This is a genomic window from Rhodococcus aerolatus (assembly GCF_054783215.1).
Window position 1 is genome coordinate 1 of sequence record NZ_BAAGQZ010000016.1, and the last position, 49,967, is coordinate 49,967.

The following is a 49,967-nucleotide window of genomic DNA, read 5'->3' on the forward strand; positions in this document are numbered from 1 at the left end:
TCTGCCGGTCCGTCTTCCGCCAGCTCCAAGCCTCCATGCCTTGACGCAAGGCATAGAAGCGTCATTTTGGGAGCGACGCCTGCGCGAAGTAGGCCGCGGCGCGGCGCAGGATCTCGTTCTCCTGCTCGAGGCGGCGGGCCTTGCGGCGAAGCTGGACCAGCTCGTCCTGCTCGCTGCTGGTCTGTCCGTCGACCACGCCGTCATCGACATCGGCCTGACGCATCCAACGGCGCACCGACTCGACACTCACATCGAAGTCCGCGGCCACCTCAGCCAGAGTCAGATCGCCACGTCGGGCCACCCGAACCACGTCACGCTTGAACTCCACGGGGAACTTCTTCGGCACGGAGACATCCTCCCTGCAGGACCACGTCCCACAGATCGAGTGTCAACCGAACCTGCAGCAGACCCTTCCGCGCGGACCCGGGTGGCGACGCGCAGCAGCCGCAGCCCGGCGGTGTGCCCGGCCTCGTAGTCGGGGGGGAACTGGGCGTCGTAGTCGACGTGGGCGTTGAGCTGGCGCAGCGAGATGAAGCGCCACTCCACGGTGTAGTCCCGCTGGGCCTGGACCTTCCGGACCCACTTCGAGGTCATCCACGCGAAGGGGCACACCGGGTCGAAGTAGAAGGTGATGTCAGCCATGACCCCGAGTGTGCCCGCAGGCGGCCCCACCGGGCCCGCCATGCCCCGCAAGGGGGGTCCGTGCTCGGCAACGCTGTCGGCGGCTGCTGAGATGCCGGGATGGGTGACGACGGGTCCGGTACGGGCGCTGGTGGGGTCGGGCCAGGAGGTGCCGGGCCACCGGGGTGGGTCCGGGACTACGGGGCGCCGTCGGTGTTCCTGCCGCAGAACCTGCTCCGGGAGGCCCGCCGGCACCGCGGCCTGGTCGACGTGGCGGTGCCGCGGGTGGTGCTGCTCGACCCGGACGGGGACGTCGTCCGCGCCCTGGCCGGCGGCGGGCGGGGGCACCGGCACGAGGGTTGGGCGTGCTTCCACACCGAGATGTGGGTCAGCACCGTGGACGGCCACGAGGTCGGGGTGGTCGGGATGGCGGTGGGGGCACCGTTCGCGGTGCTGGTCGCCGAGCAGCTCGCCGCCTCGGGTGCTGAGCTGGTCATCAGCATCACCTCGGCCGGGGTCATCACCCCGGTCACCGCCTCACCGTGCTTCGTGCTCATCGACCGCGCTTGGCGCGACGAGGGCACCAGCAGCCACTACCTGCCGCCCGCCGAGTGGAGCGAGCTCGACCCCGACCTGGCACACCGCCTGGCGGGGGCGTTCGACGGGCTGCCGGTGCCGGTGGTGACCGGTTCCGCCTGGACCACCGACGCCCCGTACCGGGAGACCGCCGCGGCAGTACGCGCCGCCGCCGCCGCCGGGATCACGTGCGTGGAGATGGAAGCCGCCGCCCTCTACGCCTACGCACAAGCCCGGGGCCACCGGGTCGTGTGCCTCGCGCACCTCACCAACACCATGGCCGTCGACGGCGGCGACGATGTCGACAAGGGCCCCGACAACGGGGTACGACACACCCTCGCCGTGATGGGTGCGGTCGCGGCCGCCCTGTTGCGCCCCGCGCACCGTGAGGTGTAGTCCCGACAACCGCCCGGGTCGAAAATGGTCACGCCTTGCGGGTGCTCGAAGTGGGTGGCCGGGGAGCCTGTGTCCTTGGCGTTCAAACACCCAACCTTTTGTCCGTCGACGCCTGTATCCCAGGTCCTGCGCGCGACGGGCACGGGTGTGCTCATCCGATGGCGAACAGGGTTGCTGCGACGACGAATACGGTCCCGGCGGTGGCCATCACCAGGGTGCGACCGTGGGGGGTGAGGCGGGACTGGCTGCGCAGCAGGAACAGCCATTGGCGCCCGAAGGTGTAGAGGCTGATCGCGGCCAGGAAGATCAGCCCGCGCAGTGGGCCGCTGACCGTGAGGAGCTCGAGCAGCGAGGCGGCGGCGATGGCCGCGGTGAACGCCGCCTCGAGGAGCTGAACGGGTATCCGTTGTGTCCCTACGGTGCGGTTGGTCGACCACAGTCCCCACCGCGAGGCTGTCGGTCGCCCGGAGCAGCACCCGGCAAAGAAGCAGCCCACCCGGCCCAAGGCCATGGCGGCGAGCAGCCCGGGCGTGGTGACGTCGAGCATGGCCCCGATCGGGACGCCCAGTACCGCGGACCCGAGGATCATGACCGCGATCGCGGTGAGCACAAATCCTTGGATGCACAGCCCCGCGGTGAGCAGGCTCCGGTTGCCTCTGGGCAGGGTGAGGTAGGAGTAGCCCTTCGCGCCGGCCAGCCCCAGCAGGCAGGCCAGCAGGGACAGCACCAGGAGCCGACCCGTGGGGAGCCCACGCTGGGCGGCGAAGACCTGCTGGAGCCCTACCGCGATGACTGCCCCGGTCCCCACGAGCGCGGGCCACACCCCGGCCCGAACCCCGGGGGTCGTTGCCGACAGTGCTGGCAGGTACCCCGTGGGGCCGGTGGCCTTCTCGAACGTCCTTCTCGGAGCAGCGTGAGGTGATGTGCCCTGAGGCGTGTCGACCTGCGCGTGGACCTGCCACGTTCCTGCCTTGATGGCGGAGGTTCGGGTGCTCAGGGCGACCGTTCCGGTATGAGGCAGGAGGCCCGGGAACGTCTGGGTGGTGGTGAAGGTGTCCCCGGTGACGACACCCGCGTCGTCCAACCGGGTCCCGGTGAGGCGCACCCGCACGTCGTAGGGGTCAGCCGACTCCGTCGCCAGGTTGGTGTCCAGCCAGCAGGTCGCGGCGATGCCCTGTGGTGCCAGCTCAACCAGGGGGGCGCAGCTCACGACACCCAGCCGAAGGGGCGGGACCCCGGTGTGCTCGACGTCCTCGCTCGCACCCGCAGAACGGGCGGTGGTGTCGGTGGACCCCGGGGGCGGCTCGGCAGGCGATGGGCGGGTCTGCGGGGTTTGCAGGGTCGGGGACGGGGATGTGCCCGGGACGGGGTGCAGCGGTGGCGTGGTCGCCGCGTGCGGTGGGCGACGAAACGCCACCGGGACGGCCGGCTCGGTGGAGACGACATCCCGCTCTGGAGTCTGTCGCCCGGCGCTCGGTGTGCCCGATTGCGTCGGGGGTGTCCCCACCCGCTGGGGACCCGCGGGCCGCCGCCGCTTCTTCGCCACGCTTCCTCCACCAGCTCGATGCCACTACCAATGATAGTAGTCAGTGCTAGAGGGACCTGGTCAGAGTTGACGACCCGCGCACCGGGTCGTGCGCAGACTTAAGCTGTCGCGGGGGTCTCGACCGCCGACGGCGCATCGCAGCGGCGACGAGGGCAGCGACTGCGGCCGCGAGGCTCAGCGCGAGTTCGGGTGCGGCACCCAGCCGGGTGGCGGGGGTGAGCTCGCGGACCAGGGGAATTCGTGCGGTGAGGGCGGCGGCGGTGAAGATCTGTGTCTGGGCGGTGATGGTGCCGTCGGGGGTGATGACGGCGCTGGCTCCGCTGGTGGCGGCGACGAGGACGGTGCGGCCGTGCTCCACGGCGCGGACCTGGGACATGGCGAGCTGTTGGTAGGTCATGTCGGTGCGTCCGAAGGTGGCGTTGTTGCTGGGGACGGTGATCAGCTGGGCCCCGGCGCGGACGGATTCACCCACGAGCCCGTCGAAGGCCACTTCGTAGCAGGTGGCGACCGCGACTGGTGTGCCGGCGGCGGTGAGGACCCCGTTTCCGTCACCGGCGACGAAGTTCCCGGCCCGGGCGGCGTAGGGGGACAGGGCGGTGACGACGGCCCTGGCGGGCAGGTACTCACCGAAGGGGACCAGGACCCGTTTGTCGTGCTCCTGGCCCGGCCCGGTGACCGGGTCCCACACCAGCACGGTGTTGCGGGTGGTGCCGTCGTCGTTGCGCAGGACCGCCCCGACCAGCACCGGCACCCCGATGGCCTGGGCGGCGCGGGTGATCGCTTGTGCGGCGTCGGGGTTGCGCAGCGGGTCGACGTCGGAGGCGTTCTCCGGCCACACCACCAGCTGGGGTTGGGGTGCCCGTCCGGCGGCGACGTCGTCGGCCAGAGCCAGGGTGCGGTTGACGTGGTTGGTGAGGACGGCGGCGCGTTGGGCGTTGAAGTCGAGCCCGAGGCGGGGGACGTTGCCCTGGATGACGGCGACCGAGAGAGTGTTTTGCGGCTGCGCTCGAGCCGCGACCGCGGGCGCGGCGAGCAGGGCCACGGTGACGGGGAGCAGGACTGTCACCGCCCCGGTGAGGAGCTGACGGCGCCGGGGGCGGGCGGTGATCGCTGCGGCGGTGCCGGCGCCGATGAGGGCGACGGCGAAGCTGAGCAGCGGAGCACCACCCACGCTGGCCACCGGCAGCAGCGGGCCCTGGGACTGGCTGAAGGCGAGCCGCCCCCACGGGAACCCCCCGAACGGGACCCGGGAACGGAGGGCTTCGGTGCCCACCCAGGCACACGCGATCCACCAAGGTGCGCCCGGCACCCGTGCCAGCAGCACCGCGACGGCACCGAACAGTCCCACCGCGAGCGCTTCGGCCGCGGCCAGCGCCAGCCACGGCAGGGAACCCACGTACACACCGACCCAGGGCAGCAGGGGCAGGAACAGCCCCAACCCGGCGAGGTAGCCGTAGCCGAACCCGGCGCGCACCCCCCGGCCGTGCAGCACGAGGACCAGCACCAGGACACCCACGGGGGCGAGGAACCACAGCGATCTCGGGGGGAACGCGGCGAACATCAACGCCCCCGCACCCGCCGCGGCCCCCGCCCGGGCCGCGACCCCCGCCGCGCGGCACCGCGGTGTGGGTGGGCCGGTCCGGGACGGCGGCGCTGTCCTCGTCGGCGCAGTCATCGCGACCTCGGGAGCGGACCGCTGAGCTGATCCCGTGGCGGGGCGCTCCCGCGGCTGTCCGACAGCGGCGTACCGGCCTGGTCGGTGACGAGCTCGGCGGTCAGCTCGGTGAACTCCTCTCCCCACCCGGCCTGGTCGGTGCGGGCGAGCCCCCCGATCTCCACGCGGGTGCCGTCGACGTGGGGAGTGAACCGGACCCAGACGCGGCGGCGCTTGACGAGCAGCGACGCCATGAGTCCTGCGGTCATCGTGAGGGCGAAGACCAGCACCGCACCCTGCGCGGGGTCGTGGGAGGTCTGCAGGGACACCCAGGGGATGACGGTGTCGAACCGGACGGTGGTGCCGTCGGGCAACGTGGTGGCCTGCCCGGGGCGGAGGTTGACCCGGGCCTGCTTGATCAGGCGTCCTTCGTCGACCAACGTGGTGTCGAGGGCGAAGATCGACTGGGAGGCGCCGGAGTCGAGGCCGGTGTCGCCCTGGTAGACGTCGATGGCCACGGCGGGGTCGCGGGCGGCGGGGAACCCCGAGGACAGCAGCGTCCCGGTGAACGCGGCGGTCGGGGCGAGCAGGCCCGACAGGGCGACCTGGTTGCGGCGTCGCTGCTCCGGGTCCGGGTAGAGACCGGCCGGGGGGTCGAACTTCATGGCCCCGTCGCTGAGCAGGGTGGTCAGGTCGACGGGTTTGAACTGCAGGGCCTCGGTGCGGGACTCCCCGTCGGGGAAGGTGACGGTGAACTGGGGTGCGTACCCGTGCCCGAGCAGGTACACCCGGTCCCCGCTCAGGCGCAGCGGGTCGTTGACCCGCAGGTCATACGGGCGCCACGTGTTGGATTGCAGGTCCGGCCCCGCTTGGTACTCGATGTCGGCGAGGAACGCCTCGGCCTGCCCGGTGGGCAGGTAGTCGGCGGTGAACTGGTCGACCTTGACGCAGAACGGCTCGAGGCCCACCCCGTCACCGGTGAGCCCGGCCCGGAACGAGTCGTAGGCGGCGGGGGAGGTGTTGCAGAACCCGGGGCCACCGTCGGCGAGGACGATCAGCTGGCCCTCGTAGCCGACGAGCTTGCCGATGAGCACGGCCGCGAGCAGCCCGACCAGGGAGAAGTGAAAGACCAGGTTGCCGACCTCCCGCAGGTACCCGCGCTCAGCGGACATGGTGACCTCGCCGCGCTGGTCACTAGAACCGGTGTGTCGCGTCGTCCGCCACCGCCGCAGGCGCCGTTCGGCCACCGCCACGGCCTCGGTGGTGTCCGCTGCGGTGGTGGTCACGTGGTGATGGGGCAGGCGGGACAGGTTCCTCGGGACCGCCACCGGGCGGGACCGCAGCGTCCGGGCCTGCTCCCACGTGCGGGGCAGCAGGCAGCCGATGAGGGAGACGAACAGCAGCCCGTAGATCGCGGCGAACGTGGGGGAGGAGAACACGTCGAACAACCCCACCCGGTCCATCACCGGGCCGATGGTCGGTCGGGCGGCGAGGTAGGCGGCCACCTTCGGAGCGTTCAGGGACCGCTGCGGCAGCAGTGCCCCCGGGATCGACGCCAAGGCCAGCAGGAACAGCAGCACCAACGCGGTGCGCATACTCACCAGCTGACGCCACCCGTTGCGCAGCAGGGCCCACAATCGGGACCGCCGACCCATCGGCGGGGTCGTGGTGGTGGTCACCCGGCCGCTCAGATCGGGGTGGTGACGTTGGCGATCGGTCCGGAACGCAGCCAGGACACCAGGTCCCCCCACGCGCCGGTGACCAGCGCGACACCGACACCGACCAGGAGGACACCCCCGACGAGCTGGATCGTCCGGGTGTGGTGCCGTACCCAGCCGACGCTGCGCAGCGCTGACTCCGATCCCAAGGCGAGCAGCACGAAGGGCAGCCCCAGGCCTAGGCAGTAGGCCAGGATCAGGGTGACTCCCCGCCATGCGGTGGTGCCCTCGGTCCCTGCCGCGACCGAGAGGACCCCGGCGAGGGTGGGACCGAGGCACGGTGTCCACCCGAGGCCGAACACAGCACCCAGCAGTGGCGCACCGAGCAGGGTGGGGATTCGTCGTGGGTGTGGTCGGGTGTCGCGCTGCAGCGCGGGGACGACACCGAGGAACGCCAGGCCCATGATGATGGTGACGACCCCCCCGAGGCGCTGCAGGACCTCGGTGTTGAGCCGCAGCACGGCGATGACACCGAACAGCGACACGGTGGCGAGGGTGAAGACCACGGTGAATCCGGCGACGAACAGCCCCGCGGCCCCGGCGATCCGCCACCGCGCCGACCGCCCGGCCGTGGGAGAGGGGGCGGCGACCGCGACGGGTGTCAGGCACTCGGGACCGCTCGCTGTCCCCGCGCCGCGACGCGCCTCGACGGCAGGTGCGTCCGCTCCGACCACCGCCGCCAGGTAGGACAGATACCCCGGCACCAGTGGAACCACGCATGGTGAGGCGAACGAGACGAGACCGGCCGCGACGCAGGCACCCAACGCGAGCACGAGGGGGCCCGTGGCCGCTGTGGCCTGGAACGCCTCACCGATCCCGGCGGCCGCCATGGTCACGGCGAAACCGGGGTCTCGGCGGCGAGGCGCTCGACCGTGGGCTGGAGATCGGAGGCCAGCAGTGGGCGGAGGAACACGGCCGCGACGCGGTGCTGCCGGTCCACGACGATCGTCGAGGGGATGACGCTGGTGGGGTAGCTCTGGCTCAACGCCAGCACGCTGCGCATCGGCGGGTCGTAGACCGACGGGTAGGTCACCCCGCGGTCACGGACGAAGTCCTGTGCCTTGTCGCGCTGCGGGTCGCGCACGTTGACGCCCAGGAAAGCGACACCGGATTCCCTCGTCGCCGTGTAGACCTCTTCGAGGTCCTTCGACTCGGCCCGACACGGACCGCACCACTGTCCCCACAGGTTGATCACCACGACCTGGCCAGGGAAGTCCGCGACCGAGATCGGCTTGTTGGTCAGCAGCTCCGGACCGGACAAGGTCCCCAGCGACCCACGCGACGACGGTGGGTCGTAGGTGATGTCGGTCTGACCTCCGGGGGAGACGAAGCTGAAGGAGCCGCCCGCGGCGACCGCGTCCGCGCCCGTCGCGCAGCCCGTTGCCACCGCGCTCACGACAGCCGCCACCACGGCGAGCCACCGGCGCGCCGACCGAGGCCACGGCAACACCTCACCACCGGTCATCGACTCTCCCAACTGGCCCTCCTCCTATTACCATCGTCAATAGTAGCCGGGGGCGGTGCGTGCCCGCGGGCGGGCCGGAAACAACCAGGCGGGTGAGGGTTTCACGATGTGGGCGAGGACCAGCAGGACCGGGGGACGAGGGCGAGGAAGCCTGTACACCGCGGAGTATCGGCGGGTCAGGCGCCGCCGGGCGGTGGGGTGGGTGCTCGTCGCCGTGGGCCTGGCGGTGGGGGTTCTGCACGTCGTCACGCACCTGGGGGCGTTCTCGGTGTTGTCACCACCCGGTCTGCAGGACCTCGTGATGGGGTACCCCGCCGCCGGCGTCATCGTTGTTGCCGGGGTGCTCCTGCTCACCGCGCGGACACGCCAGCGGCGGTAGTCATCGGCGCGATGACACGGTGAGACTCTGCCCGACCGAGCTCGGCGACGGTTTTCTACCGACCGTGCTCGGCGAGGTCCTGGTCGACCGCGCCCCGCACCTGGTCCGGGTCGGCGAACGTGGGTGGGGCGCTGACCCGGTCGGCGCGCCCGCTGGGGTGGACGACGAAGGTCACCGGCAGGACGGCGGGGGCTCTAAGCGCAGCCTGAACAGCCCCGGAGGTGTCGATCACGGAGGGATACTGCACCCCGAGATCGGCCATCAGCGCCACGGCAGCGGCGGGGTCGTCCTGCACATTAACCCCGAGGACTGTCGCGGCCCCGGGTTGCGCCGCGTAGAGCGCCAGGGCGGGCATCTCTCGTCGGCATGGGCCGCACCACGAGGCCCATAGGTTGAGCACGACGGTGCGTCCGTTCAGCGCTGCTCCGAGATCGACGGCGCCGGGGTGTCCGAGACAGGTGACCAGCACGCCGGCCAGTGGCCCTAGCGGGGTGCCGCCACCCGGTGCCGGGCATTCCTGCAACCGGGCCGCGGCTCGCGCCGCATCGAGCGCGGTGGTCTGCGGCTCACTGTCGCCCGATGGCGGGGTGGAGCCCGCCACCCGCTGCGCTGTCGTCCCCGTGTCCCCCGGCGTGGAAGTACCGGTGGGCCACAACGCGACCATCAGACCGATGACCGCGACCAGGCCGGTGATCGTCCACCGCAGCTGTGTTGTCATGATCTCCTGCTGCTTCTCGGGGCTCGTCCTCGCGACCCCGTCACGAAGGACCAGCTGCCGGTCATCCCCGTCGGCTGTGCGCCGGTCGAGCAAAGCTCGGCCACGCGTTGAGCGGTGCTCAGCGGACACAGAGGACCGTGGAGACCGCGAGCACCGTCGCCGCGGCCAGGACGACCGGCGCCGAGAGCGTCAACGCGGCCGCCCCGGCGCACGCTGCGGCAGAGGTGCGAGGCGGTGCCGCGCGGTCGACGGCGCTGAGCTGGGCCAGCCTTGCTCCCAGCGCGGTGTGGGCCAAACCCAAGGTGCCGGCGGGGGACTGCTGGGGGTGGGCAGCGACTTTGCAGAGGGCAGACCGAACGGTCGCGACGCTGGTAGCGCGGACCGCGACGCGGTCAGCGGCCAGCTCCACCAGGGTCAACGCTGCGACGTGGGCGTGGCGAAACAGCGGCACGAACGGCAGCACCTTTCTCAGAATGCCGCATGCACCGACCACGACGTGGTGACGCTCACGTAGATGAGTTGCCTCGTGCAGCAGTACAGCACGGAGCTCTGCTGGGTCGAGCATGTCCCGCAGCCCGTCGGTGGCGACCACGAACCCAGGGCGACCCGCCACGGCGTAGGCCAGTGGAACGGGGTGGGCGAGCCACATCGTGGGGACGGCGGACTCGTCTCGTCGCGCGATCGGATCCAGCAGGTCGTGGTGCAGCGCGTAGGAGGAGGACTGCGCCACCAAGTGGCGGCGGGTGAGCACGACTGACCGGGCCAGGAAACCGAGCAGAACGAGACCGCCGACCGCGGCCACGGCCCCCTGCATCGGCGCGCCGACCGCATGTTGGAGCCGTGCCAGGCACCTGACTGCCACCTCGGCCATCCCCTCCGCTGGGGCGTGTCCCGGCCAGAGCGCCGTCACCACAGCGGAGGCAGCAAAGATGCAGAACGCGATCATCGCCGCGAGCCACATCGACAAGGCAAGGTGGGGACCGACGCGCGACAGGGGTACCCGCCGAAGGACGGCGGGAACAAGGGTGCCGACCAGTGCGGCGCCGAGCAGCAGCACGACGGCCAGGATCACTTTGACTGCCCGCCCTCGTCGAGGAGCGCGGCGCGCAGCACCGCAGACTCACTCTCCGATGCTGTGCGGGCGAAGTGCAGCAGCACCGCGGCTGGGTTCTGGGTGGACTCCAGCAGCGTGCGCACCGCGTTAGCGGTGGCTTCCTTCTGAGACCGCGCCGGCCAGTAGCGAAACGCCCGACCCGCCATCTCGCGGCGAACCCAGTCCTTGCGGTGCAAGTTGTCCAACACGGTCAACACGGTGGTGTAAGCCAAGGCGCGCTCCTGCTGGAGCGCGAGGGCGGCACGAACCTCCCGCACCGTGACTGCGCTGTCCTGAACCCACAGCACATCCATGACTGCCGCCTCGAGCTCACCCAAGCCCCTCGCCGACACGCTCCACCTCTTTCGCTCCGGCTCGACCCGCCCCGCGTGACGCGCCGGGCCACAAGACCCTGTGACACAGACGTGCGCGGCCTCATCGCGGAGGTGACGCCCACCGCGGGCACCGACGACGTGATCTGCCCCGATGGTAGACCGGGGCGGTCGAGCCACGGCCTCGTCGCCCCTCCCGGCCCGGGGGCTCTCGGCTCTGTGGCGAACAGCTGCGATGCAGGCGGACAAACCGTATGAGGTGAGGACCTTGCCAAGGGCGTCGCGCTCGCTGTCCTCGGCCGCGTTGGTCGGGACAAGGGTTGGCGCGACATCAACTCCCCCGAGTCACGACGAGGGTCCCCAGCAGGAAGGTGGTGGCCCGGCTGCCGCCGTCTCGACACGGCAGCAGCATCGCGTCGCCGTCGCCGTCGCCGCCGCCGCCGACGACGGTGGCGACGGCGGCGGCTTTGACCGGGTGCGCGACACGGTGTGGGGTGGCCGACCTGGGCGCGGCGGCGGAGCGCAGCACGGCCACCAGCTGGTCGGCCGTCGGCAACACCTGTTCTTCTCGTGGGTCACCAGGACCGCGGTGGTGACATCGAGGCGGAGTGCCGCTGTGACGCTGGGTCCCGTGATGTGACCGAGACCGGGCTGTGGCCTCGCTGTAGCCTGGGGTGGTGCTACCGGTCTCCTGCCTGCGCGTGCGGCGACGGGTGGGGTGGCTGTTCTTGGTGCTTGCCGTGGTGCTCGGGGTCGTGCTTGTCCAGCAGGTCGGTCACTACGCGCACGAGGGTGCGGCCGTCGAGCCCGCGGGTGTCGCGGTCGACCACCCTGCGGCCACAGGCGTCGCGATCATCGCGGACGAGGACACGCCCCCTGTCGCCCCGACCGGGTCGGGCGACGACGTCGCGCACTGGCTCGCGGTCGTGGCGGTGGCCCTGGCGGGACTCGCCGTGGCCGCGGCGCTGGCCTGCGGCACCCCGGGGGCACGGCAGCCGGTCGGCGCGGCGTCGGCGGCCTGGTGGTCGACGACCCGAACCCGGTGGGTCGGGTCGGTCGGGATGGACGTCCTGGCCGTCAGCGGGGTGCAGCGGGTCTGACGGGGATAGCTCTGCCCCCGACCCGACCCCCTGCTCGTCTCGTCTGCTGCTCCTGGGGGCAGCAGGCGGAGCGCTGACCTGTGAGGACCCATGCCTGTGACCGTCTGCCCCGCTCGTGCTCCCCGACCGTCTGTCCCTTTCGGCGCCGTCTCCCGGCGCCGTCCCATGTGGGCGGTGTTCACGGCACTGACCGCGGCGCTGGTGGTGGTGTCCTCGCCGGTGGCCGCCGCCCAACCCCCGCCCTGGCCCGGTGACCCGGCCTCGACCCGCCTGGCCGAGCTCGACGCCGAGGCTGTGGCCGTGACGGCCGAGTTAGCGGCGGCTCAGGCCACCCTGGACGCACGCCGCGGGGAGCTGGCTGCCGCCACCGGCGGGGAGTCGGCGGCAGCCGGGTCCGCGACGGTGGCCGCCGCGGGCGCGGAGGCACTGCGGCAGGAGGCCGACAAGTTGGTTGGTGCCGCCTACGCCGGGGCACGGACCTCCCGGGTCTCGGCGGTGCTGGTGAGCACCGGGCCCCAGGACCTGCTCGACCGGATGACCGCCCTGGACCTGCTCGGGGAGGACAGCGCAACCCGGCTCGCCGCGGCGGGGCAGGCCCGCACGGCCGCGGATCGTGCCCTGCTCGCGGCGACCGCCGCGCGGGAACGCGCCGCCGCCGCCGCGCAGGAGGCGTTCGACGCCCAGGAGACGGTCGTGGCCCGCCGGGCGACCCTCGTCGCGCAGAGCGCCGAGGCCCAGGCGCTGCTCGCCACGATTCCCGCGGTGCCCACCCCCGACGCCCAGGAGCAACCGGCGGTCGACCGTGGTGGGGTAGCGGCGCGGGCGAGCCGTGCGGGCGCCGCCCGGGGGGTGCTGGTCGCCCAGCCGACCGTCGGGCAGCTCACCTCGCCCTTCGGGGACCGCGGGGGCACGCTGCACGCAGGCATCGACATCGCGAACAGCATCGGCACCCCGATCGTGGCCGTCGCCGACGGTGTCGTCACCGACGCCGGACCCGCCTCCGGGTTCGGGCTGTGGGTCCGGATCCGCCACGACGACGGCACCATCACCGTCTACGGCCACATCGACAGCTACTCCGTCAGCGCGGGGCAGCGGGTCGTCGCGGGGGAGCAGGTGGCCCGGATGGGCAACCGCGGGCAGTCCACCGGGCCGCACCTGCACCTCGAGGTCATCACCCCGGGCGGGACCAAGGTCGACCCGCAGGCGTGGCTCGCCGAGCGGGGGGTCAGCGTGTGACCCCGGTGCTCGTCGTGGCTGGGCTTGGCCCCCGCATCGGGGGCGGGCCCGGTCAGCGGGCTGCTGTCCCGCACGGTGACCAGGTGGTCCCCACACCGGCACCGACCGCGGCTGCTCCCCCCCGGTACCGGGCTGCTGCTGAGGACCGTGGCGACCTGGGTGGTCCTGCTCCTGGTGGGGTGGACCGTGACCCTGGGCGCCGGGCCGGGTGCGGTGGTGTCCTCGAGCACCGGGGCCCCCGCGGGTGCGGGGAGCCGCTTCTACTACACCGTGCTCACCCTCGGCATCGGGGACTACGTGCCCCGCGGCACGTGGGCGCAGGTGGGCACCGTGGTGGCCGCGTTCAGCGGGTTGTTCGTGGTGACCCTCGCGATCACCTACCTGCTCAACGTCGTCACCGCCGTCGTCGCCCAGCGCACCCTCGCCGCCGAGGTCTGGTTGGTCACCGGCACCAGCCTGGTGACCGACCGCGACGCGGGCCAGGACCTGGACCGCTACCGGGGCTCGCTGGCGCCCCGGGTGATCGAGCTCGCGATGCGCCACCTGGCGTACCCGGTGATGCACCGGTTCACCGACACCACGCCGGACCGCAGCGCCGTCGTCGCGATGGCGCTGCTCACCGACCTCGTCGACGGGGTGCAGCGCCGGACCGCCGCGGCCGGGTCCGGGCGCGAGCTGCTGGCCGCGTCCCTCGACGTCTACCTCGACACAGTGCACGGACCCGACCCCTCCGGGTCGGGCGGGGACTCCCGCCGTGACCGGATGTCTGCCCTCGTGGCGGTGGCGGGAAAACAGTGGCCGACCCTGCCAGGCGACCAGGTGTGATGCACGTACGTCTATGCGGGCGACAGCCGAGCGCCGTAACCGGGACACCCGGGACGGCAGAGGGACGTCCACGTGTGGCCCACACCCTCACCGGCGGGATGCCGGCGCGATCGGACGCGGGCCTCGAGCGGCGGCGGGGGTGAGCCACAAGGCGGTCATGCGAGCTGAGCTGGGTGGGCCCCAAGCGGCCGTGGATTACCACCCGGGCGAGGAACACCGCACCCCGGGGTTGTCGACACCACACGTCACTAGGTGCGGCGCGGTGTCCCATGTGCGGGCGGGATCATCACGGAGGTGCGGTGCGGGTGTCCGTGATCACGCCGGACCTCGGCGACGGCCACTGCGTCTGCCCCGCCACGCCCGCAGCAGTACCGTTGTGTTCGTGACCAAGCGGCGAGCGGCGCCCGCCAGCGGCGGCAACGCCGCCCGGTGGCTCTTGGTGCTCGCGGTGGTCCTGGGGGTGTTCGGGATGCACTCGCTGCTTGTGGACTCGTCTCCGGCTGCTGCGAACGCGGCCATGGTGGGCGTCGTGGGCCACACCAGCATGCCGGGCGCGGTGAGCGACCGGGCTACCCCGCCGGCGGACGCACTACTCGCCCCGGCCGAGGCGCCGCTCGCGTCGGTGAGCGGCGCGGGTGCCCCCATGGTGATGGGGGACATGGCGATGGGGTGCCTGGCTGTCCTCGCCGCGACCGCCCTCGTGCTGCTCGCTCTCACCTCGCGAGGGTCCGCGGCGCCACCCCGCCCGGCTTCCAAGTTGTGCGCGTCCGGCGGGGCGCGCTCGTCCCCGCCCGGATCTTCTTCCTTGCTGCGGCTGTCCGTCCTGCGGGTGTGACAGGACCACCTCGACCCGGTCCGGGGTCGAGGTCCCGTCCCTGACCGGCCCGTCGGTCACGGGGCGCCGTCGTTCTCGGCGTGTGCCTCTGCCACGGGTCAGCGTCCACCCCCCTCGCAGCCCAGTCCAGGAGACACCTGTGTCCGACACCGTCCCCACCCCTGACCGACACGACCCCGCCACCCCCGCACGCCAGCGCCTCAGTGGCTCCGGTCCCACCCTGAGCCGTCGCCGGCTGCTCGGCCTCGGTGCCACCGGACTCGTCGTCGCCGGCGCCGCCGCGACCGGCGTCGAGCTCGTGTCCCGTCGACCGGCCGGCCCCTTCCCGGTCCCGGTCACCCCGAACGCCCCGGTCGTGGCCGTCACCGAGGCGGGCCGGGCCACGACCGGTCGGGTGGTCACCCGCACCCTCACCGCCGCCCCCGCCACGGTCGACCTCGGGGGCCGGACCGTCTCGACGTGGGCCTACGACGGGGCCATCCCCGCCCCGGTGATCCGGGCGAGCGTCGGGGACCGCCTCGACCTGCGACTGGTCAACCGGCTCCCCGACCCGACCACGGTCCACTGGCACGGCCTCGCGCTGCGCAACGACATGGACGGCGTCCCCGGGGTCACGATGGACTCCGTCGCACCCGGCGGGGAGTTCGCCTACTCCTTCCTCGCCCCGCACCCAGGCACCTACTGGTTTCACCCCCACGTCGGGGTGCAGGCGGACCGCGGTCTGCAGGGCGCGCTTGTCATCGACGACCCGGCCGAGCCCGGCGGTTACGACGAAGAGGCCGTCCTCGTCCTCGACGACTGGACCGACGGCTGGTCCGACAGCCCCGACGCCATCCTGGCCGGGCTCGGCCGCAACGGGATGTCCGGCGGAGGTATGGGAATGGGCGGGTCAGGCATGGGTGGGGGCCCCACCGCGGCCCAGCCCCTCGGGCAGGACACCGGGGACGTCGTCTACCCCGCCCACCTGATCAACGGCCGGGCTCCCGGTGACCCGTTCGTCATCAGCTCGGCCCCGGGCCGCCGCATCCGGCTGCGGGTCATCAACGCGGGCAGTGACACCCCGTACCGGTTCGCGGTCGGCGGGCACCGCCTCACCGTGACCCACGCCGACGGGTACCCCGTGGCCCCCGTGGAGGTCGACGCGCTGCTGCTCGGGATGGGGGAGCGCTACGACGTCATCGTCACCGCCGGCGATGGGGCGTTCCCCGTGGTCGCGGCCCCGGAGGGCAAGGACGGCACCGGGGCCATGGCCGTGCTCCGCACCGCATCGGGCCCCACGCCCGCCGCGGGCACCCCGGTCGCCGAGCTCGCCGGGCGCCTGCTCAGCTACACCGACCTGGTCCCCACCGCGGACGCCGCGCTGCCCACCCGGACCCCGGACCGGGAGATCGACCTGAGCCTGGGCATGGTCGACGGCGGCCGGAGGTGGGTGCTCAACGGGGTCCCCTACGAGCAGCACCAGCCGCTGCAGGTCAGCGGCGGGCAGCGGGTGCGGCTGACGATGCGCAACGAGACGATGATGTTCCACCCCATGCACCTGCACGGGCACACCTTCTCGGTGGTGAACGGCACCGGGCCGGGGGTGCGCAAGGACACCGTCAACGTCCTGCCGATGCAGACCCTGTCCATCGACCTCGACACCGACAACCCCGGCCAGTGGCTCGTGCACTGCCACAACACCTACCACGGCGAGCTGGGCATGATGACCGTGCTCTCCTACGTGGTGTGACACCCAAGAGGTGCGGTAGTTACCCTAGGGGGGTAACGTACGCGCTGGACCGTAGGAGGATGTCGTGGCGGGATACGCAGGCACCAAGGACGACCAGCTCAAGCGGTTGCGGCGCATCGAGGGACAGGTGCGCGGGCTGCAGCGGATGGTCGAGTCCGACACGTACTGCATCGACGTCCTGACCCAGGTCTCCGCGGCGACGAAGGCCCTGCAGTCCGTCGCCCTCGGCCTGCTCGAGGAGCACATGGCGCACTGCATGGTCGAGGCCGCCCGCGCCGGGGGTGCCGAGCAGGACCTGAAGGTCCGCGAGGCGTCCGACGCGATCGCCCGCCTCGTCCGTAGCTGACCGCACGACCTAGCTGGAGGAGCACACCCGTGAGCACCACCTACACCGTCACCGGCATGACCTGCGAGCACTGCGTCGCCTCCGTCACCGAGGAGGTCGACGAGCTCGACGGCGCGTCCGTCGTCTCGGTCGACCTCGACTCCGGTGCGCTCGTGGTCGACGGCGACGTCCCCCGTGACCAGATCCAGGCCGCGGTGCAGGAGGCCGGCTACAAGCTCGTCCCGTCCGCCTGATGGTCGCCCCCGCCGCCGCCCCGACCGCGGCCCCGGAGGCGGCGCACCCCGACCAGCAGGTCGAGCTGGCCATCACGGGCATGACGTGCGCGTCCTGCGCGAACCGCATCGAGCGCAAGCTCAACAAGCTCGACGGGGTCACCGCGGACGTCAACTACGCCACCGAGAAGGCCCGCGTCCGCTTCGCCGACTCGGTTAGCACCGACGCGCTGCTCGAGACCGTGGCCAACGCCGGGTACTCCGCGGCGCTGCCGCCGGAGCCCGACCAGCCGGCTGAGCCCAGTGACGCTGCCGCGGGGCAGGACCCGCTGCGTCAGCGCCTCGTGGTCAGCGCGCTGCTCACCGCGCCCGTGGTGCTGCTGGCCATGGTCCCGTCGCTGCAGCTCGACGGCTGGCAGTGGCTCTCGCTGACCCTCGCCGCGCCCGTCGTCGTCTGGGGCGCGCTGCCCTTCCACCGGGCGGCGTGGACCAACCTGCGCCACGGCGCGACCACGATGGACACCCTGGTCTCCGTCGGGGTGCTGGCCGCGTTCGGCTGGTCGCTCTACGCCCTGTTCCTCGGTGACGCCGGGGTGATCGGCATGCGCCACGGCTTCGACCTCACCGTCGGCCGCACCAACGGCGCCGGCTCGATCTACCTCGAGGCCGCTGCCGGGGTCACCACCTTCATCCTCGCCGGCCGCTACCTCGAGGCGAAGGCCAAGCGCAGCTCCGGTGCGGCCCTGCGCGCCCTGCTCGAGCTCGGGGCCAAGGACGTCGCCCTGCTGCGCGACGGCCGGGAGACCCGGGTGCCCGTCGAGCAGCTCAGCGTCGGCGACGTGTTCGTCGTCCGGCCCGGGGAGAGGATCGCCACCGACGGCGTCGTCGTCGACGGCACCGCGGACGTCGACGCCGCCACCGTCACCGGGGAGTCCGTGCCCGCGTCCGTCGGTCCCGGGGATGCCGTGGTCGGGGCGACGACGGACGTGGGCGGGCGGCTCGTGGTGCGCGCCACCCGGGTCGGTGCCGACACCCAGCTCGCCCGCATGGCGCGGATGGTGGAGGAGGCGCAGCACGGCAAGGCCCAGGTGCAGCGCCTGGCCGACCGGGTGGCTGCCGTCTTCGTGCCCGTCGTCATCGCGCTGAGCCTCGGGACCCTCGCGGTGTGGCTGCTCGCCGGCGGGGGCGGGCAGGCCGCGTTCACCGCCGCCGTGGCCGTCCTCATCATCGCCTGCCCCTGCGCGCTCGGGCTGGCCACACCGACCGCGCTCATGGTCGGCACCGGCCGCGGCGCCCAGCTCGGCGTCCTGCTCAAGGGCCCCGAGGTGCTGGAGAGCACGCGGCAGGTCGACACCGTGGTGCTCGACAAGACCGGCACCGTCACCACCGGCCGCATGGCCCTTCTCGACGTGATCCCCGCCGCCGGGGAGGACCGCGACGAGGTGCTGCGCCTGGCCGCGGCCGTCGAGTCCGGCTCCGAGCACCCCGTGGCCCGCGCCATCGCCGACACCGACCACCCGCCGGTCACCGGGTTCACGAACCTGCCCGGGCGCGGCGCCCGCGGCGAGGTCGAGGGCCGCACCGTCACCGTGGGCCGGGCGAACCTGGTCGACGACGTCCCCGCCGACCTGCAGGCCGCGCTCAACGCTTCCCGAGAGCAGGGCCGCACCTCCGTCGTGGTGGCCTGGGACGGCCGGGCCCGCGGCGTGCTCGCCGTGGCCGACACCGTCAAGCCGACCTCGGCGCAGGCGATCTCGGAGCTGCGCGGCCTCGGCCTGCGCCCCGTCCTGCTCACCGGGGACGACGAGACCGTGGCCCGCGCCATCGCCGCCGAGGTGGGCATCGAGGAGGTCCACGCCGACGTGCTGCCCGAGGACAAGGTCGCCGTGATCGCCGCGCTGCAGGCCGAGGGCCGCGTGGTCGCGATGGTCGGTGACGGGGTCAACGACGCCGCCGCCCTGGCCACCGCCGACCTCGGCCTGGCCATGGGCACCGGCACCGACGCGGCCATCGAGGCCAGCGACCTCACCCTCGTCCGCGGGGACCTGCGGGCCGCGGTCGACGCGATCCGCCTCGCGCGGCGCACCCTGGGCACGATCAAGGGGAACCTGTTCTGGGCGTTCGCCTACAACGTCGCCGCGATCCCGCTGGCCGCGCTCGGCCTGCTCAACCCGATGATCGCCGGGGCCGCGATGGCGTTCTCCTCGGTGTTGGTGGTGACGAACAGCCTGCGGCTGCGCAGGTTCCGGTCGGTCACGTGAGCGGCGTGGTCGCCGCCGGCACCTTGGTCGCAGTGGTGCTGGCCGGGCTAGCAGGGCTGTACGGCGCCGGGTGGGCGGTCCGGGTGGCGCGCAGCCCGCTGCGCCGCAACCCGTTCCTGTCCGGTGCGGCACCCGCCGAGCACGCCGTCTCCCGGTTCCACGTGCGCTGGTACACGGTCAGCATGATCTTCCTCGTGTTCGACATGGAGATGGTGTTCATGTACCCGTGGACGCTCGTGGTGACCTCGGTCGGCGCCAAGTCGATCGTCGAGATGTTCGGGTTCCTGCTGCTGCTCCTCGCGGGTGTGCTCTACGCCTGGCGCGAGGGAGCCCTGCGGTGGACCTGAGAGCGTGGACGTGAGCCCGCTCGGTGCGCGGTTGCGCCGGTTCGCCCTCCCCAGCCCGTACATCGTCGCCGCCCCCGGAGCGCAGCCGGTGGGGTGGGCCGCGGCGGCCGCGGCCCGCCGGCGGGGCTGGACCCCCGCGGTGACCCCCGCGGCGGCCGACCTGCTGGTGGTCTGCGGGCACCCGGGCCCCGAGCTGGGCGACGCCCTCGACGCGGTGTGGGACCACCTGCCCAGCCCGCGGGCCCGTGTGCTCCTCGACGACCCGGCCCAGGCCGACGACGCTCTCACCGAGGCCCGGGACCTGCTGGCCGACACCGGTGCGCAACGCGACGACCACACCGGTCGCAGCGCCGGCCCCGAGGACGGCGAGATGCCCGGCGGGCTGATGATGGCCGACCGCGGACCTGATCGCGACGGCCTGATGCTCGACCAGCTGCACCCGACCCTGGGACCGGTGCTGCCCGACTGGCCCACCGGGCTGCAGGTCGAGGCCGTGCTGCAGGGCGACGTGCTGCAGGAGGCCGCCGCCCGGTGGGTCGACGAGCCGGTCACCACCGCGCCGGCGGACGCCCCGGTCCTGGCCCTCGACGCCTTGTCCACCCTGCTCTCGGTGCTCGGCTGGGACACCGCGTCGACCCGGGCCGCCGTGCTGCGCGACGCCCGCCACGCCGGGCGCGACGTCGCCGCGCCGCTCGCCACCCTGACCCGGACCCTGTCCCGCTCCCGGCGGCTGCGGGCAGCCACCCGCGGGCTCGGCGTGCTGAGCGGTCGCGACGTCACCGACCGGTGGCAGGCGTGGCTGGCGCAGGCCGCGGGGCAGCAGGGCACGCCCTGCCCCGGGGACCCCGACCGCCTCGGCGGGTTGCTCACCGGCACCGAGCTGGGCACCGCACGCATCGTGGTGGCCTCGCTGGACTGGGCGCCCGCGGGTGACCGCGCCACCCGGGCAGGGGGCGCGGGCCGTGGCTGACCCGTCACCGGTCGGTGCTGCCCCCCTGTGGACGGTGGTGCTGGTCCCGGTCGTGCTCGGGGTTCTCGCCACCGCGGCCGCCGTGCTCTCCGCTGCGCTGCAGCGCAGCGCCGGGGGCGTGGGGCTGCGCGGGGTCGGCCTCGCCCCGGTGCGCGACGCCACGCGGCTGCTGCTGCAGCAACCCCGCCGCACCCCTGGTGGGGACACCGGGCTCGCCCGCCTCGGCCTTATCGGGCTTCCCGTCGCCGCGGTCCTCGCCGCGGCCGTCGTGCCGATCGGCGACTCGGTGGCCCTGGACTCCTCGATCAGCCTGGTGTTCTTCAACATGGCCGACGTCATCGTGTGGGTGGCGCTGTGGCTGATCGGCTGGGGCTCCAACAGCGTGGTCAGCCTGGTCGGCGGGTACCGCTTCCTGGCCCAGGGCCTGGCCTACGAGCTCCCCCACATGTTCGCGCTGATCGCGGTGGCCACCGGCGCGCAGTCGCTGCGGGTCGGTGACATCGTCGCCGCCCAGCACGGTCTGTGGTTCGGGGTGTGGATGCCGCTGGCGTTCGCGGTCTACCTCCTCTCGGCGGTCGCGCTGAGCGTGTGGGGGCCGTTCGGCGCCGCCCTGGGCCGCGACGTCGCCGGCGGCGCCGGGGCCGAGCTGGCCGGGGTCGACGCGCTGCTCCTGCGCGCCGGCCGGCTGCTGCTGCTCGCGGCGACCGCGGCCATGTCGGTGCCGCTGTTCCTCGGCGGCGGCGCGGGCCCGCTGCTGCCCGGGTGGCTGTGGTCGGTGCTCAAGACGGTGGCGGTGCTCGGCCTGCTGGTGTGGCTCGGCTCGCGGGGGCCCGCAGTCCGGATGGAACGGTTCACCGAGCAGGCGTGGCTGTGGCTGGTGCCGGCCACCCTGGCCCAGGCCGCGGTCGTCGCGGTGGCAGTCCTGTGAGACGGAGGGAGCAGTGGTGACGGGAGCAGCAGGTGCTGTGGTGTTCTGGGTCTGCGCGCTGGGGTCGGTGGCCACCGGGTTCGCGGTGTTCCGGGTGAGCTCGATGGCCCGGGCCACGTTCGCGCTGCTGGCGTCCTTCGTGCTCGCCGCGATCGACATCGCGCTGCTGCAGCTGAGCTACCTGGCGGTGGTGGTCATCCTCATGATGATCATGGAGATGGCTGTGATGGCGGTGTTCATGCTCATGTACATGATGAACCCGGCCGGGCTCATGCCGATGCAGATGTACCACAACAAGGCGGGTTCGATGACCCTCGCCGTCGGCACCTTCGTGGTGCTGGCCGCCGGGATCCTGTTGGTGGACTGGCCCACCCGGGACGGCACGCCGCCACCCGACGTCACCCTCGCCCTGGGCGAGGCGTTGATGGGGTCGAAGATGCTGGTGATGGTCGTGGTCGGGCTGGTCCTGCTGACCACCATCGTGGCGTCGGTGGTGCTGGCCACCGACCGCGGCCGCTACGACCGGTTCGGCGACGACCTGGACGCGGCGCGGGCCGACGACCCCATCCCTGGGGGGGTCGGACGGTGAGCCCGGAGAGCCAGACGAGCCGGCGCCCCGACGTGGGGGTGGGGGGATGACCCTGCAGCTGTTCTTGCTGCTCGCCGCCGCGCTGCTCGCCATCGGCATCTACGGCGCCCTGTCCCAGCAGTCCGTCGTGATGATCATGATGGGCATCGAGCTGATGATCAACGCTGTGGTCGTGGCCGCGTCCGCGTTCTGGTTCTACCTCTCACCCGGGCGGGCGGACGGGCAGGTCCTGGTCCTCCTGGCCTTGACCGCGATGGCCGTGGAGATGGCCGTCGGATTCGCTGTGGTCACCGCGATCTTCCGGGCGCGCGACGTGGACATGACCGACATGGCCGCGGACCTGCACGGATGACCCCCGCTGTGACCGGCCTCCTGCTCGGGGGCCTCGTCGGGCTGCCCGCCGCCGTCGGTGTGGGGCTGCTCGCCCTGCCCGCCGTCGCCCCCCGCGTCGGGGAGCGCGCCGCCGCACCGGTCGGGGTCGCGACGGCCGCGGCCGTCACCGTGCTCGCCGCCCTCGCCGCCCTCGCCCGACCCCGCGGGCAGGTGCCGCTGCTGCCCGGGCAACCCCTGCTGCTCACGGTTGACGCCCTGGCCGCGGCCATGGTGCTCACCGTCGCGGTCGCGGCGCTCGCGGTGCTGGTGTTCGTCGCCGGCTCCCCCGAGGAGGGCCGTCGCCGCCTCGTCGGGCTGCTGCTGGTGTTCACCGCGGCGATGCTGCTCACCGTCACCGCCGCCACCCTGCTCACCTTGCTGATGGCGTGGGAGCTGATGGGAGCGGCGTCCTACGCCCTGATCGGGCACCAGTGGCGGGAGCGCCGCCGGGTGGCCGCGGGGGACACCGCGTTCCTGGTCACCCGCACCGCCGACGTCGGGCTCTACGTCGCCGCCGGCGCGGCCCTGGCGGCCGGGGTCGGTGGGCTGTCGCTGGCCCAGCTGAACCAGGCCGGGGGCACCGGGTGGGTGCAGGTCGTGGCCGGGGGGGTGGTGCTGGCCGCGGTGGGCAAGTCGGCGCAGCTGCCGTTCAGCGGGTGGCTGTCGGGGGCCATGCTCGGGCCGAGCCCGGTCTCGGCGCTGCTGCACTCGGCCACCATGGTCGCCGCCGGGGCGTACCTGCTGCTGCGGATGCACCCGCTGCTCGAGGCGACCGGGTGGGCGTTGCCCGTGGCCTGGGTCGGCGCGGTGACCGGGGTGGTCATGGGCGCGGTGGCGCTGGTGCAGCACGACCTCAAGCAGCTCCTCGCCGCGTCCACCTGCGCGCAGGTCGGTTTCATGGTGCTCGCCGCGGGCACTGGGGCCATCACCGGCGGTGTCGCCGCGCTCGTCGCGCACGCCGCGACCAAGGCGCTGCTGTTCCTGGCCGCGGGGGCGTGGCTCGACGCGCTGGGCACCAAGGACCTCACCGCGTTGCGCGGGGTCGGGCGGCGCTACCCGGGGGTGGGGGCGGCGGCCGTGGTCGGTGCGCTGAGCCTGGCCGGGGTGCCGCCGCTGGCGCTGTGGGTGGGCAAGGACGCCGCCCTGGCCGGGACCGCCGAGGCGCACCCGGTGCTCTACGCGGTGGGTCTGCTCGCCGCCGCGCTGAGCGCCGCCTACGGGGCCCGGGTGCTGGCGGTCGTTCTGGCCCCGACGCCGGACGGTGCCGGTGACACGGGCGCCGGGGACACCGAGCCTGCCGGGTTCGACGCCGAGCGGCAGGGGACCCGCACCGTCAGCGCCCTGGTCGTCGGCTCACTCGTCGGGCTCGCGGTGCTCGCCGCGGGCCTGGGGTTGCTGGAGCTGACCCCCGCCGCGGAGGTCCTCGGCGGACCCCCGGCCACCGTCGTCGAGCTGCTCACCTCCGCGGCGCTGGTCCTGGTCGTCGTCACCGGTGTGGTCGTGGCCGACCGTCGGGGGGTGCGTTTCGGGGCACCGGGGTGGCTGACGGGCTGGGTGGGTGCCACCGCGGTGCTGCGCGGCGTCGGCGTCGGCGTCACGCGCCTGGCCGAGGGGCTGGCCGCTGTCGACGACCGGGGCGTCGCCGGCGTCGTCGACGCGCTCGCGCGGGGGACGCGGCGGCTGGCGACGCTGGCCGATGAGCGGGCCGAGCCCGTCGCCCTCGGTGCGGCCACCGCGACCGCGAGTGGGGCCCGCCGGCTGGGTGCCCTGGCCCGCCGGCCGCAGACCGGCCAGCTCCACACCTACTACGCCCAGGCCGTCGCCGCCCTCGTGGTGCTGGCCGTGCTGATTGTGCTGGTGCCCTGAGATGCTCGTCGCCCTACTCCTGCTGCCGCTGCTCGCCGCGGTGGTGCTGCTCGCGGCCCCCGCCGCCCCCGACGCCGTGGTGCGTGGGGTGTGGATCGGTACCGCCGCCGTGGAGCTTGTCGTCGTTCTCGGGGCGTGGCTGGCCTACCGGAGCACCCCGCCGAGGCCCGGTGGGTACGCCCTGGAGGTGAACGTCCGCTGGATCCCGGCGGTCGACTCCCGGTTCCACCTCGGGGTGGACGGGTTCTCCCTGCCGCTGGTCGCGCTGACCGCGGTGCTGTTCCTGGCCTCCGCGGTCTACGCCGCCGGGCGCCGCGAGCGGATCCGCAGCTACGCCGCGCTCATGCTGTTCCTCGAGGTGGTCAGCATCGGGCTGTTCGTGGCCCTGGACTTGATCGTGTTCTTCGTCTTCTTCGACCTGTCCATCGTCGGGGTGTACTTCGTCATCGCCGGCTGGGGCCACGGGGAACGCGGTCGGGCCGCGCTGATGTTCTTCCTGTACACGTTCCTGGGCTCGCTGGCCCTGCTCCTCGGGTTCATCGGGCTCTACCTGGCGGCGGACCCGCACACCTTCGACATCCCGACCCTGGCGTCGGCGAACCCGCTGGCCGGGCGCGGGGTCCTCGGGGGGCTGGTGCTGGGTGCGATCCTGCTCGGCCTGGCGGTGAAGACCCCCACCTTCCCGTTCCACACGTGGCTGCCCCCCGCCCACACCTCGGCCCCCGCCGAGGGGTCGGCCGTCCTGGCCGGGGTGCTGCTGAAGATGGGCACCTACGGGTTCGTGCGGATCGCGATGCCGCTGCTGCCGCAGGCGTGGCGGGCGTGGGCGTGGGTGGTCGTCGTCGTCGGGGTGGTCTCGGTGCTCTACGGGGCGCTGGTGGCGCTGGCCCAGCGCGACCTGAAACGGATGATCGCCTACACCTCGGTCAACCACATGGGCTACATCGTGCTCGCGGTGGGTGCTGCGGGTCTCGGGGCCGGCGGCGACGCGGCCGCCCGCGGTGTGGCCGTGACCGGTGCGCTCACCCAGATGGTCAGCCACGGGCTCATCACCGGCGCCCTGTTCCTGCTCTGCGGGGTGCTCTACGAGCGGGGCGGTACCTACGAGATGGCCGGTTACGGTGGCCTGGCCGGCACGGCGCCCCGCTTCGCCGCGCTGCTGGCCCTCGGGGCGTTCGCCTCCCTCGGGCTGCCCGGGCTGTCCGGGTTCATCGCCGAGTTCCAGATCTTTACCGGCAGCCTGGCCACCGCCACCGTCCCCACCGGTGTGGCCGTGTTGGGCATCGTCCTCACCGCAGCGCTGTTCCTGCGGGCGCTGCAGCGGGTGCTCACCGGACCCACCGTCCTGCCGGCCGGCACCCGGTTCCCCGACCTCACCCGCACCGAGCTCACCGCCACCGGGGGCCTGCTCGCCGTGGTGGTCGTCCTCGGGGTGTACCCGAGCGTGGTCCTCGACGCCATCTCCCCGGCCGCGACCGCCGTGGTGGGACTGGTGTCGCGGTGAACGAGTCGGTCACCGCGCTGCTGCCCGAGCTGCTGGTGGTGCTCGGCGCGGTGGCGGGACTGCTCGTCGGGGCCTGGCTGCCACGCCGCCGCCAGTACCTGGTCCGGGCCGGTGGGGCGGTGACCTGCGTCATCGCGTTCGTGGTATCCGCCGTCGCGTTTGCCGGCCCGGGGCAGACGGTGTTCAGCCACACCTACGCCGTGGACACCGCGCTGGGGGTCACCCGGCTGGTGGTGCTCGCCGCGACCGCGTTGACCCTGCTGCTCGCCGGGGACGCGATCTCGGGGCTGGCCCGGGAGACGGAGTTCGTGTTCCTGACCCTGATGTCCGCGGTGGGTGTGATGGTGCTGGCGGGCGCCGACGACCTGCTCGTGCTGACCGCCGGGTACCTGCTCGCCAGCATCCCGCTCTACGCCCTCGCCGGGTTCAGCAAGGACTCCGCCGGAACCGAGGCGTCGCTGAAGCAGTACCTGCTGGGCGCGTTGTCCGGGGTGCTGCTGCTGGTGGGGGTGACGCTGCTGCTCGGTGCCGGCGGTGCCACCGAGTACGCCCGCCTCGCCGACACGCTGCCCACCGCCAGCCGGGTCGTCGTCGTGGTCGGGGTCGTCGCCGTCCTCGCCGGGCTCGCGTTCGAGCTGGGGGCGGTGCCGCTGCACTTCTGGGTTCCCGACGTGGTGCAGGGCGCGTCACCGTCGGCGGCCGCGTTCATCTCCACGGTGCCCAAGGTGGGGGCCGCGGTGGCCCTGTTCCGGCTCATCGCCGTCCCCCTGGGCGCCACCACGGCCAGCTGGGCGCTACTGGTCGCGGTCGTCGCCGCCGTCAGCATGACGCTGGGCAACCTCGCCGCCTTCGCGCAGACCGACGTGCGGCGCCTGCTCGGTTACTCCACCGTCAGCCAGGTCGGGTACCTGCTGATGGCGGTCGCCGTCGCCGGGCGCACCGACCTGGCGTTCGGTGCGTTGGCCCTCTACCTGGGTGCCTACGCGGTCACCAACCTCGCTGCCTTCGCCGTGGTGTGCGCGCTGCCCCGCGCCCGGACCCTGGACGACTACCGCGGCCTGCTCCGGGAGCACCGCTGGCTGGGCCTGGCCCTCGTGGTGTCCCTGCTCGGGCTGCTCGGCACCCCACCGACGGCGGTGTTCGTCGGCAAGCTCACCGTGTTCAGCGCCGCCGGTGCCGGCGGGCTGGGGTGGCTGGTGGTGGTGGGCGCGGTCAACACCGTCGCCAGCCTCTTCTACTACCTGCGCTGGATCATCCCGGTGGTCCGCCCCGGGGACTCCGCCGCCGCGGTCGTCGGCACACCACGACCATGGGCCCACGCCGCCGCACTGCTGGCCGCGGTCGCCTCGGTGGTGCTCGGGCTGCTCGCCGGCCCCGCGCTCTCCCTGGTCGCGGGCACCACCCTCGCGGGATGAGCGACACGACGAGGACGTCGCGTGCCGACGCGGTGGTACCGCCGAGATCGAGACGCGGATGCCATCGTGGAGCGAGGCGCCGGCAGCACCCACGACCCGAACGCGACGGAGTCGCTGGAGACCAGTTGTCGACGAACGGCCAAGGCAGCCACGAACAAGCTGACCACCCTGACGTGTGCCTGTACCGGAGGACCCGTTCTCTGGACGTCACCGGAGCCGGGCGTGCGTGATGAACCGCGGGGTGGGAGCCAGCGCTGAACCCGTTCGCGATTCACCGTCGGCGACTGGTTCCCGGCCGTCGAGACTTACCTGTTGACACCGCCAGAAACACGCTAGCGGGACAGTCCCGGTAGACCTTGTCGAGCTCGATGCGACCCTGCGGAGGTGCTTGGTGGGGTCCGTGCTTGAGGCCGTCAGAGAAGCATGGCGTCAATTGCGATGGCGGACCGGGTGCGGTGGTGGGGCCACGTAGCGGGTGGGGTCGCCGGCGGCGCGAGGGTTGCTGTGAAGCCAGCGGGCGAAGCCGGTGGGGTGGCGGTGCTCGAGCTCGTCGAGGATGGCGGCTCGCGTGTCGACTAGTGCCCTCAGTTCCTGGTGTGGTGTGCGCTGGAGGGCGGTGAAGGTGCTCCGCCACGCCCAGCACAGCTCGGGGTCGGTGAGGTCTGCCGCGGCTGTCAGAGGTCGGTGGTGGGGTCGCAGGTCGGGCTCGCGGCCACGATCGGCATGGCCCTGTGTAGGCGTGGGGAGTTGATCGGGATGTGCCGCGCCTCGGTGCAGTCGGCGCACCGTGGGCGGTGAGGTGACCGCGATCAGCGCGACGGTCAGCGTGCCGACCAACGGCCCGAGCGCGATGACCGCCCCCGCGGCGGCCACCGCTGCTGCAGCACCGGTCGCGGCGGGTGGGCCGTATTCCTGGGCCGATCGGGGTATGGACTCGTCGCGGTGGTAGGTGAGGTCGTGCACCAAGCAGCTCAGCGCGGCTATCACGATGGCCCATTCCACGAGGAAGGGCATCGGCTGGGTGAGCAGCGCGATCATCGACCCGACCGTGGCGAGCGGCAGTGCCGCGACCCGCCACACGATGACGTACTTACCCACGGTGCATTCCACGGCTGTTGCGGCGCAGTGTTGGCGTCCGGGGGGCTGCGTCCCGGACTGGCCGACACCACCCACGAGTGAGTTCCATTCCCCAAGTCCATTCCCGAGTGCATTACCTGACCGGGTCCGTCTGCTTACCACCGGTCGGTGTCTGGCCGCCCCGGGCGGGCGCGCTCACCATCAGGTGGGCCATATCAGTTTGCGTCCGCCAGGGTCACCGGGACGGGGGACCCGTGGCAGTGCCCTAGGTCCCGACACCGCGTTGAGGTCGACGACGGGGCGCGGGGGATCGCTTCGGGTCGTTGGTCCCTGTCGCTGTCCGGCGACCGGCGTTCACCCTGGGGGTCAGTCTCCCAGCGGAGGAACCCGCGGCTGCGCATTAAAGATCCCCAGTGGCCGGTCCGCCACCACCGTGCCGGCCCTGTGCGGCCCAGACGGGTGTTGCCGCTGGGCTCGAGGAGCCCGGCTGTGTTACTCGAGCGACCGGCAACAGCCCGACCCGACCACCACCCGGCAAGCCATCAACCCGAGGAAGTGATGTTCATGGCCCCCGGCGACGACGCCACCATCTACACGTTGGGGGACCGTGGTCTGACGGTCGACGGGTCCGCGAACGATGTCCGCGGCCGCACCGTGAGGGACAAGGACGGCCACGGCATCGGCCGGGTGTCGGAGCTCCTCGTCGATGACCAGACCTCCAAGGTCCGGTTCCTGCTCGTCGAGCACGGTGGCTTCCTCGGGTTCGGGGCGACGAGGACCCTGATCCCCGCCGAGGTCGTCACGCAGACCACCGAGCACGAGGTCCGCATCGACCGGTCCCGGGACCGGGTCGCCGCAGCACCGGGGTATGACCCGGACCTCGTCGACGACCGGCCCCATCACGCCGACATCTACGCCCACTACGGGCTCACCCCGGACTGGGGTGCGGGCTACCCGTTCACCCCGTTCCGTCCGGGCGACCCCACGGTTGCCGACCGTGTGGCGAGGGACAGGTCGTGATGCGCCGGTGCGGACCCATCGTCGGGCTCTCGGGGTGGGTGAGCTCGTCACCGCGGTCCACCGCCACCGCCACCGCCACCGCCGCAGCCCGCAGCCCGATGAGATGAGACCCCATGAGCATCCCTGACCTGATCGTCCTCACGGCCGCTGTGGCGGTGTCGGCCGGTCTGGTGTGGTTCTTCTTCGGTACCACCGGGGTGACGCAGCACGCGGTACGCAGCGGCCAGACACAGCACGTGACGGTGGTCGTGCACGGCGGCTACACCCCGTCGCTGATCGCCGCGGTCGCGGGTGTCCCGCTGCGGATCAGCTTCGACCGGCGCGAGAGCGGCGACTGCAGCAGCCGGGTGGTGTTCCCCGACCTCGGGATCACCCGCGCGTTGCCGGCGGACACCATCACCGACATCGACCTGCTGCCCGCGGAGGTCGGCGAGTTCGGGTTCTCGTGTGCGATGAACATGATCCACGGGACCCTCACCGTCACCGCGCCGAGCGCCACCTCTGACGACACCGCGACGGCGCCCGGTTCCGCTGGGCCCGGTTCCGCTGGGCCCGGGGCGGCGAGCCCCGCGGAGGCCGGTGGGGACGGTGCCCCCGACCCGGCGGCCGAGGAGGCCGCGGACGCGGCGTCGCGAGGTGCGGAGGTCCGGTCGCTGAGCCGCCGCGTCCTGGTGGGTGCGGTGTTCACGACACCGGTGCTGTTCGCCGTCATGGCCCACGAGCTGTTCGGTGCGGACTGGATCCCCGGGTTGCTGCTCAACCGGTGGTGGCAGCTGGCGTTGATCACCCCGGTGATGGTCGTCGTCGGGGCACCCATTCACCGCACCGGGTGGCTCGCGCTGCGCCACCGGGCGGCGGACATGAACACCCTGATCACCCTGGGCACCGGGGCCGCGTTCGGCTACAGCCTGCTGGTCACCCTGGCGCCGGGCCTGTTCCCCGTCACCGTCCGCAACGTCTACTTCGAGGCTGTCGGGGTGATCATCACCCTGATCCTGACCGGGCGACTCCTCGAGGCCCGGGCCAAGTCCGGTACCGGCGAGGCCATCCGCGCCCTGGTCGGCCTGCAGCCCCACACCGCCCGTGTCCTGCGTGGCGGTGAGCAGCGGGAGATCCCGGTCGAGGAGGTCGTCGTCGGCGACGACGTGCTGGTGCGCCCCGGGGAGAAGGTCCCCGTCGACGGTGAGCTCGTCGAGGGCTCGTCCAGCGTCGACGAGTCGATGGTCACCGGTGAGTCGATGCCGGTCACCAAGACCGTCGGCGAGACGGTCATCGGTGCCACCGTCAACCAGACCGGTGCGTTCACCCTGCGCGCGACGAAGGTCGGACGCGACACCGTGCTCGCCCAGATCGTGCACCTGGTCCAGCAGGCCCAGGCCTCCCGGGCGCCGATCCAGCGGTTGGCCGACCGGGCGGCCGGCGTCTTCGTGCCGGCGGTCATCCTGGTCGCGGTCGCGGCGTTCACCGTGTGGTTCCTCGTCGGTCCCAGCCCCGCGCTCACCCTGGCCCTCGTCGCCGCGGTGTCGGTGCTGATCATCGCCTGCCCCTGCGCGCTGGGGCTGGCCACCCCTCTGTCGATCATGGTCGGCACCGGGAAGGCCGCCCAGGCCGGGATCCTCATCCGCTCGGCCGCCGCGCTGGAGACGGCCCACACCCTCGACACCATCGTGGTCGACAAGACCGGGACCCTGACCGTCGGCAAGCCCGCCCTGACCGACGTGATCCCGCAACCGGGGTGGACCCGCGAGCGGCTCCTGCAGCTCGCTGCGTCCGTCGAGGCCCGCTCCGAGCACCCCCTCGCCGCCGCGTTCCTCACCGCCGCCCGGGAGCAGGGCCTAGCGACCAGCGACGTCGAGGACTTCGCCTCGGTGACCGGGCACGGCGTCCGCGGCCAGGTCGACGGCGACCTGGTGCTCGTCGGCACCCACCGGCTGCTCACCGACGCCCACATCGACGTCACGCCGCTGCGCCCGGGTTCCGACGCCCTCGCCGACGACGGCAAGACCGCCGTGCTCATCGCCGTCAACGGTCACCCTGCCGGGGTCCTCGCGGTGGCCGACACCATCAAGCCCGACGCCCCGGCCGCGATCACCGCGCTGAAGGCCCTCGGCGTCGAGGTGCACATGCTCACCGGGGACAACCCCCGCACCGCCGACGCGATCGCCCGCCAGGCCGGCATCACCCACGTCCTCGCCGAGGTCCTGCCCGAGCACAAAGCCGCCGAAATACAGCGGCTGCAGAGCGAAGGGCACCGGGTCGGGATGGTCGGCGACGGCATCAACGACGCCCCGGCGCTGGCCGCCGCCGACGTCGGACTCGCGATCGGCACCGGCACCGACGTCGCCATCGAGTCCGCCGACATCACCCTCATGTCCGGCACCCTGCACGGCGTCGTCACCGCCCTGTCCATCAGCCGGGCCACCATGACCAACATCCGGCAGAACCTGTTCTTCGCCCTCATCTACAACGGTGTCGGCGTCCCCATCGCCGCCGGCGTGCTCTACCCGGCACTCGGCTGGCAGCTGTCCCCCATGATCGCCGCCGTCGCCATGGCAGCCAGCTCCCTGTCCGTCGTCGGCAACGCCAACCGACTCCGCCGCTACCAGCCACCCACCGCAGCGCACCCGCCGGCCGACCCCCACACGCCGGCGACCCCGCACACCCCGCAGCTGTCCACCGCCCAGGCCTGACAACCTGCACCCCCGCCCCACCGGCGGCGAGTCACGGCCAACCCAGGTCAAGTGGATCAAGGGTGTCGAGTTCGTCGCCGATTCCACCGACCTTGGCGGCGGTTTCGGCGGCTACAACGAGGACCACGAGTTATTCGGGTACCGGCAAGCACTGTGACCCACAAACCAGCACCCGGACCGCACACCAACCTGGAGGAACCCTGATGGAGAAGTCGTCGTTGACCGCGCTCGCCCGCACCCAGCTCACGCTGGCCGAGCAGGCGCACAGTGGGCGCAGCGCCCACACCGTGTTCGGTGGGCACGAGCACACCCTGCGCCAAACCTTGATCGCGCTCACCGCGGGCACCAGTTTGGCCGAGCACGCTAACCCCGGGGAGGCCACCGTCCACGTCCTGCACGGCCGGGTCCGGCTCGTCGACGCCGACACGTCCTGGGAGGGCAGCCCGGGTGACCTGCTGGTTGTGCCCGACGCCCGCCACAGCCTCGAGGCCGTGGAGGCCTCCGTCGTCCTGCTGACCGTCGCGAAGCACTGACCCACCCCGGCGCGTCGGGGAGCAGCTGCACAGAGCAAATGTACCTACTGGCGCAGCAGCCCCACGGACCCGGTGACCGTCAAGACTGCTTGCTCGACCTGACGGAACTGGTCACGGAGGCTGGCCGCCTCGTCGCTGGTGGCGACGGTGTCGATGACGGCGAGGTCCTGGGTGGGGTCGCAAAAGACCGAGCTACCGACCTCGTTGTAGCGGGGGAGCCTGACCCGGTTGGTCTCAGCCGAGGGCGGCGATGGTCGTCCACGTCGTTCCCGCGTCGGTGCTGGTCAGGACTGCGCTGTCTGTTGCGGCCCAGAGCTGGGTGGTGGTGGCGGTGAACGCGACCGGCGTGGGTGCGGGCAGTGCTCCGGGGGTCTGCCAGCCGTCGGGGCCGAGCATCCACACGGTGCCGTCGGCGTCGAGGCCGGTCAGGACTCCACCGGTGGGGCCCGTGGCGGCGAGGTGGGTCAGCGCGGTGGGGGGTTGGGGTTGCACGGGGGTGAAGGTGGACCCGTCGTCGTCGCTCTCCTGCAGCCCAGTCTCGGTGGCGGCGAGCAGCACCCCGGGTTCGATGGGGTGGGCGAGGAGGTCGGTCACCGATAGCACCGCGCCGCGGGTGAAGGTGGTGCCGCCGTCGGTGCTGCTCAGCACGGTGGAGGTGGTGGCGTCCCAGCCGTGCACGGTGCCGCCGGCGGTGGTGAGGGCGTGGAAGTCGACCTCCCCGTCGAGGGCGACGGTGTCCCAGCTCAACCCCTGGTCGGTGCTGCGGATGAGCCCGACGTTGGCCGGGCCCCCGGACCGGGGGTCGGGGTGCCCGGAGCCCAGGAACTGCCCGGCGCCGGCGATGGCGAAACCCATGACGTCGCGGGCCTCGTCACCGACCCGCACTGGGTCACCACCGCCCGGTGGCAGCAGCCACAGCCCGTAGTGGGTAGCGGCGTAGACGGTGCCGGTGGCGGGGTCGATCTGCAGCTCGTGGACGTGGCCGAACCCGAGGTCGAGCACGACGTCGTCGCCGACGGAGCCCGGCGCGGTGGGGGGCGGACCCGGGGTGGCGGTGCACCCGGCGAGCAGGGTCGCCGCGGCGATCACCGCGGCGAGGGCGGTTAGAGCGTTGCGCACTAGGGCTCCTGGGGTGGTGGCGTCGTTCGCCGACAGCCCCCACCGGCAGCCTGCGGGCGGCTTCCGGTGGGGGTCAGGTCCGGGGGTGGAGCGGGCGGGATCAGCCCTGCAGCAGGTCGTTCATGGTCTCGATCTCGGCCTGCTGGGCGGCGACGATGTCGGTGGCGAGCTGCTTCGCGTCGGGGTTGGACCCGTCGGCGAGCTCCGTGTTGGCCATCTCGATGGCCCCGGTGTGGTGGGCGACCATCATGGTCAGCCAGCGCTGGTCGAACTCGGCTCCGCTCGCCGCGGCCAGGGCCGCCATGTCCTCCGGGGTCATCATCCCGTTCATCGACATGCCACCCATCCCGGCCATGTCGGCGGAGGGGGCGGGCTGGCCGAACGAGGCCAGCAGCTCGGTCATCTGAGTCATCTCCGGGCCCTGGGCGCCGGAGATCTCGGTGGCGAGGTCGATGACGGCCTGGTTCTGCGTGCGGCCCTGGACCAGGTTCGCCATCTCGACGGCCTGGGCGTGGTGGGGGTACATCATCTGGGCGAAGGCGACGTCGGCGTCGTTGAACACGACCCCGGCCTGCGCCTGCCCCGAGTCGGCGGCGGTGCTCGACGAGCTGCCCGAGCCCATGTCCATCCCGGGCATCGAGCTTTCCGAGCTGCAGCCGGCCAGGGCGAAGCCGAGGACGGCGACGGCGGTGGGAACGGCAAGGCGGATCTTCACGTGGTTCTCCTCAGGTACAGGGGTGCTGCGATGGGGGTGACGAGGCACGCGGACGTGCCGGCACGGTCGACCGGGCCGCGTCAGCGGGCCGGTCGACCTGTCACACCCGCAGCACCGAGAGCTGCGCCAGGGAGAGCTGCGTCCAGGGCGGGGCTCGCCCCGCCCCCGCACCCTCCCGCCACGGGACCCGGACCGCGGACGTTGACGTGAACGCGGCAAGGGTGAGCGCGACGAGAAGCGCGACAACCACCCCGGCGAGCACCGCCAGGCACAGGTGGGCCAACGTGTGGCTGGGCTGGTGCCCACCCCCATGACCTTCACCGGCATCGGAAGTCGACGCCTCGGGCGCCGACTCGATGGGCGCGTGCTGCGGGGAGTGGGCGGCCACCGTGGCGTGGGTGGGGGAGACGTGCGAGGTCGACGCCACGGCGGAGGCGGGGCCCATGAGGGCGTGCATGCCGATGACCGCGAGGACGGTGGCCACGGCGAGCGCCCAACGCGCAACGGCGCTGTGGGTGACCTGCATCGTGTGCACGTCCTCCACGGTACCCCCGGCAGGTATTGACCACCGGGTCACACCCCGGGACCCAAGCGTGACCGGTTTGTTACCTTGTGCCGTGCCTTTCCTTCCTGCCGCCGGCGGCGTCGTGCGCCGCCGTGTCGGGCAGGTCCTTCTGGCGGTGGCCCTGGTCGTGGTGGCGCTGCTGAGCCAGCAGGTCAGCCACGCGTCCCACTCTGGAGGTGCCGGACCATCGGCGGCCGGTGTGCTGGCGGCCCCCCACGCTGGCGCGGACCTCGGGTCCGGGGAGCACGTGGGCGTCGACAAGGGCGTGGATGGTGCCGGTGGCGACGTGTGCCCGGACCCGGAGCCGAGCGTGGGCGCCGAGCACGTGTGCACGGCTGTGCTGCACGTCCTGCCCGGGCTGGCGACGGAGCCGGCCGAGGTGGGCACCGCACCGGTCTGCGGTGCGCCGGCGCTGGGTCCGACCGGGTGCGGCACCGTCTCCACGGTGGACCCCGCGCGGTGGGACACCCCTGGGGTGCTGCGGGTCTGAGCGGGTGACGCACCCCCGTTCCCCGCCCCAAACCCCCGCGCACCCCGCCGGGCCTGCTCCGTGCCGGCCGTCGGGCGTGCCCATCCCGTGAGGACTTCTTGCTGTGCCCTGCCGTTCTGCTCGACCCCGGATCCGTCCAGCCCTGCTCGTGCTCGCGACCGCCGCCGCTCTCACCGTCGCCGCCGGGACTGGGCCTGCTCTCGCGCAGGCTCCTACTCCCGACCCGGACACCACCAGCTCGGTGCAGCCGCCCCCGGCCGACCCGGCTGCGGCCGCCGCCGAGCTAGCGGGCCTGGACGCGGCCGCGGCCGCGCTGGAGACCGACATCGCCAACGCCCAGCAGGCGCTGGAGGACCGCCGCGCCGAGCTCCGGGCGGCTGACCGGGTCGCCGACGACGCCCAGACCACCGCCGCCGGAGCCCGGACGCAGGCGGAGACGCTGCGCACCCAGGTCGACAGCCTGGTGCTCGCCGCCTACAGCGGGGCCCGCACCTCCCGGCTCTCAGCCATGCTCGTCGCCGACGGCCCCCAGGACCTGCTCGACCGCATGACGTCCCTCGAGCTGCTCGGCTCCGACAGCGTCGCCCGCACCACCGCAGCGACCACCGCGGTGCGCGACGCCGAGCAGGCCGCCGCCGCCGCCACGGTCGCCCGCGACATCTCCGCCGCCGCCGAAGGACTCGCCCTGACCGTGCAGGCCGACCTCGCCTCCCGCCGCGCGGCCCTCGAGGACACCGCCACGCAGGCCCGCACCGCGCTGACCGCACTGGCGGCCACCGCGAGCACCGACACCACCGTGGTGGCCCAGGTCGCCAGCAGTCAGCGGGCCGACACCGGCCGCGCGTCACGGGCCGCGGTGATCCGCGACGGCCTGGTCGCCCAGCCCACCATCGGGCAGATCACCTCACCGTTCGGGCCCCGCGGGGGAACCCAGCACGGCGGGGTGGACATCGCCAACAGCATCGGCACCCCCATCTGGTCGGTCGCCGACGGCACCGTCCTCGACGCCGGCCCCGCCTCCGGCTTCGGGCAGTGGGTCCGCGTCCAGCACACCGACGGCACCATCAGCGTCTACGGCCACATCGACACCTACATCGTCGCCAAGGGCGACAAGGTCGCCGCCGGTCAGCAGATCGCCACCATCGGCAACCGCGGCGAGTCGACCGGGCCCCACCTGCACCTGGAGATCATCACCGGCGCGGGCAAGGCCGACCCCGTCAGCTGGCTCGCCGACCGCGGCGTCACCGTCTGACCCACCACCCGGCCGGGGTCCACTGACCCCGGCCGTGGACGCGGGAGCCGTCGTTGCCGGCCCTCCGCATTCCGACTCTGCTGCCCGGACAGGACGACCACCGCCTGGCTGCCGCGGGGTACGAACTCGAGCCGCCTGGCGGATCAGGGCCCCCATGACGGGCCCCGCCCTTCGGCCGGGCGCCCCCCAGCGCACGCCGCCCTCCGGCGCCTCGTCCGGCCCTGCTCCGGGGTGAGCCGGCCGAGCGGACGGCGAGGTGTGGGCGCGGTCGGTGAGCAGCCTGGGTGTGGCCGGCTTGTGGGTGCCTGCGCGACGTGGGTGAGCCGCAACCCCACCCTGGCAAGGTTCGGGTCTTCGGACTACCCCGGGCGGTCCAGCCTGACCGGCCGTGGCGCAGCTCATCGCCGCTGCCCGCCGCAGAGAGACTCCAGGCGCGGAGAGCCCACGCGCCGAGACCCCTGACGCGCTGCGCTACGAGCAGCTCCCCGACCTGGGCCGGTCGGCCGACGTCGGCCGGGACCAGGGCCTCGAGCGGTAGCTGCGACCACCCGTCAGGCGGGCGGGAAGGCGTGGTCGGCGATGCTCGCGAGGTAGGCGACGGCGGTACGGGACAGGCCGGCGGGCAGCTCGGTCTCCAGCGAGCGGCGTAGCTCGCCGCCGCCGGGCAGGTGGACCACGGGGGTCGCGTCGGGCACGACCAGGTCTGCGGTTCCTCGAGGATCGGGGTGGCGGCGCGGACGACGAGGTACCAGCCGCCGAGGTCGGGTTCCTGGGTGAGGGCGGCGAGCAGGTTGTCCCGGGTGCGCAGGGTGGTCTCGTCGCCGAGCTCGTCGGGCGCGACGACCTCGGGCACGGGTCGGCGGCCGAGGCGGATGAGCAGGCGGGCGCGGGCCCGTCACGGGGCGAGGCGGCCGAAGCTGTGTGGGTGCAGGACCAGTACCCCGGGTGGGCCGACGAGGATGTGGGGGACCCGCTCGTGGCGGACGAGCCGGTCGTGGAGCAGCACCCACCCGGCGGACTCGAGCGGCTCGACGGCGTGGGCGGTGCGGGTCTCGGCTGAGGCCCGCCGGCGCAGCTCCCGGGTCGGGATGTCCAGGCCGACGGCTCCCCGCAGCCGCCACAGCACGGGCGGGACGGTGACGAGCAGCGCCGCGACCGCCAGCGCGACGAGTCCGGCGCCGGGCAGCCCGCCGGCGAACCCGGCCCCGAGCAGCGCCGCGTAAACTGCCGCAGCAATGCCGGCGGTGAGCACCTGCGGGCGCCCGGCTGCCTCGGACCGGGCCTGGGAGATGCGCCCGTCGATGCGGCGGCGCAGCGAGGCCGCCGGCCCCGGGGCGGGTCCGGACGGGCGTGGCGTGGCCGCGAACCGGGCAGCGGCCCGGGGCGCCGTCTCGCGGGCAGGGGTGGACCGGTCGGCGGGGTTGGGCTGGGTCATCGCGGCACCTCCTGGACTGGTGTCTACCCGACGGGTCTGACACAAACCCGACCTGCGACGACTCGCAGGTCGCAGCCCGATCCGGTCGGGGTCAGCGGTGGTGCCGGGTCGCCAGCTCGGTGAGCTCGAACAGGGCGGGGGAGGGGTGGGGGTCGCGGGCGTCAGCGAGGCGGATCGGGTCGTAGCCGTCGGCGAGAGCGCCGCGGATGGCGACGGCGCGGGCGTGCCGCCCGCGGGGGTCACCACCACCGGGCAGCGAGCCGCGGTGGCGTCCTTGGGCGACGGCGTAGCGGAGGTTGCTGGTCTGGGTGCCGGGGCGGATGTGGTCGGGGTGGACCCGGACGCAGAGGGTCTCGTTGCAGTAGTGCTCGACGAACGTCTCGTGGCGCAGCTCGCCCAGGTCGAGCAGGAGTGCGAACCGGTGCGCGGACAGGGAGCGCGGGGTGGCGTCCTGGGTCCAGGTGATGCGCCCGTACCCGTCGGGGTGCGACACCGCGCCGCCCCACCACCAGCACCCGGGGGTGCGGGTGACCTTGGCCCAGAACCGGGTGGTGGTCTCCGCCGGCGGCGGCCCCCACACCACCTCCACCGCAGCAGGCGCGACGACCACGGGCGATGGGTCGTCGAGACCGGGGAGGGTCAGCTGGTCAGGACACGGCGGGGCCACGACCGGGTGACTACCCGCGGGGTGTGACACAACCCGAACTGTCGCCGACTACGACGCCTGCTGCTCGTCGGTGTCCGGGGAGTCGGTGTCGGGGGAGTGCCCGTCGCCGGTCGCGTCCGGGGCGGGGGCGCTGGCCTCGGGGGCGGTCGAACTGGTGGCGGACTTGGTGGCAGCCCGGACCTGCTTGAGGGACCACCCGGTGAGGTCGGCGACGTCGGCGGCGGCCTCCCCGCGGGCGACCATCGCGGCGACCTTCCCTGACTGGGCGGCGTGGGTGGCGGCGACCGCGTTGTCGTAGGCCTGGGTGGCGGCGGCGATAGCCGCGTCGCGGGCCGCGGCCGCGGTGTCGACGTCGGCGTCGAGGGCGAGGAAGGCGATGAGGTCGTCCTCGTTGGCCTTCTCCCGGGCGCGGGCGGCGGCGTGCCGCTCCGCCAGGCGGGCGCGGGCCTGCTCCCGGGCCTCGGCCTGGGCGGTACTTCTACGAACCACGACGGGTCTCCCTCCTCCGACCCGGCTACCACCACGGCACCCGAGCAACCACCGCTGCGCAGCCCTCACCCTAGGCACCCCCACCGACCCCTGTCCCCACTTCAGTCCTCCCCTGTTGACCGACCCGGGCAGCCGGCCCTGCGGCCCGCCCCACCCCACGCCCTCGCCTAGCGGCTCGACCGCACAAACCAGTGCCCGACCAGCTGCCCTCGCAGCCAGCCGACTACTACAGACCTCTTGCACTGTGCAGTGCTGCGCCTAGGGTGGGCCCTGTGATGACCGTGCACCGTCTCCACGCCGGGGACGGGTACTCCTACCTGACCCGGCAGGTCGCCACGGCGGATCACGAGCGGGCGGCGGGGGAGAAGCTGACCGACTACTACACCGCGGACGGCACGCCGCCCGGGCAGTGGCACGGCCGCGGGGCTGCCGCCCTCGGGGTGTCCGGGGACGTGTCCGAAGCGCAGATGAAGGCCCTGTTCGGGGAGGGTATGCATCCCAACGCCGACAATCTGATTGCTGAGCGGGTCGCCGCGGGGGACACGCCCGCGGTCGCGGTGAAGGAGACCCGGCTGGGCCGGCCCTACCCGAAACTGGCCACCCCAGACACCCCGGTTGCCGCCGAGCTGGCGGGCCGGATGGTCGCGTTCCGCGCCGAGAGCGGTCGCCCCGCGACCGACCTCGAGCGGGTCGAGCTGCGCAAGGACGCCGCCGCGGCGGTGGTCACCCGGCGCACCGGGGAGCCCGCGACGGAGGCCCAGGTCGTGGCTGCGTTGGCCGCGGACAAGAAGGGGGACCGGCACCCGGTGGCCGGGTTCGACCTGGTGTTCACCCCGCAGAAGTCGGTGTCCCTGCTGTGGGGGCTCGGGGATGACGAGGTCCGCCGGGCGGTGCAGCGGGTCCACGCCCAGGCCGTCACCGAGACCCTCGAGTGGGTGCAGACCGAGGCCGGACGCACCCGCCGCGGAGCCGGCGGGGTCCGCCAGATCGACACTCAGGGCCTGGTGGTGGCCCGCTTCGACCACTTCGACAACCGCAACGGCGACCCCAACCTCCACACCCACGCCGTGGTCTCCAACAAGGTCCGCGGGGTCGACGGCACCTGGTCCGCCCTCGACGCCCGGGTCCTCTATTCGATGGGTGTTGCCGCCTCGGCCCGCTACAACCACCTCGTCGTCGACGGCATCCGCCGAGAGCTCGGCGCCCAGTTCCACGCGCGGTCGATGGGGGAGGCGAAGGAGCCCGTCCTCGAGGTCGAGGGCGTCGACACCGACATGCTGACCGCGTTCTCCCGGGGCACCCAGATCCGGGAGCGGGAGGCCGAGCTGGTCGATGAGTACCGGGCCGCGCACGGCCACGACCCGAGCCGGGCGGCCGGCTACCACCTGCACCAGCAGGCCGTCCTGGGCACCCGCGCGGCGAAGGCCCCGCCCCGCTCGTTGGCCGCGATGCGGGAGGACTGGGCGATGCGCGGGGCCGAGCTCACCGACGGGCAGGACCCCCAGCAGTGGGTGCACCAACTCCTCGAGACCCACCGGGCCACCGAGCAGCGCAGCACCACCGGGGCCGGGTTCCACCACACCGTGACCGCCCGCGACCTGGTCCGGGCCGTGTCCCGCAAGCGGGCCACGTGGACCGAGGCCAACCTCCGCTCCGCCGCGGAGTCCGCCGTCGCCGCGTACCCGTTCCCCACCGAGGCCGCGGCCCGGGAGGCGGTCGAGCGGGTCGTCGCCGTCGCCCGTGACGAGGCCTCCCTGCCCCTGTCCGTCGACGCGGACGGGCCCGCCCCCGCGGCCCTGGCCCGGGCGGATGGGTCGTCGGTCTACACGGTGCACGGGGCGGCCCGGTTCACCTCCGAGCAGGTTCTCGACGCGGAGCACGACCTGCTGACTGCCGCCCACACCCCGACCCCGGAGTTCGTCACCGGTACTGCCGCCGACGAGGCCCTGGCCACGGTGGCGGCTGAGTCCGGGCGCGAGCTCAACGACGGTCAGGCGGTCATCGCCCGGCACCTGCTGTGCTCCGGGCAGCTCGTCTCTGTCGCCGTCGGGCCGGCCGGGGCGGGCAAGACCACGGCCATGAAGGCGGTCACCACCGCCTGGACCGGCGACGGTCGGCAGGTCATCGCCCTCGCCCCCTCCGCCGCCGCCGCCCGCGTCCTCGGCGCCGACGTCGGGGCCCCCGCCCAGACCATCGCCAAGCTGCTGACCACCGAGCACCACCGCGACCAGGAAGGGCAGGAGTCGCAGATCCAGCGGGGGGCGATGCTGCTCGTCGACGAGGCCGGGATGACCGCCACCGCCGACCTCGCCGCCCTGGTCGACCTCGCCCGCGACCGCGGTGCCGTGGTCCGGCTGGTGGGGGACCCGCACCAGCTCGCCGCCGTCGAGTCCGGGGGCGCGCTACGGCTGCTGGCCCGCGACACCGGGGCCCCGGAGCTGACCGACGTCGTCCGCTTCACCGACCCCGCCGAAGCCGCCGCCGGCCTCGCGATCCGCTCCGGGGACCACCGGACAGCCTGGGACTTCTACGCCGACCGGGGCCGAGTCCACGCCGGCACCGTCGAGGAGCTTCGGACCCAGGTCCTCGCTGCGCACATCGCCGACACCACCGCCGGCCGGTCGTCGCTGATGCTCGCCGCCACCACCACCGACGTCACCGCCCTAAACCACGCCGCCCACGAGGGGCTCGTCGCCACCGGAACCATCGACCCCACCAACCCCGGTGTCGAGCTGCGGGACGGGCTCACCGCGCACCCCGGGGACACCGTCGTCACCCGCCGCAACGACACCTCCCTGCGCGTCCAGGGCGGGCAGCGGAGCGGGGACCCCGTCGCCAACGGGGACCTCTGGACCGTCCGCCAGGTCCACCCCGACGGCTCCCTCACCCTGTCCGGCACCACCCACCGCGGCACCCTCGCCGTCCCCGCCGACTACACCGCCGGGCACGTCGAGCTCGGCTACGCCGCCACCGTGCACCGCGCGCAGGGCATGACCGTCGACACCGCGCACCTGCTCACCGACGACACCCTCACCCGCGCCGCCGCCTACGTCGGGCTCACCCGCGGCCGGGCCGCCAACCACGTCTACCTCGCCACCGACACCGACCCCAGCACTGCCACCGACAGCACCGTCGAGGCGCACCACCACCCCGGCGGCCTGGTCGAGGACACCCCCTCCGCCGACCCCCGCGAGATGTTCACCCGCATCGTCGAGCGCACCGACGACAACCTCGCCGCCACCGACGTCCTCGCCGCCGAGCTCGACCACGCCGACGACACCACCCGCCTGCGCGGCATCCACTACGAGCTGACCACCACCCTCGCCACCACCCACGCCGACTACCTCCTCGACCGGGCCCTGCCCGCCGCCACCCACACCCAGGTCACCAACTCGGAGCACCACCGGGACCTGCTCGCGACCCTCGCCGCCGCCGAAGCCCACGGCCTCGACACCACCGCCCTGGTCACCGCCATCACCGACCCCCGCACCACCAACCCCACCGCCGTGGTCGACCCGCTCACCGGGGTCAGGGACCCCGCCGCCGTCCTGCGGCACCGCGCCGACCAGTGGGTCGCCACCCACCACCACGACCAGGCCGCCGTCACCGCCGGGCAGGCCAAGCCCGGCGGGTTCCGCACCCTCCGCGACCTCCCCGAGCGTCACCAGCTCACCCCCACCCCGGCCCGGCACCCCGGCATGGACACCGACCTCGCCGACTACACCGACCGGCTCGCCGACCGCATCCACCGGCTCGAGGGGGCCGCCGCCGAGGCACCGCGGGACGGGGTGAACCGGGAGGCCGTCGTCGAGCAGGTGCGGACCCACCACATCCGAGCCATGACCGACGCAGGCCTTGACCGCGCCCTGGTCGTCGCACGCAGCCAGCTCGCCGCGACCCGCGTTGGGACACGCGAGACGCCTACCACCGAACGGATGCAGGGGGTCGTCGAGGCCGGGGAGCGGGAACGTGCTCGCCGTGCCGAGCTCACCCCGGAGCAGGCCGCCGCCGAGGCCGACGCCCGCCGCGATCTCGGTCGCACCGAGGCCCCCACACCCCCCCGGCCCGCCGTGGGCGTCGGAGTCAGCGACGACTACCAGGCGCACCTGACCGCGCAGCAGGAGACCACCCAGGACCAGGACCTTGGTCGAGACGTGTGATGGCGTCGCGCGGCGTTAGCCGGCCGCCGTCGGAGACAAGCGCCAAACAGCACCTCGCCTGCGGGGCGAGGTGCTGTTGGCGTGCTCGGGCCTAGGTGGCGACGATGCGGAAGTTGGGGCCTCGGTCCTTCAGCTGATCGAGCCACCCGGCGGGGGTGGGCACGGTGAGCAGGGTGCGGGTGGGGACGTGACGGTGTTCGCTGCACCGGCGCATGGGCCCGGTCTCCCCGTCACACAGGACCTTGAGGTGGGGGTCGGCGTGCTGGACCCACCAGGTGCTCATCGTCCGGGAGGTTTTGGCGGTCTCCCAGGCCTCCCAGAGCGCAGCGAGCCGGATCACGACCGCGTCGTGGTCCCACCACTGCGGGCAGAAGACGCGGCCCCGGCCGTCGCCGGTGATGTGCATCGACAAGGACGGGGCGAGCTGTCCCTCGACCCAGGCGCCGAGGTCGGGAAACACGGTCGAGGGTTTCGTGCTCGTCTGCGGGTCGAGCGACGCGAGCTGGTCGTCCTGGTCGTCCTGGTCGGTGCTCATCGGACACCGCCCTGCTCGAGAAGGGGGTTGCGGTTGGCGGGGTCGTAGGTGCGCAGCGAGGAGGCGATGGCCGCCGCGTGCGGACCGTCCTGCCAGAACGTCTTGCGGATCAGCACTGGGGGGTTGCCGGAGGTCATCACCAGGGCTCGGTCCTTGGGCATCGCGGCGAGCGCCTCGACGGGCAGGATCGCCTCCCGCGACCAGGACTGGGAGCGGCTGCGGTCCCCGCGCCCGGTGCTGGACGACCAGCGGGACACGTCGTGGTCCCCAACCTGGTGGGACAGGGACTCGAGGTAGCGGTCGTCGGTGATGCCACCGCCGTAGTAGTGGACGTTGGACGCCGAGAGCAGGGCCGCGAACTGGTCCTCAGACCAGACCTTGCGGGCCTGGGCGGGCGACTGCAGCACGGTGAGCACGACGATGCCCTGGGACCCGAAGTGGCTGTACTGGTCGGGCAGCTCGGTGAGCTTGCAGATGTTCGCGGCCTCGTCGAGGACGGCGACCAGCGGCACAGGGAGCCGGCCGGCGGGGCTGCGGCGTGCCCGGGCTTGGGCGGCGTCGAAGATGCGTCCGACCAGGGCGGTGGTCAGCGCCGAGGCGGAGTCGCGGCCCTCCTTGGACAGGGCGTAGAGGGTGTCCGAGCTGGCGGCGAACGCGACCGGGTCGAGCTTGGGCAGCTTGTGGACGGTGACCTCGGCGCCGAGCTCGAGGTCCGCGTCCAGGGGTTGGCGGCGGGGTGGGGTGATCGAGCGGGCGTAGGCCGGCTCGGAGAGGTTCGCCAGGTACTGCCGGGCCATGTCGAACAGCCCGTCACGCTGGCGGGGGTTGAGCGCCCGCATCCGACGCAGTGCCATCGCCGGGACGTCGTGGCCGAACGCGTCGAGGTGGCGCTCCGGAACGCTGGTGGTGTCGTTGGAGAGCCACCCCAGGACGTGCAGGAGATCCCCGCCGACGCACGCGGCGGCGAGCAGGTGCAGGGCGAGGAGCTCACGAGCCCCGTCGTCGAAGTAGGCGCTGCCCACCGACCCCGGGGTGGCGGCGGCGTCGACGAAGTACCCAGCCAGGACACGGGCGGGGGCGAGGGTGGTCACCCCGGCGAGCGGGTTCCACCACCAGTCCTGCCCGGGCTCCCCGGCGATGCCTTGCAGGTCGGAGACCCACACTCGGCCCTGGTCGGGGTCGGCGCGGCGCGCCACCTGCTCCCGGACGAGGCGGGTGTGGTGGTGCAGGTCGGCCTTGTTCGACGTCGCGACGACCGGGCCGGGGGCGGAGCAGATCGCGGGGATGGCCACGGCGTGGGTCTTGCCCATGCGCGGCCCGGCCAGCACGGTGCCGACGTACTCCCAGGACACGTAGAGCGGGGCGCCGCCGGTGACGGTGCGCCCCACGAGCAGGCCCGGCTCGACCTGGGCGACGCCGGCGGCCCGGGCCGGGAGCAGGCGGTCGGCCTTCTCCCGGGCGGAGCGGCCGGTGACCTCGGTGAGGTCGGCGGGTCGGGCCATCACCCGGGCTGGGTGGTCGGCGGCTCGACGCTGGGGCCGCAGCACCAGCACCGCGACCGCGGCGGCGGCAAGGAGGACGACGAGGACGGCGCCGAGGACGGTGGCCGCGGTCGGCCACACCAGCTCGCCCCGGCCCAGGGCCAGGAACGCGGTGATCGGGTTCAGCGGCACCGACTGCTCCACCCCGGCGACGGTGTCGCCGAGGACCCAGCACCCGTAGGCCAGAGCGGCCAGGACGAGGACCCCGACGACGGCGGAGAGCAGCAGCGCACCCTCCGGGGCGCCGCCGCGGCGAGCCTGCTGGCGGGTGCTCATCGGTCCAGCCCGGTGTCAGCCCCGAGGCCATGCGCCTGGTCCTGGTCGACTCCCTGGGCGGTGGCGAACTCCGCTGCCTGGGTGGCGTCCGCCGCCACCGTGGGCGGTGCGCCGCCCGGGCCCCCGGGGTGAGCAGCGGCGACCAGGTCACTTGCCGTCGGTGCGGCGGCCGGCGGGGCGGGGTCGAGGGCGGTATCGGTGTAGACCTCGGCGAGGTGCTCCACCACGAGGTCTGACGCCACCGCGGTGCCCGCCTCGGCCGTGGCGTCGAGGCCGGTGCCTGGTGCCTCGACGTCACTGCGGGACCGGTCGCGGGCCTCGGTGGGGAGCTCGGAGTCGTGGTGGACCTTGTCGAGGTCGACCCCCGCGTCGGTGACGCGGTCATCCCACGCCCGCGCAGCCACCGGGTCCCGGTCCCGGACAGCGTCGGCCGCCGCCCAGCGAGCGGCGAGCGCCTCCATCGGGTGGGCCGCAGCGAGCTCGCGGGTCTGCCGGTCAGACCCCGCCCCGCGGGCGCGCTCCTGCCCGGCGTTGCGACGCGCCGCCTGCTGCTGGGCCAGGCGTTGCTGGGCGGCGCGGCGGGCCGCGATCAGGGCCCGCTCGAGGTGGCGGGCCAGCTGGGCGACCAGGTGGTCCAGGTCGAGGTCGACGCCTTGTGTCATCGGGGGTCTCCTGCCGTGTCGGTGCTGCTAGGGGGCGTGCTGGTGGGGGTGCCGTGGTGGCGGGTGCGGGCCTGCGCCCAGCCCTTGTTGGTGTCGTTGACGCCGGCCTCCACGGAGGTCAGGACGACCTCGAACGGGGTGCCGGGCTTCTTCCCGACCTTGAGCAGGAACTTCCCCTGCCCCGGGGGTACGGCCCGGCGGCCGTCCTCGGCGGAGAACCCGCCCTCGGCGGACCAGTCGGAGATCAGCCGTGTCTCGGCGTCGCTCATCGCGAACACCTCGCGCAGGTTGCCCATCTCGGCGTCGGCGAGACCGCCGAGGAACACCATCTCCGAGCGCTCCACGAACCCCCACGCCTTGAGCGTGGCGGCCTGGGAGTCGAGCTTGAGGTCGTTCATGGTGTGGGTGATGAGGACCTGGCCGAGGACCTTCTGCCGGTTCAGCCGGGTCAGCTCGTCGACCCGGTCGACCATCTCCGGGCTGGCCTTGAGGGTGCGCCACAGCTCGTCCATGACCATGAGGTAGACCGCGCGCTCCCGCAGGCCCGCGTCGGCGAGCTCCTTGGCGGCGGAGACCGCGGACTGGCCGTAGGACCAGCACACGAGCTGGACCGCGGCCTGGAGCTTGATCTCGGCGGTGTCGATCGCGGAGACGTCGAAGACGACGGCTCGGTCGAGGAGCATCGGGGTGGTGGTGTGCCGGGAGAAGGTGTCCCCGAACTGGCCGTCCTCACCCAGGGCCATCAGTGAGGCGCGGAGCAGCTCGGTGGCGTTGTCGTACCGGTCCTCCTCACCGCGGTCCAGGCTCATGGCCCGCACCCGGGGGTGCCGGTCGGCGATGACCCGCACGACGTTGGAGATCAGCGGCGGGCGGCCGCCGGTGTCGGTGGTGGCGGCGTAGACGACGCGCAGCGCGGCGGTGAGCATCGACTGCTCCCGGTCCGACAGCGGCCCGCCGCGGACGAGCTCGCAGAGCCCGGTGAGCACGTTCAGGGCTCGGCCAAGCTGCTCGGAGGCGACGCGGCGGCGGGTGTCCTCGGGCAGGCGGTGCAGCTCGGTGGCGAGCGGGCCGGGGTCGAGGGGGTTGACGTGCCCGCGGCCGCGGCCGACCTCGATGACCTGCCCGTCGAGGGCACGGATCAGGTCGGGGTAGTCGGGCTTGAGGTCGGCCAGCACCAGTGGGATGACCCCGAACGCCGCGCTGACGTTGACGATCCGGCGGACGAGGGTGGACTTGCCGAGGCCTGGCCGGCCGAGCACGAACGCCGAGGGGTTGAGGATGCGACCGGCGAGGAACCACATGATGGGGTCCCCGCACACGGTGGCCCCGGTCAGCTGGTGCTGCCCGAGGGGCACCCCGTCGGTGGGGGTGCCGGAGCCGGCGGAGAACGGCCACAGTCCGCACACCTGCACGGTGGTGCCCCGGTACTCGGGGCCGGGCTCGACCCAGGCGACGTGGCCGCCGCCGGGGCGCCGCCACCCGCGGGAGGTGGGTCGGCTGTCCCGCTCGGCGCGGGCGGCGGAGTAGGCGGCCTTCTTCGCGGCGCGGCCGGACGGGGTGGGCGGGGTGTCGGTGGTGGTGTGCTGCCGCGGCGCGCGGGTCGGGGTCTGCTTGCGGCCGATCACAGCGCGTCCCGCAGCCAGTCGGGGAGCGCGAGGTGGGCGGGCAGGACCAGGCCCAGGGGCAGCCCGGCGGCGAAGGTGGCGGCCTGGTTGTAGCGGGCCAGGCGCAGCCGCATCTTGGTGGGGGCGTTGAGCATGCTGATGGTCGAGGCGACCCGGGGCAGCTGGTCGGCGTCGGTGACCGTCGCGGTCACGATGACCCCGAACCGCACCAGCCCGGCCCCTTCGGCCTGTTCCTCGGCGGCCTTCGACGCGGCCCGGAGCATGGCCTGGTCGTGGGCCTGGGGGCGGGAGCGGGCGGTGGCCTGGGTGCGGGCGTCACGGACGTCGCGCTCGACGATGCGTCGGGAGGACTCCGCGGACTCGGGGCGGTAGATCAGGGTGACCCGCTTGCGGGCGATGTCGGGGTGCGGGGAGAGCAGCGACTTCAGCGAGTGGTCGTAGAAGATCCCGGCGGGGGCCTCCCTCATCTGCCAGCACACCGAGTGCGCCCCGTCGTGGGAGTAGTGCTCGGCCTGGTCGTGGGCGAACGCGGGCCCGGCCTCGGACCAGGTCAGCCCGGTGCCGCCCTCGGCGCGCTGCTTCTCGACGAGCTGGGCGACCGACGGGTCGTAGGCGACGCGGACGGCGTCGGTCAGGTCGGCCGCGGTCATCATCCGGACCGTGGTGCCGGCCCCGGTGGTGCGGAGCCCGGTGCGGAACCCGGGCAGCCGGCGGCCGAGGTAGGCGAGCATCTCGGTGGTGTCGCGCTTGGGCTCCCCGGGGCGGGGGCGGTTGGAGAAGGTCAGCGCGATGCGGGTGGTGATCGAGGACGACGCCACCGGGTAGCGGGTGCCGATCTCGGCGAGGGTGGCCGCGGCGAACGCGGGGGCGTCGGGCTGGGTGTGGCGGTCGATCATCCGCAGCAGCTTCGTGCCGGGGTCGGGGGCGGTCTCGACGGTCACCGAGGCGGCGACGACGTCGGGGTCCTGCCCGAGGCGGGCCAGCCACCCACCCCAGTGGGCGACCATCGTGTCGGTGACGTGCTGGTCGACGAGGTCGTCGCCGGAGGCCTCGGCCTGCAGCACCACGCTGTAGTGCCCGGTCGCTGGGGTGACGACCACTCCGAACGCCTCGTCGTAGACGTCGAGGCCCTCGTGCAGCTCGGTCGCGGCGAGCAGGCCCGGCAGCCGGGTTTTCCCGTCGGGGGTCTGCCCCGTGGGACCGGCCAGGTAGAGGGTACGACCGGCCTTCGCGGCCCGCCGGTGGACCAGGCGGGCGGAGAGCCGGCCGTACCCGGTGCGCCCGTCGGGGCCTCGCAGGATCAGCGGGGCCAGCCCGGCGGCGGACAAGACCGCCGCCACGAGGGCGGGCACGATGCCCAGGCTCATCAGGGCGATGACCACGACGACCGCGGCCAGGCCGACCAGGACAGAGGCGGCGAGCCCCATCCCCAGGACCCCGGGGCGGCGGGGGGCACGCAGGTTTCCGTAGGTGACGCGGTCGACGGGCTGGGCGGTGGTGGTCATGGGTCAGCTCCCGGACTGGGTGGGGGTGGCCCCGGTGGGGCCGGAGGGCTCGGAGTGGTCGATCGAGTTGGTCATGGCCTGCTGCAGGTGCGACGCGGCCGCCCCGACCCCCTGCGGGGGCCGGAACCAGCGCGACCCCGACGGGGACCCGCCACCGCCCCCGGAGGACCCGGGAGACGACCCGGCGCCGGACGCCCCGGAGGACCCGCCGGCGGCGGAACCGCCACCAGAGGGGTCGGCGCCGGAGGCCCCGCCGCCAGAGGCCCCGCTGGGGGCGGACGCCCCCTGCTCCTGCCAGCTGCCCGAGCCGCCACCACCCGACGCGCCACCGGAGGCGCCGGGCGCACCACCGGACTCCCCGGCGGGTTCGGACACCGCGCCACCACCACCACCGGCACCGCCGCCGGCCTCACCACCACCACCGGTCGCGGCTCCGCCACCACCGGTCGCGGCTCCGCCACCGGCACCGGCACCGGACCCGCCGCCGGCGGCTCCACCCCCGCCAGCGGCGGCTCCGCCTCCGGCACCAGCACCGGCCGCGCTCGAGGCGCCGGGGGCGCCCCCGGCGGCGCCCGCAC

The 49,967-nt window shown here is 73.5% G+C and carries 49 protein-coding genes and 1 pseudogene; 25 read left to right on the plus strand and 25 right to left on the minus strand.

Going from position 1 to position 49,967, the window contains the following annotated elements:
• Positions 1–61: 61 nt before the first annotated feature.
• Both ACYVOF_RS07070 and ACYVOF_RS07075 read right to left on the minus strand, forming a co-directional pair.
• Positions 62–346: a transposase gene (locus ACYVOF_RS07070; protein ID WP_460865090.1), complete on the minus strand. Its 285-nt coding sequence runs from the start codon at positions 344–346 to the stop codon at positions 62–64.
• Between the two features lie 65 nt (positions 347–411).
• Positions 412–642, minus strand: a pseudogene (locus tag ACYVOF_RS07075) (mycothiol-dependent nitroreductase Rv2466c family protein); the annotation flags it as partial.
• Between the two features lie 192 nt (positions 643–834).
• Here ACYVOF_RS07075 and ACYVOF_RS07080 point away from each other — a divergent pair.
• A complete protein-coding gene (locus tag ACYVOF_RS07080) occupies positions 835–1,593 on the plus strand; it encodes a nucleoside phosphorylase (RefSeq protein ID WP_460865091.1) in 759 nt (252 codons plus the stop codon).
• A gap of 151 nt (positions 1,594–1,744) precedes the next feature.
• Here the strand turns inward: ACYVOF_RS07080 and ACYVOF_RS07085 are convergent, their stop codons facing one another.
• From ACYVOF_RS07085 to ACYVOF_RS07105, 5 genes are all read right to left on the minus strand, one after another.
• Positions 1,745–3,139, minus strand: a complete 1,395-nt coding sequence (locus ACYVOF_RS07085; protein ID WP_460865092.1) for a prolipoprotein diacylglyceryl transferase family protein — start codon at positions 3,137–3,139, stop codon at positions 1,745–1,747.
• 46 nt (positions 3,140–3,185) lie between these two features.
• Entirely contained in the window at positions 3,186–4,700 is a 1,515-nt protein-coding gene (lnt, locus tag ACYVOF_RS07090; protein WP_460865094.1) for an apolipoprotein N-acyltransferase, read from the minus strand.
• Positions 4,701–4,810: 110 nt separating this feature from the next.
• Entirely contained in the window at positions 4,811–6,388 is a 1,578-nt protein-coding gene (gene resB, locus ACYVOF_RS07095; protein ID WP_460865163.1) for a cytochrome c biogenesis protein ResB, read from the minus strand.
• Positions 6,389–6,480: 92 nt separating this feature from the next.
• The gene (locus ACYVOF_RS07100; protein WP_460865164.1) at positions 6,481–7,341 is read right to left on the minus strand and encodes a cytochrome c biogenesis CcdA family protein; all 861 of its coding nucleotides are present in this window, start codon (positions 7,339–7,341) and stop codon (positions 6,481–6,483) included.
• A 2-nt stretch (positions 7,342–7,343) separates the two neighbouring features.
• Positions 7,344–7,976 (minus strand): TlpA disulfide reductase family protein, encoded by a 633-nt coding sequence (locus ACYVOF_RS07105; RefSeq protein ID WP_460865166.1) that lies wholly within the window; start codon positions 7,974–7,976, stop codon positions 7,344–7,346.
• Between the two features lie 202 nt (positions 7,977–8,178).
• Between ACYVOF_RS07105 and ACYVOF_RS07110 the strand changes: the two genes are divergently transcribed.
• On the plus strand, positions 8,179–8,355 hold the full coding sequence (locus ACYVOF_RS07110; RefSeq protein ID WP_460865095.1) for a hypothetical protein: 177 nt from the start codon (positions 8,179–8,181) through the stop codon (positions 8,353–8,355).
• Positions 8,356–8,410: 55 nt separating this feature from the next.
• Here the strand turns inward: ACYVOF_RS07110 and ACYVOF_RS07115 are convergent, their stop codons facing one another.
• The 4 genes from ACYVOF_RS07115 to ACYVOF_RS07130 all read right to left on the minus strand — a co-directional run bounded on the left by ACYVOF_RS07115 (position 8,411) and on the right by ACYVOF_RS07130 (position 11,057).
• On the minus strand, positions 8,411–9,073 hold the full coding sequence (locus ACYVOF_RS07115; protein WP_460865097.1) for a TlpA family protein disulfide reductase: 663 nt from the start codon (positions 9,071–9,073) through the stop codon (positions 8,411–8,413).
• A 118-nt stretch (positions 9,074–9,191) separates the two neighbouring features.
• A complete protein-coding gene (locus ACYVOF_RS07120) occupies positions 9,192–10,145 on the minus strand; it encodes a M56 family metallopeptidase (protein ID WP_460865098.1) in 954 nt (317 codons plus the stop codon).
• The gene (locus tag ACYVOF_RS07125; RefSeq protein ID WP_460865100.1) at positions 10,142–10,519 is read right to left on the minus strand and encodes a BlaI/MecI/CopY family transcriptional regulator; all 378 of its coding nucleotides are present in this window, start codon (positions 10,517–10,519) and stop codon (positions 10,142–10,144) included. The genes ACYVOF_RS07120 and ACYVOF_RS07125 overlap by 4 nt, the downstream gene beginning before the upstream one ends.
• Before the next feature lie 310 nt (positions 10,520–10,829).
• Positions 10,830–11,057 carry a hypothetical protein gene (locus ACYVOF_RS07130; RefSeq protein WP_460865102.1) on the minus strand — a complete coding sequence of 76 codons (228 nt, stop codon included), beginning with the start codon at positions 11,055–11,057 and terminating at the stop codon, positions 10,830–10,832.
• A 118-nt stretch (positions 11,058–11,175) separates the two neighbouring features.
• On the opposite strand from ACYVOF_RS07130, the gene ACYVOF_RS07135 reads away from it, so the two are divergent.
• From ACYVOF_RS07135 to ACYVOF_RS07210, 16 genes are all read left to right on the plus strand, one after another.
• The gene (locus tag ACYVOF_RS07135; RefSeq protein WP_460865103.1) at positions 11,176–11,598 is read left to right on the plus strand and encodes a hypothetical protein; all 423 of its coding nucleotides are present in this window, start codon (positions 11,176–11,178) and stop codon (positions 11,596–11,598) included.
• A gap of 174 nt (positions 11,599–11,772) precedes the next feature.
• Complete coding sequence (locus tag ACYVOF_RS07140; protein ID WP_460865105.1) at positions 11,773–12,834, plus strand: peptidoglycan DD-metalloendopeptidase family protein; 1,062 nt, start codon at positions 11,773–11,775, stop codon at positions 12,832–12,834.
• Positions 12,835–12,981: 147 nt separating this feature from the next.
• Positions 12,982–13,659, plus strand: a complete 678-nt coding sequence (locus ACYVOF_RS07145; protein WP_460865107.1) for an ion channel — start codon at positions 12,982–12,984, stop codon at positions 13,657–13,659.
• Between the two features lie 382 nt (positions 13,660–14,041).
• Entirely contained in the window at positions 14,042–14,494 is a 453-nt protein-coding gene (locus ACYVOF_RS07150; RefSeq protein ID WP_460865109.1) for a DUF6153 family protein, read from the plus strand.
• Between the two features lie 139 nt (positions 14,495–14,633).
• Positions 14,634–16,223: a multicopper oxidase family protein gene (locus ACYVOF_RS07155; protein ID WP_460865112.1), complete on the plus strand. Its 1,590-nt coding sequence runs from the start codon at positions 14,634–14,636 to the stop codon at positions 16,221–16,223.
• Positions 16,224–16,287: 64 nt separating this feature from the next.
• Positions 16,288–16,569, plus strand: a complete 282-nt coding sequence (locus ACYVOF_RS07160) for a metal-sensitive transcriptional regulator (protein ID WP_460865114.1) — start codon at positions 16,288–16,290, stop codon at positions 16,567–16,569.
• 29 nt (positions 16,570–16,598) lie between these two features.
• Positions 16,599–16,802 carry a heavy-metal-associated domain-containing protein gene (locus ACYVOF_RS07165; protein WP_460865115.1) on the plus strand — a complete coding sequence of 68 codons (204 nt, stop codon included), beginning with the start codon at positions 16,599–16,601 and terminating at the stop codon, positions 16,800–16,802.
• Positions 16,802–19,042 (plus strand): heavy metal translocating P-type ATPase, encoded by a 2,241-nt coding sequence (locus tag ACYVOF_RS07170; protein ID WP_460865117.1) that lies wholly within the window; start codon positions 16,802–16,804, stop codon positions 19,040–19,042. Before ACYVOF_RS07165 ends, ACYVOF_RS07170 begins: the two co-directional genes overlap by 1 nt.
• Positions 19,039–19,389: an NADH-quinone oxidoreductase subunit A gene (locus tag ACYVOF_RS07175; RefSeq protein ID WP_460865119.1), complete on the plus strand. Its 351-nt coding sequence runs from the start codon at positions 19,039–19,041 to the stop codon at positions 19,387–19,389. Before ACYVOF_RS07170 ends, ACYVOF_RS07175 begins: the two co-directional genes overlap by 4 nt.
• A gap of 10 nt (positions 19,390–19,399) precedes the next feature.
• Positions 19,400–20,359 (plus strand): hypothetical protein, encoded by a 960-nt coding sequence (locus tag ACYVOF_RS07180; protein WP_460865121.1) that lies wholly within the window; start codon positions 19,400–19,402, stop codon positions 20,357–20,359.
• Positions 20,352–21,287, plus strand: a complete 936-nt coding sequence (locus ACYVOF_RS07185; protein ID WP_460865123.1) for an NADH-quinone oxidoreductase subunit H — start codon at positions 20,352–20,354, stop codon at positions 21,285–21,287. The genes ACYVOF_RS07180 and ACYVOF_RS07185 overlap by 8 nt, the downstream gene beginning before the upstream one ends.
• A 16-nt stretch (positions 21,288–21,303) precedes the next feature.
• Positions 21,304–21,876 (plus strand): NADH-quinone oxidoreductase subunit J, encoded by a 573-nt coding sequence (locus tag ACYVOF_RS07190; protein WP_460865124.1) that lies wholly within the window; start codon positions 21,304–21,306, stop codon positions 21,874–21,876.
• Positions 21,877–21,922: 46 nt separating this feature from the next.
• Positions 21,923–22,228: an NADH-quinone oxidoreductase subunit NuoK gene (gene nuoK, locus ACYVOF_RS07195; protein WP_460865126.1), complete on the plus strand. Its 306-nt coding sequence runs from the start codon at positions 21,923–21,925 to the stop codon at positions 22,226–22,228.
• 8 nt (positions 22,229–22,236) lie between these two features.
• Complete coding sequence (locus ACYVOF_RS07200) at positions 22,237–24,114, plus strand: NADH-quinone oxidoreductase subunit 5 family protein (RefSeq protein ID WP_460865128.1); 1,878 nt, start codon at positions 22,237–22,239, stop codon at positions 24,112–24,114.
• Between the two features lies 1 nt (position 24,115).
• Positions 24,116–25,618 (plus strand): complex I subunit 4 family protein, encoded by a 1,503-nt coding sequence (locus ACYVOF_RS07205; RefSeq protein ID WP_460865130.1) that lies wholly within the window; start codon positions 24,116–24,118, stop codon positions 25,616–25,618.
• A complete protein-coding gene (locus tag ACYVOF_RS07210; protein ID WP_460865131.1) occupies positions 25,615–27,033 on the plus strand; it encodes an NADH-quinone oxidoreductase subunit N in 1,419 nt (472 codons plus the stop codon). The genes ACYVOF_RS07205 and ACYVOF_RS07210 overlap by 4 nt, the downstream gene beginning before the upstream one ends.
• A 429-nt stretch (positions 27,034–27,462) precedes the next feature.
• On the opposite strand, the gene ACYVOF_RS07215 is transcribed toward ACYVOF_RS07210, so the two are convergent.
• Positions 27,463–28,131 (minus strand): hypothetical protein, encoded by a 669-nt coding sequence (locus ACYVOF_RS07215; protein ID WP_460865132.1) that lies wholly within the window; start codon positions 28,129–28,131, stop codon positions 27,463–27,465.
• A gap of 543 nt (positions 28,132–28,674) precedes the next feature.
• On the opposite strand from ACYVOF_RS07215, the gene ACYVOF_RS07220 reads away from it, so the two are divergent.
• The 3 genes from ACYVOF_RS07220 (at position 28,675) to ACYVOF_RS07230 (ending at position 32,353) form a co-directional block, all read left to right on the plus strand.
• Positions 28,675–29,130, plus strand: a complete 456-nt coding sequence (locus tag ACYVOF_RS07220) for a PRC-barrel domain-containing protein (protein ID WP_460865133.1) — start codon at positions 28,675–28,677, stop codon at positions 29,128–29,130.
• A gap of 113 nt (positions 29,131–29,243) precedes the next feature.
• Positions 29,244–31,820, plus strand: a complete 2,577-nt coding sequence (locus ACYVOF_RS07225) for a heavy metal translocating P-type ATPase (RefSeq protein ID WP_460865135.1) — start codon at positions 29,244–29,246, stop codon at positions 31,818–31,820.
• A 203-nt stretch (positions 31,821–32,023) separates the two neighbouring features.
• On the plus strand, positions 32,024–32,353 hold the full coding sequence (locus ACYVOF_RS07230) for a cupin domain-containing protein (protein WP_460865136.1): 330 nt from the start codon (positions 32,024–32,026) through the stop codon (positions 32,351–32,353).
• A 234-nt stretch (positions 32,354–32,587) separates the two neighbouring features.
• Here the strand turns inward: ACYVOF_RS07230 and ACYVOF_RS07235 are convergent, their stop codons facing one another.
• The 3 genes from ACYVOF_RS07235 to ACYVOF_RS07245 form a co-directional block, all read right to left on the minus strand.
• On the minus strand, positions 32,588–33,472 hold the full coding sequence (locus ACYVOF_RS07235; RefSeq protein WP_460865137.1) for a F510_1955 family glycosylhydrolase: 885 nt from the start codon (positions 33,470–33,472) through the stop codon (positions 32,588–32,590).
• A 100-nt stretch (positions 33,473–33,572) separates the two neighbouring features.
• The gene (locus ACYVOF_RS07240; protein WP_460865139.1) at positions 33,573–34,187 is read right to left on the minus strand and encodes a DUF305 domain-containing protein; all 615 of its coding nucleotides are present in this window, start codon (positions 34,185–34,187) and stop codon (positions 33,573–33,575) included.
• A 100-nt stretch (positions 34,188–34,287) separates the two neighbouring features.
• Positions 34,288–34,713 carry a DUF6153 family protein gene (locus tag ACYVOF_RS07245; RefSeq protein WP_460865168.1) on the minus strand — a complete coding sequence of 142 codons (426 nt, stop codon included), beginning with the start codon at positions 34,711–34,713 and terminating at the stop codon, positions 34,288–34,290.
• 91 nt (positions 34,714–34,804) lie between these two features.
• On the opposite strand from ACYVOF_RS07245, the gene ACYVOF_RS07250 reads away from it, so the two are divergent.
• The 3 genes from ACYVOF_RS07250 to ACYVOF_RS07260 all read left to right on the plus strand — a co-directional run bounded on the left by ACYVOF_RS07250 (position 34,805) and on the right by ACYVOF_RS07260 (position 37,032).
• Positions 34,805–35,242: a hypothetical protein gene (locus ACYVOF_RS07250; RefSeq protein ID WP_460865140.1), complete on the plus strand. Its 438-nt coding sequence runs from the start codon at positions 34,805–34,807 to the stop codon at positions 35,240–35,242.
• A 148-nt stretch (positions 35,243–35,390) separates the two neighbouring features.
• A complete protein-coding gene (locus ACYVOF_RS07255; protein ID WP_460865141.1) occupies positions 35,391–36,494 on the plus strand; it encodes a M23 family metallopeptidase in 1,104 nt (367 codons plus the stop codon).
• A 388-nt stretch (positions 36,495–36,882) separates the two neighbouring features.
• Positions 36,883–37,032 (plus strand): hypothetical protein, encoded by a 150-nt coding sequence (locus ACYVOF_RS07260; RefSeq protein WP_460865143.1) that lies wholly within the window; start codon positions 36,883–36,885, stop codon positions 37,030–37,032.
• A 13-nt stretch (positions 37,033–37,045) separates the two neighbouring features.
• Here the strand turns inward: ACYVOF_RS07260 and ACYVOF_RS07265 are convergent, their stop codons facing one another.
• From ACYVOF_RS07265 to ACYVOF_RS07280, 4 genes are all read right to left on the minus strand, one after another.
• Positions 37,046–37,189, minus strand: a complete 144-nt coding sequence (locus ACYVOF_RS07265) for a hypothetical protein (protein ID WP_460865145.1) — start codon at positions 37,187–37,189, stop codon at positions 37,046–37,048.
• Between the two features lie 200 nt (positions 37,190–37,389).
• On the minus strand, positions 37,390–37,929 hold the full coding sequence (locus ACYVOF_RS07270; RefSeq protein WP_460865147.1) for a hypothetical protein: 540 nt from the start codon (positions 37,927–37,929) through the stop codon (positions 37,390–37,392).
• 91 nt (positions 37,930–38,020) lie between these two features.
• Entirely contained in the window at positions 38,021–38,539 is a 519-nt protein-coding gene (locus ACYVOF_RS07275; RefSeq protein WP_460865149.1) for a hypothetical protein, read from the minus strand.
• A 105-nt stretch (positions 38,540–38,644) separates the two neighbouring features.
• Positions 38,645–39,085: a hypothetical protein gene (locus tag ACYVOF_RS07280; protein ID WP_460865150.1), complete on the minus strand. Its 441-nt coding sequence runs from the start codon at positions 39,083–39,085 to the stop codon at positions 38,645–38,647.
• A gap of 275 nt (positions 39,086–39,360) precedes the next feature.
• Between ACYVOF_RS07280 and mobF the strand changes: the two genes are divergently transcribed.
• The gene (mobF, locus tag ACYVOF_RS07285; RefSeq protein ID WP_460865152.1) at positions 39,361–43,245 is read left to right on the plus strand and encodes a MobF family relaxase; all 3,885 of its coding nucleotides are present in this window, start codon (positions 39,361–39,363) and stop codon (positions 43,243–43,245) included.
• 91 nt (positions 43,246–43,336) lie between these two features.
• Here the strand turns inward: mobF and ACYVOF_RS07290 are convergent, their stop codons facing one another.
• From ACYVOF_RS07290 to ACYVOF_RS07315, 6 genes are read right to left on the minus strand one after another with little or no spacing between them, the layout of a single operon-like run.
• The gene (locus ACYVOF_RS07290; RefSeq protein ID WP_460865153.1) at positions 43,337–43,780 is read right to left on the minus strand and encodes a DUF4913 domain-containing protein; all 444 of its coding nucleotides are present in this window, start codon (positions 43,778–43,780) and stop codon (positions 43,337–43,339) included.
• Positions 43,777–45,597: a type IV secretory system conjugative DNA transfer family protein gene (locus tag ACYVOF_RS07295; RefSeq protein ID WP_460865154.1), complete on the minus strand. Its 1,821-nt coding sequence runs from the start codon at positions 45,595–45,597 to the stop codon at positions 43,777–43,779. Before ACYVOF_RS07295 ends, ACYVOF_RS07290 begins: the two co-directional genes overlap by 4 nt.
• Positions 45,594–46,259, minus strand: coding sequence for a hypothetical protein (locus ACYVOF_RS07300; protein ID WP_460865156.1), 666 nt, complete (start codon positions 46,257–46,259; stop codon positions 45,594–45,596). Before ACYVOF_RS07300 ends, ACYVOF_RS07295 begins: the two co-directional genes overlap by 4 nt.
• A complete protein-coding gene (locus tag ACYVOF_RS07305) occupies positions 46,256–47,884 on the minus strand; it encodes a hypothetical protein (RefSeq protein WP_460865157.1) in 1,629 nt (542 codons plus the stop codon). The genes ACYVOF_RS07300 and ACYVOF_RS07305 overlap by 4 nt, the downstream gene beginning before the upstream one ends.
• Positions 47,881–49,389: an SCO6880 family protein gene (locus tag ACYVOF_RS07310; protein WP_460865159.1), complete on the minus strand. Its 1,509-nt coding sequence runs from the start codon at positions 49,387–49,389 to the stop codon at positions 47,881–47,883. Before ACYVOF_RS07310 ends, ACYVOF_RS07305 begins: the two co-directional genes overlap by 4 nt.
• A gap of 3 nt (positions 49,390–49,392) precedes the next feature.
• On the minus strand, positions 49,393–49,764 hold the full coding sequence (locus ACYVOF_RS07315; RefSeq protein ID WP_460865161.1) for a hypothetical protein: 372 nt from the start codon (positions 49,762–49,764) through the stop codon (positions 49,393–49,395).
• Between the last annotated feature and the right edge of the window lie 203 nt (positions 49,765–49,967).

What these genes read in the sequence shown, in the direction of transcription:
- ACYVOF_RS07290 (WP_460865153.1), bottom strand. Translation starts at nt 43,780, where the DNA reads ATGAGCACCGACCAGGACGACCAGGACGACCAGCTCGCGTCGCTCGAC.
- ACYVOF_RS07220 (WP_460865133.1), top strand. Translation starts at nt 28,675, where the DNA reads ATGGCCCCCGGCGACGACGCCACCATCTACACGTTGGGGGACCGTGGT.
- ACYVOF_RS07245 (WP_460865168.1), bottom strand. Translation starts at nt 34,713, where the DNA reads ATGCAGGTCACCCACAGCGCCGTTGCGCGTTGGGCGCTCGCCGTGGCC.
- ACYVOF_RS07230 (WP_460865136.1), top strand. Translation starts at nt 32,024, where the DNA reads ATGGAGAAGTCGTCGTTGACCGCGCTCGCCCGCACCCAGCTCACGCTG.
- ACYVOF_RS07295 (WP_460865154.1), bottom strand. Translation starts at nt 45,597, where the DNA reads ATGAGCACCCGCCAGCAGGCTCGCCGCGGCGGCGCCCCGGAGGGTGCG.
- ACYVOF_RS07300 (WP_460865156.1), bottom strand. Translation starts at nt 46,259, where the DNA reads ATGACACAAGGCGTCGACCTCGACCTGGACCACCTGGTCGCCCAGCTG.
- ACYVOF_RS07310 (WP_460865159.1), bottom strand. Translation starts at nt 49,389, where the DNA reads ATGACCACCACCGCCCAGCCCGTCGACCGCGTCACCTACGGAAACCTG.
- ACYVOF_RS07100 (WP_460865164.1), bottom strand. Translation starts at nt 7,341, where the DNA reads ATGGCGGCCGCCGGGATCGGTGAGGCGTTCCAGGCCACAGCGGCCACG.
- mobF (WP_460865152.1), top strand. Translation starts at nt 39,361, where the DNA reads ATGACCGTGCACCGTCTCCACGCCGGGGACGGGTACTCCTACCTGACC.
- nuoK (WP_460865126.1), top strand. Translation starts at nt 21,923, where the DNA reads ATGACCCTGCAGCTGTTCTTGCTGCTCGCCGCCGCGCTGCTCGCCATC.
- ACYVOF_RS07205 (WP_460865130.1), top strand. Translation starts at nt 24,116, where the DNA reads ATGCTCGTCGCCCTACTCCTGCTGCCGCTGCTCGCCGCGGTGGTGCTG.
- ACYVOF_RS07170 (WP_460865117.1), top strand. Translation starts at nt 16,802, where the DNA reads ATGGTCGCCCCCGCCGCCGCCCCGACCGCGGCCCCGGAGGCGGCGCAC.
- ACYVOF_RS07225 (WP_460865135.1), top strand. Translation starts at nt 29,244, where the DNA reads ATGAGCATCCCTGACCTGATCGTCCTCACGGCCGCTGTGGCGGTGTCG.
- resB (WP_460865163.1), bottom strand. Translation starts at nt 6,388, where the DNA reads ATGCGCACCGCGTTGGTGCTGCTGTTCCTGCTGGCCTTGGCGTCGATC.
- ACYVOF_RS07105 (WP_460865166.1), bottom strand. Translation starts at nt 7,976, where the DNA reads ATGACCGGTGGTGAGGTGTTGCCGTGGCCTCGGTCGGCGCGCCGGTGG.
- ACYVOF_RS07270 (WP_460865147.1), bottom strand. Translation starts at nt 37,929, where the DNA reads ATGACCCAGCCCAACCCCGCCGACCGGTCCACCCCTGCCCGCGAGACG.
- lnt (WP_460865094.1), bottom strand. Translation starts at nt 4,700, where the DNA reads ATGTTCGCCGCGTTCCCCCCGAGATCGCTGTGGTTCCTCGCCCCCGTG.
- ACYVOF_RS07115 (WP_460865097.1), bottom strand. Translation starts at nt 9,073, where the DNA reads ATGACAACACAGCTGCGGTGGACGATCACCGGCCTGGTCGCGGTCATC.